50 protein-coding genes and 4 pseudogenes are annotated in these 56970 nt (G+C 63.5%); 22 read left to right on the forward strand and 32 right to left on the reverse strand.

Translation table 11 applies throughout. The annotated features are described in order from the left end of the window. From AC5RUO_RS16130 to pntB, 6 genes are all read left to right on the forward strand, one after another. On the forward strand, positions 1-2051 hold a 2051-nt coding region (locus AC5RUO_RS16130; RefSeq protein ID WP_494104038.1), incomplete at its 5' end, for a GcvT family protein. Positions 2052-2196: 145 nt separating this feature from the next. Continuing rightward, entirely contained in the window at positions 2197-4515 is a 2319-nt protein-coding gene (locus AC5RUO_RS16135; RefSeq protein WP_494104039.1) for an FdhF/YdeP family oxidoreductase, read from the forward strand. Positions 4516-4565: 50 nt separating this feature from the next. Beyond that, a complete protein-coding gene (gene fdhA / locus AC5RUO_RS16140; RefSeq protein ID WP_494011200.1) occupies positions 4566-5783 on the forward strand; it encodes a formaldehyde dehydrogenase, glutathione-independent in 1218 nt (405 codons plus the stop codon). 207 nt (positions 5784-5990) lie between these two features. After that, positions 5991-7025: an AAA family ATPase gene (locus AC5RUO_RS16145; RefSeq protein ID WP_494104040.1), complete on the forward strand. Its 1035-nt coding sequence runs from the start codon at positions 5991-5993 to the stop codon at positions 7023-7025. Positions 7026-7819: 794 nt separating this feature from the next. Beyond that, positions 7820-9385, forward strand: coding sequence for a Re/Si-specific NAD(P)(+) transhydrogenase subunit alpha (locus AC5RUO_RS16150; protein WP_494104041.1), 1566 nt, complete (start codon positions 7820-7822; stop codon positions 9383-9385). Next, positions 9382-10854 (forward strand): Re/Si-specific NAD(P)(+) transhydrogenase subunit beta, encoded by a 1473-nt coding sequence (gene pntB, locus AC5RUO_RS16155; RefSeq protein WP_494011197.1) that lies wholly within the window; start codon positions 9382-9384, stop codon positions 10852-10854. Before AC5RUO_RS16150 ends, pntB begins: the two co-directional genes overlap by 4 nt. A 544-nt stretch (positions 10855-11398) precedes the next feature. Here the strand turns inward: pntB and AC5RUO_RS16160 are convergent. Both AC5RUO_RS16160 and AC5RUO_RS16165 read right to left on the reverse strand, forming a co-directional pair. Then, complete coding sequence (locus AC5RUO_RS16160) at positions 11399-11950, reverse strand: hypothetical protein (RefSeq protein WP_494104042.1); 552 nt, start codon at positions 11948-11950, stop codon at positions 11399-11401. Between the two features lie 109 nt (positions 11951-12059). Further along, the gene (locus AC5RUO_RS16165; protein WP_494104043.1) at positions 12060-12569 is read right to left on the reverse strand and encodes a TetR/AcrR family transcriptional regulator; all 510 of its coding nucleotides are present in this window, start codon (positions 12567-12569) and stop codon (positions 12060-12062) included. 249 nt (positions 12570-12818) lie between these two features. On the opposite strand from AC5RUO_RS16165, the gene AC5RUO_RS16170 reads away from it, so the two are divergent. The 3 genes from AC5RUO_RS16170 to AC5RUO_RS16180 all read left to right on the forward strand — a co-directional run bounded on the left by AC5RUO_RS16170 (position 12819) and on the right by AC5RUO_RS16180 (position 14031). Further along, positions 12819-13001 carry a hypothetical protein gene (locus AC5RUO_RS16170; RefSeq protein WP_494104044.1) on the forward strand — a complete coding sequence of 61 codons (183 nt, stop codon included), beginning with the start codon at positions 12819-12821 and terminating at the stop codon, positions 12999-13001. Positions 13002-13099: 98 nt separating this feature from the next. Continuing rightward, on the forward strand, positions 13100-13618 hold the full coding sequence (locus AC5RUO_RS16175) for a hypothetical protein (protein ID WP_494104045.1): 519 nt from the start codon (positions 13100-13102) through the stop codon (positions 13616-13618). Positions 13619-13800: 182 nt separating this feature from the next. After that, on the forward strand, positions 13801-14031 hold the full coding sequence (locus AC5RUO_RS16180; RefSeq protein ID WP_494104046.1) for a glycerophosphodiester phosphodiesterase: 231 nt from the start codon (positions 13801-13803) through the stop codon (positions 14029-14031). Positions 14032-14103: 72 nt separating this feature from the next. On the opposite strand, the gene AC5RUO_RS16185 is transcribed toward AC5RUO_RS16180, so the two are convergent. Beyond that, positions 14104-14295: a three-helix bundle dimerization domain-containing protein gene (locus tag AC5RUO_RS16185; RefSeq protein WP_494104047.1), complete on the reverse strand. Its 192-nt coding sequence runs from the start codon at positions 14293-14295 to the stop codon at positions 14104-14106. A 128-nt stretch (positions 14296-14423) separates the two neighbouring features. On the opposite strand from AC5RUO_RS16185, the gene AC5RUO_RS16190 reads away from it, so the two are divergent. The 3 genes from AC5RUO_RS16190 to AC5RUO_RS16200 all read left to right on the forward strand — a co-directional run bounded on the left by AC5RUO_RS16190 (position 14424) and on the right by AC5RUO_RS16200 (position 16321). Further along, positions 14424-14666, forward strand: coding sequence for a hypothetical protein (locus AC5RUO_RS16190; RefSeq protein WP_494104048.1), 243 nt, complete (start codon positions 14424-14426; stop codon positions 14664-14666). A gap of 274 nt (positions 14667-14940) precedes the next feature. Beyond that, entirely contained in the window at positions 14941-15105 is a 165-nt protein-coding gene (locus tag AC5RUO_RS16195) for a hypothetical protein (RefSeq protein WP_494104049.1), read from the forward strand. A 667-nt stretch (positions 15106-15772) separates the two neighbouring features. Continuing rightward, positions 15773-16321 (forward strand): AMIN-like domain-containing (lipo)protein, encoded by a 549-nt coding sequence (locus AC5RUO_RS16200; protein ID WP_494104050.1) that lies wholly within the window; start codon positions 15773-15775, stop codon positions 16319-16321. A gap of 998 nt (positions 16322-17319) precedes the next feature. On the opposite strand, the gene AC5RUO_RS16205 is transcribed toward AC5RUO_RS16200, so the two are convergent. Then, complete coding sequence (locus AC5RUO_RS16205; protein WP_494011194.1) at positions 17320-17769, reverse strand: SRPBCC family protein; 450 nt, start codon at positions 17767-17769, stop codon at positions 17320-17322. Between the two features lie 427 nt (positions 17770-18196). On the opposite strand from AC5RUO_RS16205, the gene AC5RUO_RS16210 reads away from it, so the two are divergent. Further along, complete coding sequence (locus tag AC5RUO_RS16210; RefSeq protein WP_494104113.1) at positions 18197-18985, forward strand: YsnF/AvaK domain-containing protein; 789 nt, start codon at positions 18197-18199, stop codon at positions 18983-18985. A gap of 51 nt (positions 18986-19036) precedes the next feature. Here AC5RUO_RS16210 and AC5RUO_RS16215 read toward each other — a convergent pair whose 3' ends face one another. Continuing rightward, positions 19037-19498 (reverse strand): hypothetical protein, encoded by a 462-nt coding sequence (locus AC5RUO_RS16215; RefSeq protein ID WP_494104051.1) that lies wholly within the window; start codon positions 19496-19498, stop codon positions 19037-19039. Positions 19499-19938: 440 nt separating this feature from the next. Here AC5RUO_RS16215 and AC5RUO_RS16220 point away from each other — a divergent pair, with 440 nt between their 5' ends. The 5 genes and pseudogenes from AC5RUO_RS16220 to AC5RUO_RS16240 form a co-directional block, all read left to right on the forward strand. Then, positions 19939-20739: a hypothetical protein gene (locus AC5RUO_RS16220; protein WP_494104052.1), complete on the forward strand. Its 801-nt coding sequence runs from the start codon at positions 19939-19941 to the stop codon at positions 20737-20739. Positions 20740-20756: 17 nt separating this feature from the next. Next, positions 20757-21167: a phage holin family protein gene (locus tag AC5RUO_RS16225; protein WP_494104053.1), complete on the forward strand. Its 411-nt coding sequence runs from the start codon at positions 20757-20759 to the stop codon at positions 21165-21167. After that, positions 21164-21859 carry a DUF3618 domain-containing protein gene (locus tag AC5RUO_RS16230; protein WP_494104054.1) on the forward strand — a complete coding sequence of 232 codons (696 nt, stop codon included), beginning with the start codon at positions 21164-21166 and terminating at the stop codon, positions 21857-21859. The genes AC5RUO_RS16225 and AC5RUO_RS16230 overlap by 4 nt, the downstream gene beginning before the upstream one ends. Next, positions 21856-22488: a MarR family winged helix-turn-helix transcriptional regulator gene (locus AC5RUO_RS16235; protein WP_494104055.1), complete on the forward strand. Its 633-nt coding sequence runs from the start codon at positions 21856-21858 to the stop codon at positions 22486-22488. Before AC5RUO_RS16230 ends, AC5RUO_RS16235 begins: the two co-directional genes overlap by 4 nt. Position 22489: 1 nt before the next feature. Continuing rightward, positions 22490-22903 (forward strand): annotated as a pseudogene (locus AC5RUO_RS16240) (DUF4383 domain-containing protein); the annotation flags it as partial. Positions 22904-23179: 276 nt separating this feature from the next. Here AC5RUO_RS16240 and AC5RUO_RS16245 read toward each other — a convergent pair. From AC5RUO_RS16245 to AC5RUO_RS16260, 4 genes are all read right to left on the reverse strand, one after another. Beyond that, positions 23180-24109 carry a ferredoxin family protein gene (locus tag AC5RUO_RS16245; RefSeq protein ID WP_494011188.1) on the reverse strand — a complete coding sequence of 310 codons (930 nt, stop codon included), beginning with the start codon at positions 24107-24109 and terminating at the stop codon, positions 23180-23182. Then, complete coding sequence (locus tag AC5RUO_RS16250; protein WP_494011187.1) at positions 24099-25304, reverse strand: cupin domain-containing protein; 1206 nt, start codon at positions 25302-25304, stop codon at positions 24099-24101. The genes AC5RUO_RS16245 and AC5RUO_RS16250 overlap by 11 nt, the downstream gene beginning before the upstream one ends. A gap of 3 nt (positions 25305-25307) precedes the next feature. Next, positions 25308-25631 (reverse strand): BatC protein, encoded by a 324-nt coding sequence (locus AC5RUO_RS16255; RefSeq protein WP_494104056.1) that lies wholly within the window; start codon positions 25629-25631, stop codon positions 25308-25310. A 383-nt stretch (positions 25632-26014) separates the two neighbouring features. Next, positions 26015-26947, reverse strand: a complete 933-nt coding sequence (locus tag AC5RUO_RS16260) for a LysR family transcriptional regulator (RefSeq protein ID WP_494104057.1) — start codon at positions 26945-26947, stop codon at positions 26015-26017. A gap of 129 nt (positions 26948-27076) precedes the next feature. Here AC5RUO_RS16260 and AC5RUO_RS16265 point away from each other — a divergent pair, with 129 nt between their 5' ends. Beyond that, entirely contained in the window at positions 27077-27409 is a 333-nt protein-coding gene (locus tag AC5RUO_RS16265; RefSeq protein ID WP_494104058.1) for a CBU_0592 family membrane protein, read from the forward strand. A 480-nt stretch (positions 27410-27889) separates the two neighbouring features. On the opposite strand, the gene AC5RUO_RS16270 is transcribed toward AC5RUO_RS16265, so the two are convergent. Genes AC5RUO_RS16270 through AC5RUO_RS16290 form a run of 5 tightly spaced genes read right to left on the reverse strand, consistent with a single transcriptional unit; the run spans position 27890 to position 33282 of the window. Beyond that, complete coding sequence (locus AC5RUO_RS16270) at positions 27890-28879, reverse strand: carbohydrate kinase family protein (protein ID WP_494104059.1); 990 nt, start codon at positions 28877-28879, stop codon at positions 27890-27892. Between the two features lie 45 nt (positions 28880-28924). Beyond that, positions 28925-29983: an NAD(P)-dependent alcohol dehydrogenase gene (locus AC5RUO_RS16275; protein WP_494053187.1), complete on the reverse strand. Its 1059-nt coding sequence runs from the start codon at positions 29981-29983 to the stop codon at positions 28925-28927. Between the two features lie 40 nt (positions 29984-30023). Beyond that, entirely contained in the window at positions 30024-30944 is a 921-nt protein-coding gene (locus AC5RUO_RS16280; RefSeq protein ID WP_494104060.1) for a carbohydrate ABC transporter permease, read from the reverse strand. Then, the gene (locus AC5RUO_RS16285; RefSeq protein ID WP_494104061.1) at positions 30941-31909 is read right to left on the reverse strand and encodes a carbohydrate ABC transporter permease; all 969 of its coding nucleotides are present in this window, start codon (positions 31907-31909) and stop codon (positions 30941-30943) included. The genes AC5RUO_RS16280 and AC5RUO_RS16285 overlap by 4 nt, the downstream gene beginning before the upstream one ends. A gap of 20 nt (positions 31910-31929) precedes the next feature. Continuing rightward, positions 31930-33282: an ABC transporter substrate-binding protein gene (locus AC5RUO_RS16290; protein WP_494104062.1), complete on the reverse strand. Its 1353-nt coding sequence runs from the start codon at positions 33280-33282 to the stop codon at positions 31930-31932. 277 nt (positions 33283-33559) lie between these two features. Between AC5RUO_RS16290 and AC5RUO_RS16295 the strand changes: the two genes are divergently transcribed. Further along, positions 33560-34495 (forward strand): AraC family transcriptional regulator, encoded by a 936-nt coding sequence (locus AC5RUO_RS16295; protein WP_494104063.1) that lies wholly within the window; start codon positions 33560-33562, stop codon positions 34493-34495. 145 nt (positions 34496-34640) lie between these two features. On the opposite strand, the gene AC5RUO_RS16300 is transcribed toward AC5RUO_RS16295, so the two are convergent. Beyond that, positions 34641-35525, reverse strand: a complete 885-nt coding sequence (locus AC5RUO_RS16300; RefSeq protein ID WP_494104064.1) for an NAD-dependent epimerase/dehydratase family protein — start codon at positions 35523-35525, stop codon at positions 34641-34643. Positions 35526-36115: 590 nt separating this feature from the next. Here AC5RUO_RS16300 and AC5RUO_RS16305 point away from each other — a divergent pair. After that, entirely contained in the window at positions 36116-37096 is a 981-nt protein-coding gene (locus AC5RUO_RS16305) for a Gfo/Idh/MocA family protein (protein ID WP_494104065.1), read from the forward strand. 407 nt (positions 37097-37503) lie between these two features. Continuing rightward, positions 37504-38535 (forward strand): aldo/keto reductase, encoded by a 1032-nt coding sequence (locus AC5RUO_RS16310; protein ID WP_494011172.1) that lies wholly within the window; start codon positions 37504-37506, stop codon positions 38533-38535. A gap of 656 nt (positions 38536-39191) precedes the next feature. Here the strand turns inward: AC5RUO_RS16310 and AC5RUO_RS16315 are convergent. From AC5RUO_RS16315 to AC5RUO_RS16395, 17 genes and pseudogenes are all read right to left on the reverse strand, one after another. Beyond that, the gene (locus AC5RUO_RS16315; protein WP_494104066.1) at positions 39192-40397 is read right to left on the reverse strand and encodes a fatty acid desaturase family protein; all 1206 of its coding nucleotides are present in this window, start codon (positions 40395-40397) and stop codon (positions 39192-39194) included. 121 nt (positions 40398-40518) lie between these two features. After that, positions 40519-41106, reverse strand: coding sequence for a TetR/AcrR family transcriptional regulator (locus tag AC5RUO_RS16320; RefSeq protein ID WP_494104067.1), 588 nt, complete (start codon positions 41104-41106; stop codon positions 40519-40521). 377 nt (positions 41107-41483) lie between these two features. Beyond that, a pseudogene (locus AC5RUO_RS16325) lies at positions 41484-42703 on the reverse strand (4-hydroxybenzoate 3-monooxygenase). Between the two features lie 139 nt (positions 42704-42842). Continuing rightward, positions 42843-44348 (reverse strand): aldehyde dehydrogenase family protein, encoded by a 1506-nt coding sequence (locus tag AC5RUO_RS16330; RefSeq protein WP_494053197.1) that lies wholly within the window; start codon positions 44346-44348, stop codon positions 42843-42845. Beyond that, the gene (locus tag AC5RUO_RS16335) at positions 44345-45082 is read right to left on the reverse strand and encodes an HD domain-containing protein (protein WP_494011168.1); all 738 of its coding nucleotides are present in this window, start codon (positions 45080-45082) and stop codon (positions 44345-44347) included. The genes AC5RUO_RS16330 and AC5RUO_RS16335 overlap by 4 nt, the downstream gene beginning before the upstream one ends. Positions 45083-45112: 30 nt before the next feature. Further along, positions 45113-46417 (reverse strand): NAD(P)/FAD-dependent oxidoreductase, encoded by a 1305-nt coding sequence (locus AC5RUO_RS16340; RefSeq protein WP_494011167.1) that lies wholly within the window; start codon positions 46415-46417, stop codon positions 45113-45115. Positions 46418-46419: 2 nt separating this feature from the next. Beyond that, complete coding sequence (locus tag AC5RUO_RS16345; protein WP_494011166.1) at positions 46420-46740, reverse strand: 2Fe-2S iron-sulfur cluster-binding protein; 321 nt, start codon at positions 46738-46740, stop codon at positions 46420-46422. Between the two features lie 45 nt (positions 46741-46785). Then, positions 46786-47562 (reverse strand): SDR family NAD(P)-dependent oxidoreductase, encoded by a 777-nt coding sequence (locus AC5RUO_RS16350; RefSeq protein WP_494104068.1) that lies wholly within the window; start codon positions 47560-47562, stop codon positions 46786-46788. After that, on the reverse strand, positions 47555-49426 hold the full coding sequence (locus AC5RUO_RS16355) for a PEP-utilizing enzyme (protein ID WP_494011163.1): 1872 nt from the start codon (positions 49424-49426) through the stop codon (positions 47555-47557). The genes AC5RUO_RS16350 and AC5RUO_RS16355 overlap by 8 nt, the downstream gene beginning before the upstream one ends. A 92-nt stretch (positions 49427-49518) precedes the next feature. Beyond that, complete coding sequence (locus AC5RUO_RS16360) at positions 49519-50634, reverse strand: PEP/pyruvate-binding domain-containing protein (protein ID WP_494011162.1); 1116 nt, start codon at positions 50632-50634, stop codon at positions 49519-49521. A 4-nt stretch (positions 50635-50638) separates the two neighbouring features. Next, positions 50639-51916 (reverse strand): cytochrome P450, encoded by a 1278-nt coding sequence (locus AC5RUO_RS16365; protein WP_494011161.1) that lies wholly within the window; start codon positions 51914-51916, stop codon positions 50639-50641. A 156-nt stretch (positions 51917-52072) separates the two neighbouring features. Next, positions 52073-52867: an IclR family transcriptional regulator gene (locus tag AC5RUO_RS16370; RefSeq protein ID WP_494011160.1), complete on the reverse strand. Its 795-nt coding sequence runs from the start codon at positions 52865-52867 to the stop codon at positions 52073-52075. A gap of 60 nt (positions 52868-52927) precedes the next feature. Then, a complete protein-coding gene (locus tag AC5RUO_RS16375) occupies positions 52928-53614 on the reverse strand; it encodes an HD domain-containing protein (protein WP_494104069.1) in 687 nt (228 codons plus the stop codon). Between the two features lie 233 nt (positions 53615-53847). Continuing rightward, a pseudogene (locus tag AC5RUO_RS16380) lies at positions 53848-54105 on the reverse strand (thiolase family protein); the annotation flags it as partial. Next, positions 54065-54301: pseudogene (locus AC5RUO_RS16385) on the reverse strand (carboxymuconolactone decarboxylase family protein); the annotation flags it as partial. The pseudogenes AC5RUO_RS16385 and AC5RUO_RS16380, both read right to left, overlap by 41 nt. Positions 54302-54339: 38 nt before the next feature. Beyond that, complete coding sequence (locus tag AC5RUO_RS16390) at positions 54340-55956, reverse strand: FAD-dependent monooxygenase (RefSeq protein ID WP_494053205.1); 1617 nt, start codon at positions 55954-55956, stop codon at positions 54340-54342. A gap of 54 nt (positions 55957-56010) precedes the next feature. Beyond that, positions 56011-56862 carry a fumarylacetoacetate hydrolase family protein gene (locus AC5RUO_RS16395; protein WP_494011157.1) on the reverse strand — a complete coding sequence of 284 codons (852 nt, stop codon included), beginning with the start codon at positions 56860-56862 and terminating at the stop codon, positions 56011-56013. Positions 56863-56970: the final 108 nt, after the last annotated feature.

Genomic DNA, 56970 nt, shown 5'->3' on the forward strand with positions numbered 1-56970 from the left:
CGTCCGCGGCCCGCGCGGTGCAGCTGCTGATCAAACGCACCGAAGCCGCCGGCGTAAAGTACATCGGCAACACCACCGTGACCGGCATCGAACAGACGAACCGGCGCGTCACCGGCGTGCAGACCCCCGACGGGGTGATCCCGGCCGACATCGTGGTCTCCTGCGCCGGGTTCTGGGGCGCCAAAATCGGTGAAATGATCGGCATGGCCGTGCCGCTGCTCCCGCTGGCACACCAGTACGTCAAAACCACCCCCGTCCCGGCCCAGCACGGCAAAAACGAACTCCCCAACGGCGCCCGCCTGCCGATCCTGCGCCACCAGGACCAGGACCTCTACTACCGCGAACACGGCGACCGGTACGGCATCGGCTCCTACGCCCACAAACCCATGCCCGTGAACCTCGACGACCTCGGCACCTACAACCCCGAGGAAATCAGCGAACACCACATGCCCTCCCGCCTGGACTTCACCCTCGAGGACTTCCTGCCCGCCTGGGAAGCGACCAAACAGATCCTGCCCGCCCTGCGCGAGAGTGAGATCGAGGACGGCTTCAACGGCATCTTCTCCTTCACCCCCGACGGCGGCTCCCTCGTGGGCGAATCCAAGGAACTGGACGGCTTCTACGTCGCCGAAGCCGTCTGGGTCACCCACTCCGCAGGCATCGCCCGCGCCGTCGCCGAACTCCTCGTCGACGGCAAATCCTCCATCGACCTGGGCGACTGCGACATCAACCGCTTCGAAGACGTCCAGCTCACCCCCGAGTACGTCTCCGAGACCTCGCAGCAGAACTTCGTGGAAATCTACGACGTCCTGCACCCGCTCCAGCCCAAACTCTCCCCCCGGAACCTGCGGGTGTCCCCGTTCCACGCCCGGCACAAACAGCTCGGCGGGGTTTTCCTCGAAGGCGGCGGCTGGGAGCGCCCCTACTGGTTCGAAGCGAACGCAGACCTCCTCAAAGACATGCCCGCCGACTGGCAGCCGCCGGCACGCGATTCCTGGTCCGGGATGTTCAGCTCACCCATCGCCGCGGCCGAAGCGTGGAAAACCCGTACCGCCGTCGCCATGTACGACATGACCCCGCTCAAGCGGCTCGAGGTTTCCGGGCCCGGCGCCCAGAAACTGCTGCAGGAACTGACCACCGCGGACATGTCCAAAAAGCCCGGCGCGGTCACCTACACGCTCCTGCTGGACCACGCCGGCGGGATCCGCAGTGACATCACCGTGGCCCGCCTCAGTGAGGACACCTTCCAGCTCGGCGCCAACGGAAACATCGACACCGCCTACTTCGACCGCGCCGCCCGCCACCAAACCCAAACCGGCGGACCGCAGGACTGGGTCCAGGTCCGCGACACCACCGGCGGGACCTGCTGCATCGGCCTCTGGGGCCCCCTCGCCCGCGAAGTCGTGGGCGCGGTCAGCAGCGACGACTTCAGCAACGACGGGTTGAAATACTTCCGCTCCAAAAACGTGGTCATCGGCGGTGTACCGGTCACGGCCATGCGCCTGTCCTACGTCGGCGAACTCGGCTGGGAACTCTACACCAGCGCCGACAACGGCCAGCGCCTCTGGGACGCGCTCTTCAAAGCAGGACAGCCCCACGGCATCATCGCCGCCGGCCGCGCCGCGTTCAGCTCCCTCCGCCTCGAAAAGGGCTACCGCTCCTGGGGCACCGACATGACCACCGAACACGACCCCTACGAAGCCGGCCTCGGGTTCGCCGTCAAAATGACCAAAGACAACTTCGTCGGCAAAGCCGCCCTCGAAGGCCGCACCGAAGAGAACTCCGCCCGCCGCCTGCGCTGCCTCACCATCAACGACGGCCGCTCCATCGTCCTCGGCAAGGAACCCGTCTTCTACAAAGACCAGCCCCTCGGCTACGTCACCAGCGCCGCGTACGGCTACACCGTCCAAAAACCCATCGCCTACGCCTACCTCCCCAACGAAGTCTCCATCGGCGACTCCGTCGAAATCGAATACTTCGGCCGCCGCATCCCCGCCACCATCACCCAAGACCCCCTCTACGACCCCACCATGACCAGGCTCAGGGGCTAAGCCGCGCCCTGCGGCCAACAAGGCAAGCGGCCCGGACCCTTTCCCTCGCAACGACCGGGTCCGGGCCGCTGAATCCGCCTCTTCCGCAAGCCGCGTAAGCATTTGCCGGCTGTTTCACTTCCAGGATCTGAAAGGGATAACCCCCGTGGCATCCAAAGCCCCCCGCGAAAACATCGACGAGTCAAAGCTGACCGTCACCAAGCCCAAGACCAAGGCCGTGGGCATCCCGGCCGTTGCCAACGCGTTGAAAATTTCGCTGGAACAGATGGGTCCACTGCGCAGTGTCCACACGCTCCTGGCTGTGAACCAGCTGGACGGGTTCGACTGCATGGGCTGCGCCTGGCCTGAACACGAAAAGCGCAACGCCGCCGAGTTCTGCGAGAACGGCGCCAAGGCAGTGGCCGAGGAAGCCACCCGTCGCCGCGTCACCCCGGAATTCTTTGCCCAACATTCAGTTGCTGACCTCAAGACACGCGACGACTACTGGCTGGGCCAGCAAGGCCGGCTTACCCACCCGATGTTCCTGGATGAAGGCGCAACCCACTACAGGCCCATTGAGTGGGACGAGGCTTACGACCTCATGGCGGAGGAGCTGCGGGGCATGGAGCACCCCGACCAGGCGGTCTTCTACACCTCCGGCCGGACCTCCAATGAAGCAGCATTCGTATACCAGCTGTTGGTGCGGGGAATCGGCACCAACAACCTTCCTGACTGCTCCAACATGTGCCACGAGTCATCGGGATCGGCGCTGGTGGAGACCATTGGAATCGGCAAGGGTTCTGTCAGCCTGACGGACCTGGAAACGGCGTCGCTGATCTTCGTGGCGGGCCAGAATCCCGGTACGAACCACCCACGCATGCTGAGTGCACTGGAGAAGGCGAAAAAGAACGGCGCGATCATTGTGTCCGTCAACCCCCTACCCGAAGCCGGACTCCTGCACTTTGAAAATCCGCAGCATGTATCAGGCATGGTGTCGGGGATCCGGTTGACGGACGACTTCCTGCAGATCCGTGCCGGCGGCGACCAGGCCCTGTTCCAGGGCCTGGGGAAATACCTGCTTGAAGCCGAAGCTGCCGGCCGGAACACCCCGGGCCTGGAAACGGTCCTGGACCACGACTTCATCGCCAACCACACAGTGGGCATTGATGACTACCTGCGTTACCTCGAGAAGGTGGAGTGGGATGACATTGTGGAGGCCACGGGTCTCACGTTGGAGCAGATCCAGGAAACGGGAGAACGGCTGCTTGCATCGAATGCCACCATCGTGTGCTGGGCCATGGGACTGACCCAGCACAAGCATTCCGTGCCTACCCTCCGTGACGTGGTCAACGTCCTGCTCCTCCAGGGCAACATCGGCAAGCCCGGCGCAGGCGTTTGCCCGGTGCGCGGCCACTCGAACGTCCAGGGCGACCGCACCATGGGCATCTTCGAAAAAATGCCGGAGATGTTCCATGACCGGCTCGACCAGGAATTCAGGTTCCGGTCTCCCCGGGAGCACGGCTTTGACACGGTGGCAGCCATCCGCGCCATGCGGGACGGCAAGGTCCGTTTCTTCATGGGGATGGGTGGCAACTTCGTCCGCGCCGCCCCGGACTCCGAGGTCACCGAGCGAGCCCTGGCCAATACCCGTTTGACCGTTCAGATCTCCACGAAACTGAACCATTCGCACCTGTCCACAGGCCGCAGGGCGTTGATCCTGCCAACGCTCGGACGCACAGAGAAGGACACCCAGCAGACCGGCGACCAGCGGGTCACGGTGGAAGATTCCATGAGCGCCGTCCATGCGTCACGGGGACGGCTCAAGCCCGCCAGCGACCACCTCCACTCCGAGGTAGCCATCGTGTGCAACCTCGCGCATAGGCTGTTTGCCGACGGGCACGGCCGTCTGCCCAACACGCCCCAGGCGAGCTGGCTCGCCATGCGGGATGACTACTCGCTGATCCGGAAGCACATCGAAGCGGTCGTTGACGGCTTTGAAGACTTTGAAGAGCGGATCCAGCATCCGGGCGGCTTTGTGCTGCCACACCCGCCGCGTGATGCCAGGAAGTTCGACACCGCGTCCGGGAAAGCCCATTTCACGGGCAACGAGCTGGAGTTCATCAAAATCCCTTCCGGCCGGCTGGTCCTGCAAACCCTGCGCTCCCATGACCAGTACAACACCACCATCTACGGCAAGGACGACCGTTACCGCGGCATCCATGGTGGCCGGCGCGTGGTGCTCATCAACGCCCAGGATGTCAGTGATCTGGGTTTTGCCGACGGGGACATGGTCCACCTGATCTCCGAGTTCCAAGGGACGGAGCGGCGGGCCGAAAACTTCCGGATCGTGTCCTATTCGACGCCCAAGGGTTGCGCCGCCGCGTACTACCCCGAGACCAACGTCCTGGTACCTCTGGACTCCGTGGCCGATACCAGCGGAACGCCTACCTCCAAGTCCGTGATCATCCGGCTGGAAAAGGCCTAGATCCCTCTCAAGTTCTCCATTTCAGTAACACCAACGATTAGGAAGTGACCATGTCAGGAAACAGAGCAGTCGCCTACAAGGAACCCGGTGTCGTCGAAATCATCGACACTGAGTACCCGACGTTTGAGCTCAAGGACGGCCCCGGCGTCAATCCGGCCAACGTCGGCCGCAAGGTGCCGCATGGGGCGATCCTCCGTACCGTGACCACCAACATCTGCGGTTCGGACCAGCACATGGTCCGGGGCCGCACCACAGCTCCGCAGAACCTTGTTCTCGGCCACGAAATCACCGGTGAAGTGGTGGAGGTTGGGCCCGACGTCGAGTTCATCAAGGTCGGCGATATCGTCTCCGTACCCTTCAACATCTCCTGCGGCCGCTGCCGCAACTGCAAGGAGCAAAAGACCGGCATCTGCCTCAACGTCAACCCTGACCGGCCGGGCAGCGCCTACGGCTATGTGGACATGGGCGGCTGGGTCGGCGGCCAGGCAGAGTATGTCCTGGTCCCCTACGCCGACTGGAACCTGCTGCGCTTCCCGGACCGCGACCAGGCGCTGGAGAAGATCATGGACCTGACCATGCTCTCCGACATCTTCCCCACCGGATTCCACGGCGCAGTCACGGCCGGTGTCGGCGTCGGCTCCACCGTCTATGTCGCCGGTGCAGGTCCAGTTGGCATCGCGGCCGCCGTCGGCGCCCAACTGCTGGGTGCCGCCGTCGTCATTGTGGGCGACATGAACGAAGACCGCCTGGCGCAGGCACGCTCGTTTGGCTGTGAAACCGTCAATGTTTCCAAGGGGGACCCGAAGGACCAGATTGAACAGATCCTCGGCGTCCCGGAAGTGGACTGCGGCGTGGACGCCGTCGGCTTCGAAGCCCGCGGCCACGGCAAGGACGCCACCCACGAGGCGCCCGCCACCGTTCTGAACTCCCTCATGGACATCACCGCGGCCGGCGGTTCCCTGGGTATTCCGGGCCTCTACGTCACCGGGGATCCGGGTGCAGTTGATGAGGCTGCAAAGCACGGCTCGCTCTCGCTCTCCCTGGGCACCGGCTGGGCAAAGTCTTTGTCCTTCACCACAGGCCAGTGCCCTGTCATGAAGTACAACCGTCAGCTCATGATGGCCATCCTCCACGACAAGGTCCAGATCGCAAAGGCAGTCAATGCCCAGGCCATTCCGCTTGAAGACGCCCCGCGCGGCTACGCCGAATTCGACGCCGGAGCGGCAACAAAGTTCGTGCTGAACCCCAACGGCTACGTGAAGGCTTAGTACAGATCAAGGAATACCGGGCCGCAGGGCAAACGCCACAGGGCGAATGTCCTGCGGCCCTCGGTGCCCGCGCAAACTGCCAGCCACCGCATCGCCGTCGTCCTCGGACTTTCCGGCGGCGATCCGTTAGGCGGCGCGCGCCGGTAAGCCGCGGTGATCATGAAGCCAACCCCACCCCGGTCCCGAAACGAGTACTACAGTAGATGCATGGCTCCCAGCCGCCATCCGCTCGACGACCTGCGCGAAACCATCGGCCACCTGGCCGATCAGCTTAAGCTGCCCGGTGCGGAGCGCGTCGACGACCTCGTCGGCGATCTCATCGGTGCAAGGCCCGGTCCGGCCCGGCCGCTGTCCGAGGTGCAGGCCGAACTCGACGCGCTGGTCGGCCTGGAGACCGTGAAGGAACAGGTACGGGCCCTCGTCGCACTGCTCCAGGTCCAGGCCCGCCGTAAGGCGCACGGCCTGCCGGAGGTGGCCACATCACAACACCTGGTGTTCCTCGGAAACCCGGGAACGGGCAAGACCACCGTGGCGCGGCTCCTGGCTGAGATGTACCGCGCGGTTGGACTGCTGCAGAAGGGCCACCTGGTCGAGGTGGACCGTTCAGGCCTGGTGGGGCAGTACGTAGGCGCGACCGCCATCAAGACAGACCGGGTGATCCGGCGTGCGCTGGACGGCGTCCTGTTCATCGACGAGGCCTACGCGCTGGCCCCGGAGGACGGCCGGATGGACTTTGGCCCAGAGGCGATCGAAGTCCTGCTCAAGCGGATGGAGGACTACCGCCACCGCCTGGTGGTGATCGTGGCCGGATACCCGCGGCTGATGGAGTCCTTCCTGCTCTCGAACCCCGGACTGCGCTCCCGGTTCGCCCGGGAGATCACGTTCCCCGACTACTCCGTCGACTCACTCCAGACGATCTTCCACCGTATGCTGGCCCAGCACGAGTACGCGTTGGAGCGGGGTGCGGACGAGATGCTGCGCCGCATCTTCACCGGGCTCCACGCGAGCGAGGACTCCGGCAACGCACGGTTCGCCCGCACGCTTTTCGAGCAGTCGCTCAACCGCCAGGCGCTGCGGCTCTCGCTCGACAAGGAACGAAGTCTCGACGCGCTCGATCGTGAGGCCGTCATGACGCTCACCGCAAACGACATCATCGAAGCCGCGCTGGCCCTGGGCGAGGCGCCGGAGCCGGAGCCGACTCCGGAACTGGAGCAGCCACGCTGGTGGCGCTGGCTGGTCTGACCGTATCCGGCCGGCTCCCAAGCGAAGGCACGTTCCGCCCACGAGCGGGAAGAAGCTCAACCAATCCCGTTGTCTTGCAAGCGGACCGCAGCTTTCCTGTCCACCCCAAGCTACCTCGCTGCCAGCCCGGGACATTGTCTGGGGTCCGCGATCAGCGGTGTCATGGATCAGCGTCGTGGTGCCAGCAAAAACTTCAGATATATCTTATTTCAATCTTTGATATATAAGTTCTATACTAGATCGGGGTCCGCTGAAGGATCGATTCTTAACTCGATGAGGAGTAGAACAGATGCAGCAACTCGCGCACCGTCTCCGGCGGCTGGGCACCGAAACTGCCTTCAGCGTCGCGGACGCCGCGGCCACCCGGAAGAGCCGGGGATACTGCGTGTTTCCCTTCCATGGTGGCGACCTCAGCATTCCGACGGCCCCGCAGATTGTCGAGGCTACGAACAGGGCGACCGCCAATGGTCACCCGGGCTACTGCCCCAGCCTTGGAATTCCGCAACTGCATGAGGCCCTCGGTGAGGAGCTGGGGACGGGTTCCGCCAAATCTGCAGGTCCTGCAAATATGCGCTGGGCGAAGGAGCATGTCCGCCCCGTCCGACTGCCTGAAGGACAACGTTCAGCAACCTTCTCCAGCAGGACTCCTTGACCGGCGCCTAAGCGAACCAATGCAGTAGGTCCTGTTCGCCCAAACCGCAGAAGCACCGAATTTGTCGCGCATTCAGCGGGACAGCAGATGCTGTCCCCGGCAGCGGAATTCCCCAGGCACCACATCCTAGAGAGAGAGAATAGTGACGCGTATAGGCATCGTGGCCGAGTTAGGTCGCGAGACGAGGGTGGCGGCAACGCCTGTCACCGTGAAGCAGTTGTTGGAATTGGGCTACGACGTTGTGGTCGAAAAGGGCGCCGGTGAGTCCGCGTCCTTCCCGGACGAGGCATACGCTGCGGCGGGCGCTCTAATCGTCGGCGCGGACGATGCGTGGGGCAGCGACGTGGTGCTGCGGGTCAATCCGCCAACCGACGAAGAGATAGGGCGGCTGCGTGACGGCGCCACGCTGATCGGGATGCTGAGCCCTGCTTTGCGGCCGGAGCTTGTTGAGGCTTTGGCAGCCCGGCCCATCACCGCCCTTGCCTTGGATGCCGTGCCGCGGATTTCGCGGGCGCAGTCGATGGATGTCCTGAGTTCGATGGCGAACATCGCCGGGTATCGTGCCGTTGTCGAGGCCGCCCATGAATTCGGCAGGTTCTTTACTGGGCAGGTCACCGCGGCGGGCAAGGTCCCGCCGGCGAAAGTTCTCGTTGCCGGCGCGGGTGTCGCCGGCCTGGCGGCGATCGGTGCGGCGAGCAGCCTGGGCGCGATCGTTCGCGCAACGGATCCGCGGCCCGAGGTGGCGGATCAGGTGAAGTCAATTGGTGGTACTTACCTCAAGGTTGAGGTAGAGGAAGAGATGAAGTCCTCTGACGGGTACGCCAAAGCAACGTCGGAGGCGTACAACCGGCGCGCCGCCGAAATCTACACCGAGCAGGCCCGTGACGTTGACATCATCATCACCACGGCCCTGATCCCGGGCCGGCCCGCCCCGAAACTCCTCACAGCCGATGACGTAGCCGGGATGAAACCGGGCAGCGTGATCGTGGATATGGCTGCCGGGCAGGGCGGCAACGTTGAAGGCTCCGTGGCAGGCGAACGAGTGGTGACGGAAAACGGTGTCATCATCCTTGGCTACACCGATCTGCCGGCACGGCTTCCGGCCCAGGCTTCACAGCTGTACGGCACCAACCTGCTGAACCTCCTGAAGCTCCTCACCAAGAACAAGGACGGCCAGCTCACCATTGACTTCGATGACGTGGTTCAGCGCTCCGTAACGGTCGTACGCGAGGGAGAAAAAACCTGGCCACCGCCCCCTGTCCAGGTCTCAGCGGCACCCCCTGCCCAAACGGCAGCCACCCCCGCCGTTGAGCGCTCAGCCGGTAAGTCGGAAAAGAAAGCGGGCTTGAGCCCTGCCGGTAAAGCCGGTCTGATTGCTGCGGGTATCGCCGTGCTTTTCGGGATCAATGCAGTGGCCCCGGATCCGCTGTCACAGCACTTCACAGTGCTGATGCTCTCAATCGTCGTGGGCTTCTATGTCATCGGCAAAGTGCACCACGCGCTGCACACCCCCCTGATGTCCGTTACAAACGCGATCTCCGGAATCATCGTCGTCGGAGCACTTTTGCAGATCACCTCAAACAACATCATCGTCCAGACGCTCTCGGCGGTTGCTGTTCTGCTTGCCAGCATCAACATTTTCGGCGGATTCGCCGTCACCCGGCGCATGCTCGCGATGTTCTCCAAGGGAAATAAGGCACAGGGATGAGCGCCGTACGCGAAGCAACAGGAATTCTTACGAGGAGCAGCACAGTGACTGATACCGTTTCCGGTCCCTTGACCGCAGAGTCCGTAGCCGGGGCGGCATACATTGTCGCAGCCCTGCTGTTCATCCTGAGTCTCGCGGGACTGAGCAGGCACGAGAAGGCCCGCGCAGGGGTTATCTACGGGATCTCCGGAATGGTGGTGGCCCTGGCAGCGACCATCTGGTTGACCCTCCAAAACGCCTGGGGCTCAAGTCACGTACTCACCGGTCTCATCCTGCTCGTGGCCGCGGTGCTGGTCGGGGCCGCGATCGGCTTGTGGCGCGCCCGCGTGGTCCAGATGACCGGAATGCCTGAACTCATCGCGCTGCTGCACAGCTTCGTCGGCCTTGCCGCGGTGCTGGTCGGCTGGAACGGGCACCTCGAAAGCCCCGAACTGCCCGACGCACTCAAAGCGATCCACCACGCAGAAGTGTTCATCGGGGTCTTCATCGGAGCCGTCACCTTCACCGGCTCCATCGTCGCCTACCTGAAACTCTCCGCCCGAATGAAGTCCTCACCGCTCATGCTGCCGGGCAAGAATGCGATCAACCTCGGTGCCCTCGCCGCCTTCGTCGTCCTGACCGTCTGGTACGTCAACGACACCCAGTTGTGGCTCCTTATCGTCGTCACCATCCTCGCCCTGGGCCTGGGCTGGCACCTCGTAGCCTCCATCGGCGGCGGCGACATGCCCGTCGTCGTCTCCATGCTCAACAGCTACTCCGGCTGGGCAGCAGCCGCCGCCGGATTCCTGCTCAACAACGACCTGCTGATCATCACCGGCGCCCTCGTCGGCTCCTCCGGCGCCTACCTCTCCTACATCATGTGCAAAGCCATGAACCGGTCCTTCATCTCCGTCATCGCTGGGGGCTTCGGCATCGAAGCGCCCAAGACCGGAGACACGGACTACGGAGAGCACCGGGAAATTTCCGCACAAGCAACTGCCGAACTGCTCACCAGCGCCTCCAGTGTCGTCATCACCCCCGGCTACGGCATGGCAGTGGCGCAGGCCCAATACCCCGTCGCCGAACTCGCCCAGCAACTCCGTGACCGCGGCGTAGACGTAAAATTCGGGATCCACCCCGTCGCTGGGCGCCTGCCTGGACATATGAATGTCCTCCTCGCCGAAGCCAAAGTTCCTTACGACATCGTCATGGAAATGGATGAAATCAACGACGACCTTGACGGGACGTCAGTCGTCCTCGTCATCGGAGCCAACGACACTGTCAACCCCGCGGCGGCGGAAGACCCGGGCAGCCCCATCGCCGGCATGCCCGTCCTCCGCGTCTGGGAAGCCGAAAACGTCGTCGTCTTCAAACGATCCATGGCCGCCGGATACGCCGGAGTCCAAAACCCCCTGTTCTTCCGCGACAACTCCCAAATGCTCTTCGGCGACGCCAAACAACGCGTCGAAGACATCCTCCGGGCCTTCTGATCCAACGAACCTTCCAAGACGAGGAGAGACCATGCCGAGACATCGAACAGCACTTCCTAGCGTGGTTCTGACAACACTTCCTCCACGTAGGCCCAATCAGTTGATGGGCGCTGAGGAAGCACCCTTTGCGCAAGCCTTTGGCATCGACGACTACGCTGCATCGCCTTGGTTGGGCCTTCACTACAGGCACGAGTTGTTACTGCACTGCAATCACGAATTGCTGGAGCATCAGCATCTGAAGGACTAGGGCCGGATCTGCGCCCGTCGCCTCACCAGCAGTTCCAGGGGCTAGGAGCCGGTCAGCGAGGCACGCCAACCTGGCACGAGGCCTGGGTGAAGGATGTCCGGTTGGGCTCGGTCAGTCCATTCTCTGACACCGGGCGCCAGGAACTCATGGACCCGAACCTGACAACGGGCACCGCCGTACGGCCAGTCCGGTATAGCAGAGGAGGTGTGGACACTGTCCACACCTCCTCTGGCGACCCGAGAGAACGGGAGCGAGGAACCACGCCCAGCCAGAAGCCGCAGTGGAACTTCCCCAGTGTTATGGCCAGAGGGCAATAATGAGGACTGCGGCGGCGAGGACGAACAGGGCGGTTGCTGCCGGAATGGATCGCTTGACGGTTCCGGTGGAGAACCGCCCCAGTACCTTCCGCAGGCGTGTCCTGACTTTGTCGCCGTGTGCCATGCCGAGGACGAGCAGAATCAGGCATGGGATGCAGTACACGAGGGCGTAGCCGGTGAGCACTAACAGGCCGACGGGGATGTCGACGTCCGCTGCGACCATCCGTTCGATCGCGATGAAGTAGGGGAACGCGTTGGGCAGGTCAGCGCCAGTGGTGAGGACGCCGAGCGGGAAAGCCGTCCACAGCCCGAACCAGGACGGCAGATCGATGCCTTTCCTTTCCCGGTCCTTGAGGCGACGGAAACCTGCGACGGCAAGAGTGATGGCAGCGACGAGGAACACTCCACGGCGTAGCCAGAGAAGGCCTTCTCCGACGGCGTCCGCGGCAGCATTGGCGCCCAGGAAGATGACCGTGCCTAGCGCGAAGACGGTGCTCATCGCGCCCAAGACGAACGCCAATGCCGAACCCACAGGCCGGTGGCGGACGGGAGCAGAATCAGGGTGATGACAATGATGGTCGCCGGGTTGACTGAATCAGCCAGGGCGAGGCCTGCGATGCCGGCGAGGAGGGCGGGGCCGATCACGTGGCAGACCTGCTGTGCAGCCAGCTCAGGATTGCATCAACTCGGGGCGAAGAGCCGTCGTCTGTGATGCTGTTCAACAGCATGCCGTCACCCAGGAGGCGGATAACTGACGCTGCCAACGGGTCTCCTGTTTCAGCGGTGAAGAGCTGCTCCCACCGCCGCGTGGCCTCAGCTGCCTGCTGAAGAACCGCGTCGGTCATCGAGGTGTGGTCGGTGAGCAGGATTGACATGGCCCGATAAAGAGCAGCTTCTTCACGGGAGGATGACAGGCGCAGCCAGGTCTCGACCACGTTGCCGCTCCCGGCGGCCGCGGTCAGCGCCTGGTCCATATCCTGTATCGCTTGCATCGCAATGGCCTCCAGCAGGGCAGCGCGGGAATTGAAGTGGTGCATTAGCCCGCCCTTCGATACCCTGGCCCGCTCAGCGACGACATTCATCGACGGCACCGAGCCCGTCTCGATGGCGAGCCGCCGAACCGTCCGCAGGATGTGTTCCCTGTTGCTCATCAAGCGGAACTATCACATAGACAGACCGACCGGTCGGTTTACTAGGCAAGAAGCCATAATCACCGCCGGACCGAAAAGTGCAGCCAAATCCAGTGAAGAACCGAGAAGGGCGCGTCCGGCAAACGAGGCGCGCTTTTCGTGCCCGCGGGCCTTGTGGCCTGCTCATGGTTCCCACCTGTGCATATTTCCGGCTCCGATCGTGCGGAGTTGCGTCCGGGTTTGTCAGCCGCGCCAGCCTAAACTCTTGCCATGCACCCCTTAGTGGCGGTCGGTCTGGTATTCCTTACCGGATTTGCCTGGATGGGCACCGTTCTGACCCTGCTGATCGCCTTGGCGAAATCCCGCCAAAGGTCGTCGGCTGAAGCCAGAAATGTGAACCAAAGCGAAGAGGCCGACAGCGGTTATCAGATGGCTTCACGACTGCAGCCCTGACGAGGCGCCTGCCTTAGACGAGGTACGGCAAAATCGCGAAGTTGTAATCCGTCCCCGTACTGCCGGTCCGACTCCGCCACGCCCCACTGTGACCAACCTTGCCCGGGCTTTACCCGGACCACGATCACCGGGGCCCCAACCAGGATTTTTTCTGGAGCGCCGAACTGGCGTTCCCCGCACCGTCCCCCGACGCGGTTACGTCCGCGCTGTCCACCCAGGCGCAGTCGGTGGCTGACAAGCTCATGCCGCTAGTGTTCCCGCAAGGGTTGAGCACGTCCAGTCACACCAGCTGGCCGACGCCGGCGGGGACCTCGGTTACGGGGTGCGCGTGGGCCAGTTCGGATCCAAGGACGAAGGCTCTGCAGCCGTCGACAAGATCAAAGCCCCCGGCTACAGGCATCGGTGATCTGCACCGGCTGGGACGGCGATGCGGCACCGTCAGCGCGGTCAATCCCGGCACCCCCGAGCAGACCGCACCACGGGAACAGTTCGTTGACATCGACCTTCGTGAAATCAAGGAAGCGGGCATGCTGCAGCGTGTCTCCATCCAGAGCTCCGACTGGGGTGCGGTGCGCCTCGTGCAGGAGCGTGAACCGGTGTCCGCACAGTCGCGCTGACCAACAAGGGCTTCCTACAGGCCGGCCAGCCCGGCGCCTCACCCTGGCTTGGCGGCATCGACTCCGACGACTTCGGCGGGAGACCTCGTCGAGGCCGCCCCTTCCTCGGCTTCGAGGCCATCTTCCCCGTTCACGGCACACCACCGGACGGGACCGCGACCGATCCCGGCTACATCCCCTACGTGACCGCCGCTGACATGCTGGACCGTGCCCACGCCAAGGGCATGCAGGTCATTCCATGGACCATCAACGACAAGCCCACCATACGCGGCCTCATGGACACTGGCGTCGATGGACTGGTCCCTGACTACCCGGACGGGCTGCGCGACGTCATGGCTGAACGGTCACTGAAGCTGCCCAAGGAGTACACCCTCAGCCCCGGTGCATCTGCGCCAGAGCAGGCTGATCACTAGCCAGGCCGCCGGAAGCCCCTGCCTTTTCACCGGACAGAGGCTTCTGTGCACAGGCGGACGCGGTGCCTGCGGCTACTGTCTTAGGCGGTCCCTGACAGCGTGTTCGACAAGGATCGGAACATAGTCCCGGACCCTGCCGGTGTCCAGGGAACGGTGTTCCTGTTCGACGATGTCCTCAATCCGTTTCCGCGGCACTGACGGGTACTTTTCGGCGAGCCGGTCCACGACATGACCAAGTGCCCGCATTTCTTCGATGACGCCCATTGGGAGAGTTTCGGTGCGGGCGCATCCGGATGCAAGTCTGGGTTTTTCGCCGGGCCCGGGTAGCGCCGGCCACCAGCCCATCATCCTGCGGATACCAGCGGGCAACTTTGGCCGGCCATCCTTGATGGATGAGCACCAAGTCGCAGGCCCACAACACTTGGAATCCTGAAAGGGCCACTGTCCTCTCGACGGCTGCCCTTACTTGCGGGGATCAGATCGAGGCATCCTACAAGGGCACCCTGGCCCACCGCGGCCACGTCACGGAGATCACCCCCAACCACGAACTGTTCTGGATCACTGACTACCTCAGCGGCAACCGCCGCCTTCTGGACGTCGCAGAATTCGAAATCGTCCGGCTTCCAAAAGCCTAAACGGCGCTAAGAGGGTTAGACCGCCGAGTCTCTGCTGATCCTCCTCGACGCCGCGTAACGAGGCCTGGTCACCTTCTATTGACTGGGCCCGGACCTCTGGCCATACCTCAACTACGTCCAGCAGCAGGCCCAGCATCAGCTCAGTCGGAGACCGCTATGAAGAAGTGTCGCAATGGACAGGCTTCCAGCAGTGCTCGCCCTCAGACGGTGAAGCTCCGACGAGGACGAGGCAACGGCAGCTCACGCCACTCCGGATCACCTTTAGGAGCGATCGTTGGATGCCGAAACGGACTTCGGATTCGACAAGGGATATCTTGCTGTCCGGGTCACCGTATTCCTCCTCTACCTGCCGTATCTCATCCTCTTGGTGCTGCTGCTGTTAGCGGCCGCGATTCTGACCGCATCCTGCTGCCCGGGCGGCCCTACGGCGCCTCAGTGAGGAACTCTCCGGCGGGAGCTGCAAGAGCGTTTCACAGGAGTGACGACCGTGGGCCGGTCCCCCCATCACTGGAACCGGCCCACGGCTGGCGGCCTCCTGCTCGGGGCCGCCATCACCTACTGCCACATCTTTGGGGCAGCAGGCGATCCTAGCCCGCTTCCGGGCACGGTCCTCACTCGGTGCAGGCGCGAAAGGAATGAGCCCCAGGGGGCGGAGCGGCGGGTAGGCTGCGTGTCCGTGAGGCAACGGAAGTCCTGCGCTGCGGCCGGCCAACACCGGAATGACCTCAAGATCCTGCCGGCGGGCGTGAGACCGCGTGTTGTGTCTTGATGGAAGTGGTCAGCGTCTGATGCCATGGTCGGTGACTCTCTCTACGAGTGCCGTACCGGCTGACTGCTCAACCACGAGTATGAACAAGATACCCACTTGGCGCCCACTATCACGTTGCCTGGCCATGGCCTTGTTACCAAGCATCACGGCCGAGTCCAGAAACGGCACCGAAACGATCAAAAAGGCCGGCAAAGAGCCTCGGAATTTACTGCCACGTGACCCGGATGCAGCGTTCTTCACGGTTCCGCCCCGAAGCGGCAACAACCCTCGTCTTGGGGGCCTGGCACTGCCTAATCTTGAGCTGTCCAACCGCACCACTCCCCCTTGGATGGCACCAATGAAAAAACTCCTCCTCTGGCTCACGGCGCTCCTCGCGGCCGTTGCGCTGGGTATCGTCGCGCCGGGGCCCGCTTCCGCAGCCACCTCCTATTGCGGGCTCGCATGGGGATCTCAGGACAAGTCAGCGCCCGAGATGAGCTCAGCATCCGTCACCAACGTCCGGACGGGGCAGCAACCCTGCTTCGACCGGATGGTGGTGGACCTCAACGGCCCCGCAACGGGCTACACAGTGCGCTACGTTCCGGATATCATCCAGGACGGCACCGGCTATACGATCCCGGTGTATGGCAGTGCGCGCCTGCAGGTCGTCGTGAACGCACCCTCGTATGACAGCAATGGCAACGTCACCTACAACCCTGCCGCGAAGGCTGAGCTGTCCAACGTTGCCGGCTACCAGACGTTCCGGCAAGTCGTTTACGCCGGAAGCTTCGAGGGTTCCACCAGCATCGGCCTGGGCGTCCGTGCCCGGCTGCCCTTCCGGGTGTTCACCCTGGACGGACCGGGATCCGGTTCCCGGCTAGTTGTGGACGTCGCCCACTTCTGGTGACGGGCACGAGAGGTGCCGCACGCCGTTGACCCGGCGTGCGGCACCTCTCCATGTGCTTCAACCAAGGGCCCCTGCCGGCTTCGTTCATCAGCCTTTACAACCTTCCGAGGGAACTGGATGTTTCCTTAGGAAAAGAGTCATTCACCCGCGACGATTGACCCGCCGTTGAGCTCAGCGTACGCCGCGACAAGCGAGGGGTGTGCCCCCTTTTGCGACTGGGCTGCTGTTGCCTCTCATTCACCCTTAGGGCATTCATTCCGCGAGGAAACCCTAAATCGATTGCCGTCAGGTTGGGCGTATGTGCATCCTTAATAGTGGCTAGAAGGTATCGGTGGCGTGTAGTCGTTTCAAATGGCTTCGACCGCACCGCGGTGTGGACCGGGCTGGCCGCTAACAAGGCGGAAGCCGAAGCGTTAGCCCTTTCCGAGCACCCCGGATGGTTCATCCAGGAAGCCGGTCGTGCCGTAGAACCCTACTGAGCATGTTCATGTTCCACCCAGCGGCGAACACGTAAGAAACGGGGTACAGACTAACCCCCAAATCCCCGTCCAACTGCTTGCGAATAAGAAAGCCGGGCCTGTCCCACGTCCGCTTCTGCCAGTGGAGTGCTTTCTGAGGCAGCTTCGCCCGTAGCTCATGACTTCGGTCGGCGACGATGATTGCGGCGTCTTCCTTCCGGTGTGCATTCAGACTGCCGTTAGAGAGTGGCAACTTCATCGCAGTGGTCCCGCCGCTGGATCGCGGCCGCCACGGCGGGCCCGAAGGCGACGCCCTTGATCCCGCCGCACTCTGCTAAACGGCTGCATTAGTACCGCTGTTCCTTCCCTATGAATCCAAACTGGGCCCAAGCCGGTCACGGCACGAATTCGTCCCGTCGATGTCCATAGCTGACTCGCGTAATCACACCCATGGAACCCGCCCATCCCCCATCGACGGGGCTTTTCCATACCTGGAGGGGCGCAGGCAAACGGAATGCATCCACGCCATACCGGAAACGCCTAATGCACCTCTCCCTGCAAGGAGCCGGTTCCAGTACCTCTGGCCTCAATAAACTCCTTGAAGCGGCGCAGGTCCGCCCTGACCTGCATGTTGTCGAACCCGAGAACGGCCCCGGTCTTTTCAATGAAGGACTCCGGGGCCCATTCAAGACGGACCCAGATGCGCGTCACGCCGGTCTCAAGCGGCGTGAACGTGACGGCGCCGGCATGCGTCTGGCCGTCGATGCTGCGCCAGGCGATCCGCTCATCAAGGCGTTGTTCGATGATTTCAGTGTCGAACTCACGCCTGGCTCCGCCGATGTTCACGACCCAGTGGTTCGTCCGATCGTCGAGTTGGGCTACGGAGTCCACGCCGGACATGAAATTGGGGAAGAGCTCGAACTGGGTCCACTGGTCATATGCCGCGCGCACGGGGACCGTGACGTCAATAGTCTCTTCGACTGTTTGCATGCTTACTCTCTTTCTAGTGAAGGGCGGGCCTCAGCTGCCGCCTTTGACAACCCCTTACCCACACCCGCGCCGCCACTCCCACGACCGTAGACCACGGATCACCAGTCGATGCCGTTGGAAGCGCGACAAGTGGCAGAGCAAGAAACCGCCGCTGACCCTCGCAATTCACGACCGGACTTGACCTTCTCACGACGGCCAAATCGATCGTTTCCGACCTGGTGCTAAGTTCCGCCCGCCATCCTCCGAGCGAAACCTAGGCGTTTGCAGACTCCCTCAGACTTTCAACCCCTGTAGGAGAATCGTCGGGTATTGACCCCCGCGGGCAGGCCTCAAACGGATCATCATTGCCAACCAAATAGTAAGTGCGCTTACTATGAGCTCCGGGACAAGTTAAAGGTCTCTACCCAACAGAATCCAAGGAGGCAGTATATTCGCCAAGGAAAACATTGACACCCTGCTCAAGGCCGGCGGAAACGTCCTCAGCGCTGGTGGGGACAAGATTGGTTCCATCGGCCAGCTCTACGCTGACGACGAGACGGGCCAGCCGACGTTCGTGACCGCGAAGACCGGCCTGTTCGGCATGTCCGAATCCTTCGTCCCGCTCGCAGGCGCGCGAACCGAAGGCAACGACATCGTCGTTCCCTTCGGCAAAGATCAGGTCAAGGACGCCCCGCGCGTCGCCGAAGATGGGCACCTTGAACCTGCCGAAGAGGAGCGGCTGTACGCTCACTACAACCTGGTCGGCGGCACTACCTACACCGACGCTACGTCCAGGACCGGGACCGCGGATGCGGGTGAGGTGTCAGGCGCGGTCGGGCACGACACTTCCGGACCGAACACCGATGATGCGATGACCCGCTCCGAAGAGCAGCTTCATGTTGGCACCGAAAGGCAGGCTACCGGCCGGGCCCGGCTGCGCAAGTACGTCACCACCGAGCATGTCACCACCACCGTGCCGGTGCAGCGCGAAGAAGTCCGTATTGAACGTGAACCCATCACGGATGCGAACGTCGGCGCCGCGATGGACGGTCCCGCGATCAGCGAGGAAGAACACGAAGTCATCCTCCACGAGGAACGCCCCGTGGTCCAGAAGGAAGCCGTCCCGGTCGAGCGGGTCCGCCTGGACAAGGACACCTTGACCGAAGACGTCACCGTCACCGAGGAAGTCCGCAAGGAAAACATCGAAGCTGACGGAATCGGTGACACCCGCCGCTAAACAGCAGCGGGAGGGCCCGCGCTATGAACGCGGGCCCTCCTGTACGTCCTATTAGATGGCGCCGGCGGCGAGGTCCGGGGCAGTGTCAGGTTCTGTCCGGTCGCTTTTCTCCAGCGCCGGTGTCGGCTCGGGTTCCCGGGCGGTTGCCTGCATGGAACGCCAGGCGACTGTTCCTGCTGCCATGACCAGCAATCCACCGATCCACCACCACTTCCGTGCCCCTGGTCGCCGCGCCTCGACCGGCTCAGCAACTTCAGTGGCGGCCTTCCGCCCGGCCTTCCTTAATTGCTCCTGGACCCGCGGAGTCAGTGTCTCCACCCCGCCTGCGAGCTCGTCAGCGAGCCGGCGCAATACCAGTTGAAGGCGCGGGGAGGCCGCTTCAATGCCGGTATCGAGACCGTCAACCGCCCTTTGCAAAGCGGCCTGCACCCCCGGCGTGGCCCACTCCCTCCCCCTGGCCAGTTGGATCCTGAGGTTCTCAGAAAGACGGTGGACCTGCTCGGTTTCAGTCAAAGGTTGTGCCGTGCGCATGAGTGCCTCCCGGGGTAGATGGATGCCCATAGCCTACGGCGGACAGCACCACCGGAAACAGGCCCTGGCACAACCGCTGATCCCTGACATCCAACTCTGCGCCCTGAGGTTGACCAGCCCCACCCGGATGACCTCAAAGATCAATGCGCCCTTACGGGCGCTATCTGATCGTCAACCTCCGCGACCCCTGAGCAAACAGCAGACGGACACGCTATCGGGTACCCAAGAGCCCCAGGCACAGGAACCACCAGTTACCGGCAAAAGCCTCTGCAACGCATCCGCGCTGGCGCGGGCATTAGCGCACCTGTGCTTGCGGATCCAATAGCAAGTGTGCTTACTATCTAACTAGTAACCATGCTTACTAATTGCAGGTGGCATGAAATTCTCTGGCCTGCTGCCCGTGCATCAACTGAAGGAGAGCAATGACTGAGAACCAGTGGTCCGGTGCTTCAACGCCCGGCACCCTTGACCAGTACGGCAACACTGCCCCGGCCCTGACCGCGGAGTCGGCCGGAAGCTCGGATTCGAAGAAGGGCGTCGCCAGGGAGGAGGCTTCGCAGGTGGCGGGGCAGGCAGCCTCAGCGGCGCAGGGAGTGGCCCAGAAGGCCAAGAGTGAGGCAGCGAACGTCGCCGCCGAGGCGACGTCCAGCGCCAAGGACTTGCTTGGCCAGGCCAAGCAGGGCCTGTCCAGCCAGGCCGGGACCCAGCAGCAGAAGGCGGCCGAGGGTATCCGGACTATCTCCAGCCAGCTGCAGAGCATGGCGGACGCCCCGGACCAGCAGGGCTTGGCAAGCGGCCTGATCAGGCAAGCTGCACAGCGCAGCGAATCCGTTGCTTCCTGGCTGGAGAACAAGGAGCCGGGCGACCTGCTGGGCGAGGTTCAGCGGTTCGCACGCAACCGCCCCGGCACGTTCCTGCTGCTGGCCGCCGGTGCGGGTGTTCTGGCAGGGCGGTTGACCCGCGGCCTTACAGCAGGCGCTCCTGCGTCCCAAACTGCCTCCATTCCCCCGCTTCCAGTGCAGGCACCCAAGGCCGAAACGGCGGTCGCAGCAGGCGTCCGAGAACCCTTTCCTGAGGCAGCGGCAGCGCCCGCGGCATATGGCGAAACCATCTACGGGGAACCGGGGCGGCCGGCTTTTTCCGGCACCGAGGCAGGTGGCGTTCCACTCAACGACCTGGATGACCCGTACAACAACACTCCCGGTGGAGGTCGGCAGCTGTGAGTAGTCAGATTCCTGAGATGCCGCCGAGTGAGGCGCATCAGAAGGCCGATAACGCCTCTTTGGGTGAGTTGCTGGGTGATGTGACCCGGGACCTGTCCACCCTGATGCGCCAGGAAGTGGAGCTGGCCAAGGCTGAAGCGAAGCAGTCAGCGACGAGGGCAGGGAAGGGTGGCGGGATGCTCGCTGGCGCCGGCGTGGCCGGGCACTTCGTCCTTCTTTTCCTGTCCCTTGCCCTGATGTTCGCCCTCGGCGCCGTGATGCCGCTGGGCTGGGCCGCCGTGATCGTTGCCGTGGTCTGGGGCATCATCGCCGCGGTCCTGGCCAGCATTGGCCGAAAGGAACTCAAGCAGGTCAAGGGCCTGCCCCAGACGGGCGAAACCCTTTCCGAAATCCCCCCAACTCTGAAACCAGGTGAGGTAAACCGATGAGCGATAACCCGGATGCAATCCGCGAAGAAATTGAAGCTACCCGCGCACGCCTGAGCACCGATGTGGACGCCGTCGCGGACAAGGTCACCCCGTCCAACATCGTCCACCGCCAGACTGACAAGGTCAAAGATGCTGTGGCCGGGGTCAAGGACAAGATTATGGGCGCAGCCGACACCGCTAGTTCAAAGGTTCAGGATACGGTCGGCTCGGCTACGTCCACGGCCCATGACAAGGTCTCCTCCGGCGCCAGCCACACCGGGGGTGCACTGCATTCCAGCGGTGAGTCGCTGCACGGGGCCAAGGATAACGTGGCGGCGAAGCTCTCCGGCGCAGGTACGGCGATCTCACACGCTCCGGCGCAGGTCAAAGCCCAGGCCCAGGGCAACCCTTTGGCGGCCGGACTCATCGCCTTCGGCGCCGGCATGCTCCTCTCGTCCCTGATCCCGGCAAGCACCAAGGAACGTGAAGCTGCGGACCAGCTCAAGACGGCGGCCCAGCCGCTGGCCGGCAAGGTCACCGAGGCGGCCAAGGACGTGGTCCAGGACCTGAAAGAACCAGCTCAGGAAGCGGTGGAGAACGTCAAGGCCGCCGCGGCCGACGGCGCCCAGAACGTTAAGGCAGAGGGTCAGGGAGCCGTCACCGACGTCAAGGACCGGGCCGCCGACGCCAAGGACAACGTCCAGAACACGTGAGCGGCGAGGACAGGGCCCGCGGGTTGCCCCGCGTAGCGGCGGAACCACCCGTGGGCCCGGACCCTGACCTTTCCGCCGGCGGTCCGCGGCATATGAGCGCGTCAGTCCCGGCGGGGCCGGAGCGGTGGGCCACACACCGTCTTCTGGGCATCGTCGCACGGCTTACCGAGCGCCGGCTCAACCGTCAGCTCGCTCGCCTGAGGCTCACCAAAGGCGGCCTGGAGACGCTGGAGGCCGTGGCGGAACTGGAACCGGCCACAGCGTCCGACGTCGCCGATCTGCTCTGCGTGAGCAAGCAGAGCCTCGGCAAAGTCCTGCACCGCCTCCATGGTCTCGGGTATCTGGCCAAGGAGCCGGCAATTGATGGCCGCAGCGCCAACCTCCGCCTTACCGAAGCGGGCAGAACCGCCCTCTCAACAGCAGAGGACCTGATTGCAGCCATTCCCGAGTCTGTTGCTGACGCGGAGTTCCGGCACCAGTTGGAACACCACATAACCCAACTCAGGAACATGGAGCACATCCCACTCCCCCGCCGGCGTGCAGCCCAAGGCCATCACCGAAGGTCTTCAGGCTTCGCGCCGCAAAACATCATCGACCCACACGTGAAGGAAACAGGAGCACCCCAATGACGCAGCGCAGGCAGTAGGCGCTGTCTTCCTCCTGGTGGGAGTCCTGGGATTCATCCCAGGCATTACCAGCAACTACGAAACGCTCTCTTTCGCCGGGCACGAATCCGGAGCACTCCTGCTGGGCATCTTCCAGGTTTCGATCCTGCACAACATTGTTCACCTGCTCTTCGGCGTCGCCGGGATCCTGATGTCCCGCACGCACGGACAGTCCCGCAACTACCTGCTCTACGGTGGCGTCGTCTACCTTGTCCTGTGGCTCTACGGCCTCATCATTGGGCACGATACTCCGGCCAACTTCGTGCCCGTCAACACCGCGGACAACTGGCTCCACTTCGTCCTCGGCATCGCCATGATCGCTCTGGCCATCCTGCTTTCGCGCAACGCCAACCGCACCCGCGGCGCCGCCACCCGCTAGCACGGAATACTTAACGGTTCAGCCGCCGCTGAGCCTCAGCGTAAAGAGGGGTCCGGGCACTGCCCGGCCCCCTCTTGGGTGTCTACAGGCACTTCCCGCTGGTGCCGTGAAGCAAGAGCACTCCTCGTCCTGGACCTCGTGCCCGGCATCGCGGCGACGGCGTCCAGCTAACTCGTGAACGGGCGCCTACCCTTGCTCCATGCCTTGGTTCGCGGGGTCGATTGGCACCACCATCGACTCGCCGATAAAGGAAATGCCTTAGGTAAACCCGGTCCCTTAGACGGCGCGGACCGAAATGAGCTCGTAGACCGTGGCCGAGCTTGTTGCCGGTCCGCGGCAGGTTAGCCGGCATGGCGGGCCGCGGTGGGTACGGAGTTCGATGTCGATCCGCGCGGGGTGAGGAGGAGATCCGGTGATGTGGATCCGCCAATGATCACCGCTGCTGGTGGTCTCGATCACTCTGTAGTCATTCCGGCCGGCCGGGCCGAACCGCCTGAGCGTGGCCGCGACGGCGGTCTGCTGTGCTGGAAAGAGGTCCGTGTATCCGCGCAAATGCTCCGCGCTGATACGGCCAGCGAGGTGTCCTTCGATCGTGGCGACGGACGACTCCTCGTCCAGATTTCCGTAGTAGACCCCGTCGGGTGCAACCACGACGTTTGCTGCGAACCTGTCACCTCCTACATGCGAACATTCCCACACCAGCTCCGGCCACCGCTCGCTCAGCGCACGTCCCACGGGCCGTCCCCACACGGCACAGCATTGGTCATGTTGACTGTGAGTGCAGACCAGGATGAGGGGCGGATAGTCGAGCGTTCCGGGGAGGCTGAGGGCTTTGGCAACCTCCGCCAGATCCTCGTCCTTGCCCCACGTTCCCCATTGCTGACGATAGGCGCCCGAATCCTCATGGTGCAGTACTGCCCAATGGCTCTTACCTTGACGGCGGCGGGGGCCGGGCCGTCTCACCAGCAGCACCCGCGCCCGCGCCGCCTTCGCGGCGGAGAGCACGAGTGCTTTGGTTTCAGGCTCAAGATCGAGCCCTTCAAAGCCATTGAGAGGCCACCCGCCCCGGTACTCGATGAGGACCCAGACGACGCCGTGCGGCGCTGTGCCTGCAATCGGGTCGCCGCGCAACCGGGCGCCTTCAGAGCAGAAGAAGCGCTGTGTGGCCGCCGCTGTGGCGAAGTCGCTGTCTAGATCACTGTTCAACGGGAACGAGGACCCCCGCGCGCAACAGTCTTTCAACGAGTTCGACGCCGAGATCACCCGCGGTGTGAATCTCCCCGTCGAGCAGTAGCGTGACGGAAGGCAGATCGGTCGCTGGGAAGTCGAGCCAACCCACGCGCGTGGTGAGGCGCAGTCCCTCCAGACGCGCTTCCAGTGAACCGCGAAGCCGGACCACAGACTCGGGGCTTAGGCCGCCGACAGCCGCGAGCTGGGCCAGCGGCCCCAGCGGTCCCGGGCGGCCCTGACCACGCCGGGTACGTTGGAACAAAGAACTGGTTTCAGCCTCAACGACAGCAGCGGCGAGGCGTTCACGGACGACGTCGAGCTCCGCACCAGGCCCTTCGACGCCCAACGGCAACGTACGGCGCATCTCGGGGTCATCACACAGCGCTGCAAGCGCGGCCTGCGCGAGTTGTTCGGCCAATGCGTAGCGGGTCCAACTGTGGATGCCGAGCGTGAGGTGAATGGAAACCTCGCCCTGCGCTTGGGCGGCATGCAACCAGCCGCGCGGCAGGTAGAGGACATCCCCTGGCTCAAGCACCGTGTCGATATAGGCCTCGCCTTTGGCGGCCTCGGCTACGGCGGAGCGGACATCGGTCCAGGGCTGATCACGCAACGGGTCCGTGTGGACCGGCTCGTGAATGATCCAGCGTTTTGTCCCCTCGATCTGCAGGACGAAGACGTCGTGCACGTCGTAGTGATCGTCGAACCCACGGTTCTGGGGCGGCGTGATGTAGGCATTCGCCTGCACCGGATGTCCCAGCTCGGTGCTCAGACTGCTGCTGAAGTCAGAGACAGGCGCCCATGTGCGGTGCAGTGCTTGCAGCACGAGCGTGGCACCGTCCGCAAACTTGCGCCAAAGCGCTGTGTCGTCGAGCTGGTCAGAGATGGTGGCGCCGACGCCGGCGGGCGAGGTGAACGACGAGTCGGGAAATGTAGAGCCGCCCTTGGCAACGCGGAGAAAAGGCGCGCGCAGACCCCGGCGCGAGACCAATTCGTCGACGGCCCCGGAAGAGAACAGATCGGAGAAGTCACTGGCGCCACGCGTGAGAAGCGCCGTGCGCCCCCAGACGTCGCCGGCGAACCTCGCACGGCCAATCTTAATCAGGCGTGTTTCCAGGACCCCGCCGCTTTTCACGGCGCCGGGGTCCTGAAAGTCCGTGCGGGTGGTGCTCAAAATTCAGATGCCCCGTTCCGCGGCTCCACCATCAGCACCGCCGTCGGCACCCCCGTCAGCCCCACCATCGGCACCGCTGTCAGCCCCACCGTCGGCACCCCCGTCAGCACCGCTGCCAGCTCCACCGTCGGCACCCCCGTCGGCACCGCTGTCAGCTCCCCCGTCGGCACCGCTGTCAGCTCCACCGTCGGCAGCGTCGTCGGCACCCCCGTCGGCACCGCTGTCAGCTCCACCGTCGGCACCGCCGTCGTGCATGCCGGGGACGCCGGCCGCGCCACCGTCCGCGGGGCCTTCCTGCTGGCTTGGATCCTGCTCTGGACTGGTCATGCTTCCTCCCGAGAATCGAATCGCTTGGATCAGCTCCGTTACTGGCACCTGATCACCCAACCGGGCGATCCTTCATCGGCACCGCCCGTGATCACCCTAACCGTCGGGGCCAGCCCTGGGAACAACCCTTTTCTACAACTCAGGTCCCGGCATCTTGGTACAAAGATGGAAACACCGTGCGGAGCCCGTCACGGCCCCGCACGACCCGTCTGTGGTGGTACCGCCGCAGGTTCCGAGGCGGCTCAAACCAGATACCCGGATTACGCAGTGGGCAATACCGCCGACATCGTTCGCGCCGCCGTCGAACCTCTGTGCCTGTAATGAATCGGCCGTCTACGCTCGTGGCATCACAATGATTCCTGCGACAACGTTGCCAGCCTCGGTTAAGTGGCATTATCACCATGCCCACGGGTATCAAATGCGGCGGCTGATTCCCGCAGGAGGCGTGCCACTGTATCTACAGGCAAGTTTGCCGTCCTGCGCCGGTCGAACCGCCGCAGGACGATACGCCTGGTCCCCAACCCAGGAACGTCCAGGACGTCCACACCGTCCTGAACGACGCCGGCCAGAGCCAGCGTGGGTACAACGGCGACACCCTCCCCAGCGGCTACCAGCGCGAGGGCGGTCAGGGTTTCCTGGTACTGATGAACAGTCTCCGCTGCGCCGCCCGTGCGGCGGAGTCGATCGAGTACGGAAGCATTAGCCGCAGAAGGCTCTACTCCCAGCCAGGGAAGGGGCAGCCGGCCGAGATTGACGTTCTCGGTAGTGATAAGTGTCCCGAAAGGAACGACCAGTTTCCATGGCTCGTCCAGCAGCGGTTGCTCAATCATTCCGGCGCCCAATGCTTGTTGCCCTGCCGTTCTCGAGTCCAGTTCGACCACGACGGCGTCGAGCTGGTGTTGACGCAGGAGGCGCATCAGGACCGGGAAATCGTCTTCCACAATCTGGATCTTCAGCTGCGGGTACTGGGAGCGCCATTCGGGAAGACGCGGGATCACCAGCGTTCGCACAAAGCTCGTGAATGCGCCTACCTTAACGACGCCTTCGACGGTCGCCCCACCCTGCATCCTGGCGAGGGCAACGCTGACTGCCCGTTCGATCTCCTCGCCGGCTTCAGCCATCGCGACTCCCGCAGGTGTCAGCGACGATCCCTTGGGTGTGCGTACCACCAGGGCATGGCCCGTTTCCGCCTCCAATTTATTGAGCTGTTGGGATACTGCAGATGGTGTGATGCGGAGTTCGTCTGCAGCTGCAAGGATGCCGCCGGTACGTGCAACAGCAAGGAGAACGCGCAACCGGCGCGGGTCGATGTCCATGTTAAGCAGTTCTAAACCACACCTTCAGCAGAAGGCAATTGAACTGAAGGTGCTCGTCACTCAATATTTGGCGTAGGACGCACACATTGCCGCTTGGCAGACGCGGGGTGCCGCTGTGGAAAGGACATCATGGAACTGCTGTGGGAAGCTGCTGGCTGGGGCGGCGCAGTTGCAATCCTGAGTGCCTATTTGGCTGTCTCCATGGGCTGGTTAAAGGCCGGTAAGGGCTTCCAATCAGCGAATCTTATCGGAGCCTGTGCCTTCATAGTCAATGGCGTCTTTCATGGGGCATGGCCGTCGGTTGTGACGAACGTTGCCTGGTTCCTAATCTCTGGCATAGCGCTCTTTCGCATGCGCGTAATTCATGAGCCGGCCGTTGGCGAAGTGCAACCGACGCAGCTTCCCGGCGTCCCTGACGCCACAGGCCAACTGCCGATTGTTGGACCAAGTCGAGCAGTCTGAGACCTGTCGTGCCCAAAGCGTTGGAGGCTGCGGCCGGAAGGCGTGTGTGGACAGTATTTCCTTTGGTCGAACGTGGGGGTCAGGGTTCGGCGATCCCGAGTCCCCACGTTGAGGGGTCGACGTCGTCGGGGTCGGGTCCGCCGCGCACGCCGCGGTCAAGCAAGCGCATCGATGGCATCCAGTTCTGCAGCGGAGAGCCCAGCTGGCTCCGCCGGTCAGCCCGATCGCAGCCGCGCCGGCCCCTGTCAGCTGGATCAGGTTGCGCCGCGACACGCCAGCCTGTGGCTTGGCCGCGTTGTTTACGTTCGAGTCCGTGCTCATCGTGTTCATGCTCGTGGGTCGTCGGCTGTGTATGTGGACTTCGTCGTTCTTTCGAGCACACCACAGGCATAGTGGCGGGCGGGAGTCCCTGATGAAACGGGTTATGCCAGAGCCCCCCAAGGGCCAGAGCATGGGGATTCGGATGAATGACCGAGGAACCTAAGCGGTCCTTAAGGTCGTAATGGGGTCCACTTCCCCGGACGAGGGTGGACTGGCACCTTGGCGGGAGCAGGTGATCGCTGCTGCCCTGTTGGCGTAGGAGGCCAGTGCGCGAAGATCATCGGAAGCAAGGCTCCGCAACCGTTCCCTGCCGGCAGCACCGAGTAAATCCAGCTGGGCAAGGCCGGAGATGAGGGCGGCCATGAAGGAGTCGCCCGCCCCCACGGTGTCCGCTACGTCAACGGCTTCGCCCGGCAGGTCCACGCGCCCCTGCCTGCTCAGGAGCACGGGGCCCTGTGCCCCGCGGGTCAGGGCCACCAACCCCGGACCGAGCTCCAGCCAGGCAGTTAATGACTCGTCCGGAGTCCTGTCCGGGTAGAGCCATGCCAGGTCCTCATCGCTCGCCTTGACGATGTCGCTGGCAGCGACGAACACTTCAGCCTGCCGCCGGGCGGCGGCAACGTCAGGACTGATGCCTGGCCGGCAGTTGGGGTCGAAACTCACGGTGGCGCCGGCCTGAGCCGCTTCCACCAGGGCCAGCGTGGCGTGGTTGCCCGGTTGCAGCATGGTGGCGATGGAGCCGGTGTGGACGTGCGTGGAGGCTTGCACGGCGGCAAAGGCGGGAAGCGACGCGCCGTTGATGTCCCAGGTGATGTCGAAGGCATAGGTTGCGGCGCCGTCCTTGCCCAGGGTTGCGGTTGCTGTGGACGTGGGCGAAGCACCGCCCCGGACCGGCGAAACGCCGTTGGACTGCAGGTGCTGGTCGACCATTAGCCCGAACGCGTCGTCGTCGTAATGCGTCACCAAGGTTGTCGGAAGGCCCAGCCGTGCGGTTCCCACGGCAACGTTCAGGGGGCTGCCGCCCGGGTGCGCTTGACGGCCGGCGGTCCCCCGGTGCGGGTCATCGATGATGTCCACCAGGGACTCGCCGATCACGGTCACCAAGGGTCCGCCGGGCGTGGGATCAGAGGGGTTGAAGGGTGTTGGCATGGCTGCTTCCTCGGAGTGCTTCTTGGCGGGGATGTGGTGCAGGGGTCAGCGGCCCGGGTAGACCACAGCCTTGAGCTGGCCGGGCTGCTTTCCTGCCTTGAGCGCCTCCTCGGACTCGGAGAGCGTGTACTTTCCGGTGACCAGGACGTCCAGGTCCACCTTGCCGTCGGCGATCAGCTGGATGGCCAGCGGCCAGGTGTTGGTGTAGCGGAAGACGCCGGAGAGCCAGATTTCCCGGTTCTGGATGTAGGAGACGGGCAGTTCGACGTCGTCGGCCCCCAGTCCAACCAGGATCACGCGCCCGGCCGGTGCCACGGCCTTGATTCCCGAACGGACCGCCTGCGGTGCGCCGGACGCGTCAATGAAGGCGTCGACGTCGAGCCCTTCCACGTTGTCGGTCCGGGCGTTGAGCGCATGCGTCGCGCCGTGCTCCAGCGCAAAAGCCAACCGGTCTTGGGCGATGTCGCTGATGTAGATTTCGGTGGCACCATAAGCGCGGGCTGCCTGGGCGGCGATGATGCCGATCGGTCCGGCACCCGCGATCAGAACCCGGCTGCCGGGCTTGATCCCGGCCCGTTCACATGCCCACAAACCCACCGAGAGCGGTTCGATAAGGGCGGCTGCCTCGTCGCTGACGCTGTCCGGAATGTCGTAGGCGAAATCGCTCTGGATGGTGACGTATTCGGCGAAGGCGCCGTCGATCGGCGGGGTGGCGTAGAACTCGATGTCCGGGCAAAGGTTGTAGCGGCCGGCCTTGCACTGCTGGCACTTACGGCAGGGGCGTTGGGGTTCGACGGCGACGCGCTGGCCGATGCGTGCAGGGTCAACGGAACTGCCGACAGCGGCAATCCGGCCCGAGAGCTCGTGGCCAAGGATCAGCGGGTGGTCCACCACGTACGGGCCGATCCGGCCGTGCTCGTAGTAGTGTACGTCGCTGCCGCAAACGCCGACGGCGGCAACCTGCACCAGGACCTGGTCGGTGTCGAGCTTGGGAAGGGGCAGGGTCTCCATGGCCATGTCGCCCTGGCTCTTGAGGATATTGGCGCGCATGGTGGGCGGCAGATCAAAACCGCTGGCAGGTGCCTGTGTGGTTGTTGTTGTCATCGAAGCAATCCTTGGAAGAGTTGTTGCGGATCCGGCGCGTTTACTTCACGGCGCCGAGGGAGAGGCCCTGGACCAGCTTGTCCTGGGCTGCGAACCCGGCGAACAGCACCGGCAGGGAGATCACGACGGCGGCTGCGCAGACCTGGGCGAGGAACAGTCCCTGGCCGGAGACGAAACCGGTCAGGAAGACCGGGGCGGTGCCTGCCACGACGCCGGTCAGGACCCGGGCCAGGAGCAGTTCATTCCAGCTGAAGATGAAGCAGATCAGGGCGGTGGCGGCGATGCCGGGCATGGCCACCGGCGCAATGATTTTGCGGAGGATGAGCAGGAGATTGGCGCCGTCGATCTGTGCCGCCTCGAGCATTTCTTCCGGCACCTCGGCCAGGAACGACCGCATCATCCAGACGGCGATGGGCAGGTTCATGGAGGTGTACATCAGGATCAGGAACCAGATGTTATCCAGCGCCCCCACGGTCCGTGCGAAGAGGTAGAGCGGCAGGATGGCCGCGACCACGGGCATCATCTTGGTGGAGAGGAAGAAGAACATCACGTCGGTCCACTTCTTCACCGGCCGGATGGACAGTGCATATGCGGCAGGGAAGGCCAGGAGCAGCACCAGGACGGTGGACAGGATCGAGGCGGTGGCGGAATTGATCAGGGACGGCCATGGGCTGACGCCGGAGGTTTCGCCGAAGAACTCCCGGTACGCGTCCAAGGTCAGGCTTGCGGCGATGGAGGGCGGGTTCGTTGCTGCGTCGGTCTCGGAGTGGAACGAGGTGAGGATCATCCACAGGACCGGGGATGCGAAGAGCAGGGCGAGCAGCCAGGCCGCGATGCCTGCGGCGGTGTTGTTGCGGGCGGGGTCCATGCGTGCCTTGCCGCGGCGCGGGGTGCGGCCGGTGTTCAGCGCGGTCGGGCCGGGAGGTGTGCTCTGCTGTGCAGCGGGGGTGAGGATGCTCATCGTGCTGCCTCCTTCTTGAAGAGTGAAAAGACGGTGCGGAGGGCGAAGGTTGCCACGATGATGGTGCCTATGACCACCACGACGCCGGCGGCGGACGCCAGGCCGTATTCGTTGGCGAAGTAGAACGTCTGGTAAATGGCGTAGGGCAGGTTCGCTGTGCCCAGCCCGCCGGCGGTAAGGGTGAAGACGGCATCGAAGTTCTGCACGATGTAGATCGCTCCGAGCAGTCCGCCGAGTTCCAGGTACTGGCGCAGGTGCGGCAGCGTCAGGTGCCGGAAGATCCCCCACGGTGTGGCCCCGTCCATCTGCGCCGCTTCCACGGTATCCATGGGACGCGACTGGAGGCCGGCCAGCAGGATCAGCATCATGAAGGGCGTCCACTGCCATACCAGGGAGAGGATCACGGCCATCATGGGTGCCTGCGAGAGCAGGTCCAGCTGGGGTGCCGTGGCGCTGCCGAACAGGGACCAGAGCCAGGTGAGGATGCCGTTGATCAGCCCGTAGGTGGGGTTGAGCAGAGCATGCTTCCAGATGAGCGCGGCGGCCACGGGGACCACCAGGAAGGGTGCGATCAGCAGTGTCCGGGCCAGCCCGCGGCCGATGAACTTCTTGTCCAGCAGCAGGGCCAGGCCCAGCCCGATGAGCAGGCTGATCAGCACGACGGAGACGGTGAGGAGGATGGTGGTAAAGATTGCCTGCCGGAGGTCAGGGTCGGTCAAGACGGTGGCGTAGTTCTCCAGGCCGGCGAAAACGGTCTTGTCCGGGCTAAGGCTGTTCCAGTTCATGAACGAGATGATCAGCGTCGCCACGAACGGGAGCTGGGTGACCAGGATGAGGAAGATCAGCGCCGGAAGCAGTGGCGCCCGCCGTACCCAAGCCAGGGCACGTTCGCGCGACTTCGCTTCTCGTGAGGGGGTGGCTGCATTGCGTCCCGGGCGGGAGATGCGCGCCGTTGCGGTAGTCATGATGTTCTCCTGCGGTTCGGTTAGGGCTGCTTGTACTTGTCGCCCACTTTTTGGGCGGCTTCCTGGCCTTTGGCCAGCGCGTCAGCCACGCTGCCCTGGCCGGCGATGGCGGCGCTGACGCCTTGGGACACGTTGGTGCCCAACGCAGCGAATTCGGGGATGCCCACAAATTGGATGCCGACGGCGGGACGCTCCTGCACGCCGGGGTTCTTCGGGTCCGCGTTCTCGATGGCGAAGCGCTCAGCTTCAAAGAACGGCGCCGCTGCTTGGAACGCGGCGTTCTCGTAGGTGGAGATCCGCTTGCCCGACGGAACCTTCGCCCAGCCAAGCTCGGAGGCGACCAGTTCCTCGTAGTCCTTGGAGCTGGCCCAGGCTATGAACTTCTCTGCAGCATCCTGCTTCTTGGACGCGGCCTGCATGGCCCAGGACCAGGTCCACAGCCAGCCCGAGGACGTTGTTTCCTTCACGGGAGCCTGGGCGTAACCGATCTTGCCCTTCACCGGCGAATCCTCGGTTTCCAGGGTGCCTGCAGCCGACGTTGCGTCGTACCACATGGCTACATTGCTCTGGCTCATGTTGTTCAGGCACTCGGTAAAACCCGCCTGCGCGGCGCCTGCCTCACCGTGCTCGCGGACCAGCTTGGTGTAAAACTCAACCGCTTCGGTGAACTCCGGGGAGTTCACCTGCGCATTCCAGTCCTTGTCGAACCAGGTTCCGCCGAAGGTGTTCACCACGGTGGTCAGCGGCGCGAAGACCTGGCCCCAGCCAGGCTGGCCGCGCAGGCAGATGCCCTTCATGCCCGGTTCCGCCCCGTCTACCTTCGCCGCTATCTCCGCCACCTCATCCCAGGTGGGCTTGTCCGGCATCGTCAGGCCCTTGGATTCCAGGATGTCCTTCCGGTACATCAGGAAGGACGATTCGCCGTAGAACGGTTCGCCGTAGAGTTTGCCGTCCTCGCCGGTGAGTGAAGCGGTATAGGCCGGGAGGATGTCGTCCTGGTCAAACCCGGGATCTGCAGCAACATCATCCAGCGGTGCGAGCCAGCCGTTGGCGGAATAGAACGGGATTTCGTAGTTGGACAGAGATGCCACATCGTACTGGCCGGCCTGGCTGGAGAACTCCTGGCTGATCTTGGCCCTGACGTCGTTCTCCGGCAGGATCGTGTAGTTGACCCTGATCCCGGTTTCCTTGGTGAAGTTATCTGCGGTGAGCCTCTGCAGGTCTTCCATTTGGGGGTTGTTCACCATCAGGACACTGATGCTGTTCGGGTCGCCGGCGGAATTGCCGCCGCCGGCACCTGCACAGGCCGAGGCACCCAGCGCGACACACAAAGCACCGGCGGCCAGGGTCGCAGCACGCGTTTTCGGGCGCATTAAGGACTCCTTTGTTCTTCAAGGGATGCAAGGTCACCACACCTCGACTGCCGTGTCAGGATGCTGGACCGGGGCGGGGGCTACCACCGGAAACTCCGGGGTCCCGCGCTGATGTTTTTCAAGATTAGGCGCGGGGTGCAGGTCACAACTAGCGTCGTGGTTGCCACTTTCTGATACTTATTTTCCGGAGCTGCCGAAGCGGCGAGCGGTACTCTGGGATCGGGAACAAGATCCACTGTCCAGATTTCATAAACCGCCGAGCCTTGGGAGCACCACGATGACTGCCCCGGATACTGCTGAGGGAGCGACGGCCAGGCTGGCCGAACGGCTGCTGGGGATGCGGGCGAACCGTGAGGTTATTCCGCCTGATCCCAACCACTCAGTCCGGTGGCACCAGCACAGCTATCCAAGCCCGGTCGCACGATGGAATTACCACCCCGAGTACGAGATCCACCTCATTCGGAAGGGCACGGGAAAGTTCATCGTCGGCGACCACATCGGCACCTTCGAGGCCGGCCACGTTGCCCTTGTCGGGTCAGGGCTGCCGCACGATTGGGTCAGTGACCTGCAGCCCGGTGAATTCCTGGAGAACAGGGACGCCGTCATCCAGTTCGACGGCAAGTGGGTGGAGCAGACCGCTTCCCTGGTCCCCGAAATGGCGGAGGTGAAGCCGCTGCTGGAACAGTCCCAGCGCGGCATTGAGTTTCTGGGACCCTCAGCCAAAGCCGCGGCATCAGCCATCGAGGCTATGGGGACCACCAGCGGATTGGCGCGGCTTCAGCACCTTTTTGACTTGTTCGCCGTCCTGACCCGCGCACCCCAGGAAGACCGGCGCTACCTGGCGGAGGAATGGTTCCGGCCCCAGCTGGACGGCCAGGCCGCCGCCGTCGTCGATATAGTCCTCGAGTACGTGTTCAGCAACCATGCCGGCACCATCAAAATGTCGGAGGCCGCCGGCATGGTGGGCATGCAGGAGGCGTCATTTTCGAAATACTTCAAACGCGCTACCGGCCAGAACTTCAGCGACCTGGTCCGTAAACTGCGGCTGGCCCACGCCCGGCGTCTCCTGGAGCGCACTGACAAGGCTATATCTGACATCTGCTACGAGGTGGGCTTCTCTAATCTCTCCAACTTCAACCGGCATTTTCTCAACGATGCCGGGGAAACGCCGCGGCAATACCGCCAACGCATCCGATATGAGGGTGAGGCTTGACCCAGAATCGCAATTTCCTGCAGCCAGCTGGCCCAACGGCTCCCGATACCAAGCAGTGGATAACCCCGATAGACCCCAGCCGTGGACCTCAAAGTTATCCTGCTGGGGAAGGGCGGGAGGGACTCCCGCCCTTCCCCTCTGTTGGTTAGTGGTTGACCGTGTGTCCTTGGGCGTCGAGGTAGTCGCGCCAGGATCGCTTTGGGGTCCAGCCGAGCATCCGTTGGGCTTTCGCGCTAGAGATCCCCGAAGCATCGGTACGGTCTAATTCGCGTAGCTCGATTGTGTGGCCGTAGTACTTGTTCAGGATCTCGGCGAAGTCGTGGCCGCCCGCATTGTCAGGGGAAGCGATGTAGAAGACCTCGTGTCCGGATAGGTCAGACTCGGCGGCTAGGACAATGGCGTCGGCGAGGTCGTAGGCGTCGATGTAGCTCCAAAGGTTGGGGCTGAGGACCGCCGCGTCACGGATCTGCGGTCCGAGGTTAACCTCGTAGTTGCCCTCGAACTGGACCCAGCTGGGCCGGATGGAGATGCAACGGATGTCGGACCGGGCGATGGCGGCGTCCATGAGTTGCTCGCCGAAGTGCTTGGAGAGCGCGTAGGGGTCCTGCGGGCGGATCGGGTGCTCCTCGTCCACGGGCGCGTAGTCGGGTAGGAAGTCGCGCTCTGGAAAAAAGAACCCGGGGACCGTCTCGCTGGAGATGTAAACAAACCGTTTCACGCCAAATCGTATGGCGGCCTCAAGGACATTGAAGGTCGCCATGAGATTCGTCTGGAATACGACGTGAGGCGGATTGCCAGTTGGTTCTGGAATCGCGGCGACGTGCACGACGGCATCAACTCCGCGGACGACGGCATACGCTTCCCCTGCGTCGGTGAGGTCGGCCATCATGTAATGCGGGGTGCCTTCAGGCTTGCGTTCGAAGCCGGGACGGGTGAGATCGGTGGTGAGTACTTCGTGTCCGGCGTCGATCATCGCCCGGGTAGTGGCACGACCAACTTTTCCATGGGCGCCAGTGATCAGGACCTTCATTATGTCTCCTAGATGGTAGTCCGGGTTTGGTACAGGGATGAGTAGGTACCTCACCCTCAGCTGGATCGCCGTCGCCGGCCGCTGACCGTGTTCCGGGAGATGGTGCGCTTCCCGGTGACGATCCACAGCAGTGGCGGGCGGATGGCTTCCCCGTGCGGTGCAGGCGCACAATTCCTGCTGCTGGCCACCCACCCACTACTGCACTGGCATTGACGAAGTCTCCTGCCTAATCGATAACCCTTAAGCATGGCCACCATTTGATATGGGTGAAACCTCGGTACCGGGTGGTGGCACGGCCCTGTCGCGCCAGCCCCGGTGTCTGGAGTCATGCCGCATCCTTGCACATGGTGGACCCTTAGAACTAGAATTAGTTTATTGCTTGAACTATATAAGTTGGACGCGCCAGGGTCAACGTCCGCTGCTTGCCACGAGACTGCCGTTTGTTCCTCTCTGCGTCCCGCTGCGTTGAGTTATGCAGGTGGCAGAAGTCACGCTGTGTCTCGGGGGCGTGAGACGGACATACTGACAAGTTGACGCGAGTAGTGTGCGGGTATGTAGCAAAATTTGGTGCCGCGGCAAGGAGAAATGCAGTGTTACGAATCGGAATTCTGGGCGCAGCCGGCATCGCGCCCGCGGCGGTCATCCGGCCCGCCAGGCGACGAACCGACGTCGAGGTCGTCGCGGTAGCCTCCCGCCGTGCAGAATCTGCACGGCGGTTCGCAGAGCGCCATCGGGTTGACCGTTTCTACAGCGACTACGCCGCTTTGCTATGCGACCCCGGAGTTGATCTGGTCTATAACGCGCTGCCACCCTCCGAGCACGCTATGTGGTCGATTGCCGCACTCGAAGCAGGCAAGCACGTGCTCTGCGAAAAACCCTTCGCGATGAATGCCGATCAGGCTGCGCAAATGCTGGAAGCTGCGCAAACGACAGGTTACCGCCTCATCGAAGCTTTCCATGACCGGTACCACCCACTAAGCGCTGAACTCGATGCCGTCAAGGCCTCCGGCGTGCTCGGGGAAATCTTGACACTGCGGGCAGACTTTTCCAGTTCAAATCCGTTCGATCCCGCGTCGCTGCGGCATGACCCACGATTGGGTGGCGGATCGCTTATGGACCTCGGCTGCTACCCGGTTCACTGGGTGCGGGCATTCATGGGCGAAGAACCAACCATAGTCCGAGCCAGCGGGACCCTCAATCCCCTCGGCGCGGACCTAAGCGTAGCGGCCGACCTCCAGTTCCCCTCAGGAGCAAAAGCGCTCATCACTTCAGCAATGCTCGAACAGCCCGGGCACCTGAACTCCTCCCTCGAAGTGCTCGGTACCGAAGGAAGGCTGGTCGTCAACAATCTGGTGTTCCCTTCCAAGGGGCACTCCATCACCCAGAGCAATAACGGGCTGGACCGCACGTGGACCGTACGAGGCCTTGAGACCTACGACCATCAACTGGAGGCGATCGTCCATGGTCTTCAGTCAGGCATCCGGCTACTCACCGAGGGCCCCGACAGCCTTTTCAACATGAAAGTCATCGACGGAATCTACGCCTCAGCAGGGTTCAGCCCTATGAAGTAGAAACAGCTTTCCCGGGAGCGGCAGTACCGCGACGCTAATGCTGAACGAGGGCCCACCGCCAGCATTCGAATTCGAGCCGGAATTACTGCTACGGCACCTCCTCCAACTTCGGCTGCAAATGGGATCACCGCCCTACGCGGTCTGCCTTTGGAGCAGGGATTTAGGCGTTGCGGCGGCGGGTCCTCATGCTAGTCCTCCCTTGGATATCCCAACTGCAGGGACGGTAGGACTCGTCGTCCTAGGAAAAGCAGGGACAGGAAAACCTGCTGACATTGCCGGAGGACGTGCGTAACGTCAACGGAGTAGTCCCTAGGAACTGGCTCCCGCGCTACGCAGCCGCCGCAGTGACCTTAGTGCCGGTGCAAAGAGGGCGGATCAACACCCCCAACCAAGAACTGAGGAACATCATGCAATACCGCACACTGGGCAACAGCGGCACTGTAGTTTCAAACTACGCTCTCGGAACCATGACGTTCGGGGCGGAGACCACGGAGGAAACGTCCCATGCCATCCTTGATGACTACGTTGCCGCCGGCGGCAACTTTATCGATACAGCCGATGTTTACACTGCCGGGGTATCGGAGGAAATCATCGGACGCTGGCTCACGCGGCGGCCCGAAGCCAGGGACCGCATAGCACTGGCCACCAAGGGGCGCTTCCCAATGGGCGAGGCGCCTAACGACGTCGGCACGTCCCGCCGCCACCTGACCCGGGCCTTAGATGATTCCCTCCGCCGTCTGGGGGTGGAACAGATTGACCTCTACCAAATGCACGCATGGGACCCCATAACACCGCTGGAGGAGACGCTGCGTTTCCTGCACGACTCCGTCAGCAACGGCAAGATCGCCTACTACGGGTTCTCCAACTTCCTGGGGTGGCAGCTGACCAAGGCCGTCCACCTGGCCAAAGCCCACGGCTGGAGCGCCCCCGTAACCCTCCAACCGCAGTACAGCCTGCTTGTCCGTGAGATCGAGTCGGAGATCGTCCCGGCCTCCCTGGACGCGAACATCGGCCTGCTTCCGTGGTCGCCACTGGGCGGCGGCTGGCTGTCCGGCAAATACAAGCGCGACCAGCCTCCCACCGGTGCCACCAGGCTCGGTGAGAATCCCAACCGGGGCATGGAGGCGTGGCAGGCCCGCAACGACGACCCCCGCACCTGGGAGATCATCGGAACAGTGGAAAAGATCGCCGCTGACCATGGTGCAAGCGCCTCGCAAGTGGCTCTGGCATGGTTGGCAGATCGGCCCGCGGTGACGTCCGTTATTCTCGGCGCCCGCAACATCGAGCAACTGGCCGATAACCTTGCCGCTGCCGACCTCGAACTGACACCCGAGGAATCAGAGCGGCTAACCCAGGCCAGCCAACCCCGCGTCGGGGTGTATCCCTATGGCCCCATGGCTCAGGAACAGCGCAGCCGGAAGATTGAAGGCGGCAGGTAACCCAAGGCCACCAGCATGAGGTCGCGTCACCGCGACGTGAGGCTGGGGCATACCCCTACGAGGTCATGTAGCACCCATAACTCCGGACGATGAACTGGCGTTGGACACTCCTGCCCAACCCGACAGAACCTGAACGAGAAACGGCATAAAAGCAGTACAAAGCAGGCGGAGGGCCCCACTAGCCAGGTCCCTGAGCCCGCACCCACACACTTCAATAAGCCACCACGGCGGCCAGGCCACACGCCGCGACCAACCCGTCAGCTGACGCGACCACAAGCTTTGTACGCACGTCACAGCGAATTCGCCTCTGACGAGGGAATACGTCGTGCCCGAGGTGGGACTCGAACTGCATTCCAGCCCTTACAAACACTGGGAAGTCCCCTCCCGAGCCCGGGGGCACGGCAGCTCTATATGCTGCGCCAGGAGCTTCCGGAACGGCCGTCCCCCAGCCACAGCATCAGGCGACCTCTGCCACAACGGACAGAAGGCCGGTTATCGGCGCTGAAACAACGGGAGTAGAAGTAGCTGGGCGAACTCCTGCGCACTGCCGTTGCTGCACTCACTGCAAAACTCGTGAAAGCTCGAAAACCGCGCTGGCTCCTTGTGTCTCAAGCAGGCGCAGAAAAGATGATGGCAGGAGAGCCAGGCTGTGAGTGCTACCTATTCGTTTTGGGCGGCAGTGCGAGCTTGCAAATCTTGGCCCAGGTGGAGCCGACCTGTTTCCAGATGGGGCCTGTGGTGTAGATCAGCCCGTAGCGTTGGCAGATCTCGCGGACCTTCGGCGCGATTTCTGCGTACCGGTTGGAGGGTAAGTCCGGGAAAAGGTGATGCTCGATCTGGTGTGAGAGATTGCCGGTCATAAGGTGCATGAACTTGGAGCCAGAGATATTGGCGGAGCCAATCATCTGGCGGACGTACCAGTCGCCGCGCGTTTCCCCTTCGACCATTTCTTCGGTGAAGGTATCTGTGCCTTCGGGGAAGTGGCCGCAGAAGATGACGGCGTGGGCCCAGAGGTTGCGGACGGCGTTGGCCGTCAGGGTGCCGTAGAGCGCCTGTTTGCCGGAACCGGTGAGCATGGCCACGGCGGGGGTGGCGGCGTAGTCCTTAGTGAACTGCTTGAGGGCCTTTCGCCCTAGGGCTTTGAGGTCCTTGACTAGCGCCTCCTTGGACTTCTCGCCTTTCTTGTATTCGGTCAGCTCGAGATCGTAGATTGCGATACCCCATTCAAAGACCGGGGCTAGGAGGGCGTTGTAGAGCGGGTTGCCCAGGTTGAACGGCGTCCATTCCTGCTCAGGGTCCATTCGCAGCAGATTGAATCCCACGTCGTTGTCCTTGCCGACCACGTTGGTCCAGCGGTGGTGGGAGTCGTTGTGGGTGTGCTGCCAGGCGCGTGAGGGGGTGACGAAGTCCCACTCCCAGGTGGTGGAGTGGATGTCGGGGTCCCGCATCCAGTCCCATTGGCCGTGCAGCACGTTGTGCCCGATTTCCATATTCTCGAGGATTTTGGCCAGACTCAGGAGCGTGGTGCCGGTGACCCAGGCCGCCTTGTTCTTACTAACCAGCAGCGCGGCGCGGCCGGAAATTTCCAAGCCCCGCTGTATCTTGATCAGGCGGCGAATGTACGCGGCGTCAGCAGCACCCCGTGTAGCGAGGATGCCGTCGCGGATGGCGTCGAGCTCGCGGCCCAGCTCAGCGACCTGCTCGTCCGAGAGATGCGCCGCGGACGGGGGCCGGCGTGTCGGGCCGCCGGACTCGGCGAGAGCGCCCGGGCGGATTTTCACCCGACCCGGCCCCTTCTTCGTGGAGTTACCGTCTTCCACGGCATCCCCGGAATATCCAGGTTTGTTGGTAACTACGGTCATGCGGTGGTGCTCCTCCTAGGTCAAGGTTCACGGGCCCGACTTCTGCCGAAAGCCCCTGCTGGATTGGTTGACACCGGCCGGCCCGTCGTAGGGACCAGCCCTAGTTAGCGGTCACTAAGGTTTAACCCGGGACTGCTCCATCTGGGCGGTCGCTGCCGTCCGCGATGAAGAGCCACGTCGGCATGAAGCTGACGAGTTCACGTGCAAGATCGTGGGCAGTGGCGGGGTAGCTCGTCCTGAAGGCGTGCATCACTCCACTGATGATCAGCCCGGCGAACGAGCTCGCCATGAGATCGATTCGCGCATCCGGCCACTCCGGTCGGGCGACAACCATGATCGGCCGAATGCCCCGGGCGAACCCTTGGATGGCTCTCGCAACGGTGCCACTGGCGCGCTCGGAGAGCAGCAGGTGCTCGTAGAGCTCCCGGTTCTCGAAGACCGTCTGAAGAATGAGCTCCAATGCGAACTCGGAGACAGCTGGCCCGTCGGCGCCGTGCACGGTCCGGGCCTCAACATCGAGGGCAGCAATCCTGACCACCAGGTCATCAAGGACGAATAACGCGAGCTCCTCGACGCTGGCGAACTGCTCATAGAACCCACTCCGGCTCAGCCCCGCCTCACGCGCGATATGGGTCACGGAGGCGGCGCCGAAGCCTTCCGCCTTGACTACCCTCGTCAGCGCCTCCACCAGAAGGCGTTGCGACGCCATTGCTCGAGGATCATTCGATCCTCTCCGCGTCACCCGGGTCTGACTACGTCCGTACTGTGCCATGAACCCATCCTAGGGGAGTTACAGCACACATGTGCAGTAACTAGGCGTAAAGAAGTCCGATTGCCCTGCCGGCGGTCTGTTTCGGGCAATTAGGTCTGACGGGGAGGAGGTATCGCGGGCCTTTTGTTTGTTGCCTAGTCAGGCCCCTCTGAACTGCCGTAGGAAGTGTTGACGGCATGAAGTTCGCGCAGAAGCTTTGGCCTTCAAAGCGACTCTCCTGCTTTTAATGCTGATACCGGATAGTGCCACAGGAGTTTCATGCAGGTGGAGGGATACTCATGCCGCCCATGCGGCGACTACAGGATGAAGCAGATCTAGGCGGAGGGCCAGCCGGTGTAGGCTTCGGCGAGGTAGGCCTGGCCATGGCGGGAGGACACCACGGAGTTAAGTTCGCCGAGCTGGCGCGCCCGGGAGAAGTCATCGGCGTCGACCGGGGTGTGCAGCATGGACGTCATCCAGTAGGAGAACTGCTGCGCTTTCCACACGCGCTCCAGGGCGCGGTCGCTGTAGGAATCCAGAAGCGCCGTGGAGCCGGTGCTGTAGTAGCCGTCCAGGCCTTCGAAGAGCACCTTGACGTCGTGGATGGCAAGGTTCAGGCCCTTGGCACCGGTCGGCGGCACGGTATGCGCTGCGTCCCCCGCCAGGAACAGCTTGCCGTGCCGCATCGGTGTGTGTACGAAGCTGCGGAACTTCAGGACCATCTTGTCAATGACCGGCCCCTCTTTCAGCTCGAAACCGTTGCCGTTGACCCGGCTCCGGAACGCCTCCCAGATGCGCTCCTCGCTCCAGTCGTTCACGTCCTCGTTCGGGTCACACTGGAAGTACATCCGCTGCACCGTCTCGGTGCGCTGGCTGATCAACGCGAAGCCGTTCTCCGAATTGGCGTAAATCAGCTCATCCGAGCTGCGGGGAGCCTCCGCAAGGATTCCGAACCAGGCAAACGGGTACTCATGGAAGTACCACTTGCGCTGCGCCTCCGGGATCTGGAAGCGGCAGTGGCTGCGGGAGCCATCCGCGCCGGCAACGAAATCGGCCTGCAGTTCATAGTCAACACCGTCGGCATCGGTGAACCAGACCTTGGGCGAACCTTCCAGATCATGAACAGTGGTGTCCGTGACGCTATACCGGACATCACCCCGTCGTCCTCCCGCCGCGCCGCCAGGTCCATGAAAACGTCGGTCTGCGGGTAGAGCCAGACCGACTCCCCCACCAGTTCCTTGAAGTCGATACGGTGGCTTTCGCCATTGAAGCGCAGCTCAATGCCGTCGTGCCGATCACCTTCGCGCAGCACGCGGTCCGAAACGCCGCTGTTGACCAGCATGTTCACGGTTCCATGCTCGAGGATGCCGGCGCGGACCGTCTCGGAGATCTCCCGGCGGCTGCGGATTTCGATGACGGTTGATGCAATGCCGGCCTTGGCCAGCAGGTGGGAAAGCATGAGGCCGGCCGGGCCGGCGCCCATGATAGCGACCTGCGTTTTGATGGTTTTGCGTGCTGCCACGATATTCCTCGCTTCGTTGCGGGCCCTCGGCATCAATACGGCGGGCTGATGTTGATTCTGCCCAACAGTGCGTCGGGTTGCCTGTTTGGCGTTATATGGAATGGGAGTTGGGGGGACACCTTGGGTTTAGCTGGCGTGCAGTCCCCCGGGGGCCGGACGGAGCCGGAACGTGCTATGCGCGGCGGTGGATGGACTTGTAGCTTAGGTAGGCGTTCAGGCCTTCTTTCCCGTACTCGGTACCCAGGCCGGAGTTGTGCCGGCCGCCGAAGGGTGCGGCATGGTTGGAGGCGAAGAAGTTGATGCCTACGGACCCGGTGTCCATCCGATCAGCAACAGCGAGGGCAGCTTCAGAGTCCGCCCCGAAAACCAATCCGCCTAAACCGAACTCGGTGTTGTTTGCCAGCGCCACTGCCTCGTCGACGTCGTTGTATTTAAGGATGCAGATTACCGGGCCGAAGATCTCCTCGCGGGATATCCGCATCTCGGGCGTGACGTCGGCGAACACGGTGGGTTCCACGAAGTACCCCTTTTCCAGGCCGCCGCCCAGAGAGGGTGCACGTCCTCCGGTTGTGGCCCGGGCGCCTTCTGCGAGTCCGGATTCAATGTATTCCAGCACGGTCCGGTATTGGGCTTCGGTGGCGCACGGCCCGAACACGGTGTCCGGGTCCAGAGGGTCCCCTTGCTTTCCGGCGGCGATTGTGGACGTGACCATGTCCACGACTTCCTGGTAGCGGTTTGCCGGAGCCAGGATGCGGGTGGAGATGTAGCAGGTTTGCCCTGTGTTGCGCATGCAGGAGCGGATCAGCACCTTGGACATGGCATCCAGGTCGGCGTCCGGAAGCACGATGGCGCTGGATTTGCCACCGAGCTCCAGGGTGACGGGGCGCAACAGTTCCCCGCAGGCCGCAGCGATTTTCCGGCCCACCGGCGTGGAGCCGGTGAAGGCGACCTTGTTTACACCAGGGTGCTTTACCAGCGTGTCTCCGAGCCGCCCGGATCCTGTGACCAGATTAACGACGCCTGCCGGAACGCCGGCGGCGGCCACTGCGTCGATGATGACACGGAAAGACAGCGGGGTGGGTGAGGCGGGTTTGATCACGACGGTGCAGCCTGCCAGCAGCGCAGGTGCGAGCTTGATGACCACCAGGTTGATGGGGTAGTTCCACGGCGCGATCAGAGCGCACACTCCCACAGGGTCGCGCCGTACGACGGATTCCCCGCCGCCTGTTGGGAAGGGGCGGACGTCCTCGTATTCCAGGTACTGGGCGAGTGTGGCGAAGTAGCGGAGAATGCCCGCGGCGTTGGCCGCCGCGCCGGCGGACTCGGCTACCGGAGATCCGTTTTCCCGCGAGTTGGTCAGCGAGAGTTCCTCGGCCCGCTTTTCGACTTCCTCCGCAATCCGGACCAGGTAGGCGGCACGTTCCGACGGAGTCAACCGGGGCCACTTTCCTTGGAACGCCCGCTGGGCGGAGCCGACGGCGGCATCAACGTCTTCGGGAGTTCCGTCTGGTACTGATCCCCAGACTTGGCCAGTGGCGGGGTCGGTGACCGGATTGCGTCCGGTGCCGCGGGCCGGGGTCCAGGCTCCGTCTACGAAGATGTCGTCCACATGGGTGTACGGCAGGGTCAGGCCCGCCCGGACGGCAAGGGCTGGAACGTCGTGCGTGGCTGCGGTCATCGGATGACTCCTGTCTTGAGCAGGGCGTTGGAACGGTTGAGGTCGGCGGTGGCCATATCCACGGCGGCCTGGGTGATGAGTTCGGGCACGATCTCGATGGCGAGCCTGTCGGTGTAAGTGGCCGGATCCATGCCGAACCACGATGAGGCCAGCGCGATGCCTGCGTGGTCGAACCGCCACAGCCTGTCAGCATCGCGCATCAGTGCATCCTCCAGCGAACGGGCCTCCAGGCGCGTGTCGTGCCCGTCGATAATGTCACACACGCGTTCGACGAAAGCCGGAGAATAGTCCAGCCCAGGGAGCACCCGGCGTGCCACGTTGCAGCCCTGCACCTCGTGTTCAAACCGGATGGCCGCCTTGCGCCAGTCTCCGGCGAAACCCTCGGAAATGATGCGGGATTCATCAACGTGGGCCCAGCCTGTGTCATGCAGCAGGGTGGCAACCCGCACCAGTTCGGCATCGGCGTCGGGGTACGCCCGGCACAGCCGTTCGGCGAAAGCCAGCGAGATCGGCAGGTGGATGTCGTTGCCGCGGGTCCGGGTCTCGTGGACAACGGCCTTCCAGAGCGCGTCGAGTTCTTCAAGGGCGGCCGGTGTGGTGCTGATGGGCGTGGTGTCCACCGGGCCGGGCGCCGGGACTGGCCGGACGCTGTATTCGGCGGCGAAGGCCTGGGCCAGCTCGTCGGTTTCAGCGGTGGGGCCGGCCGAGGCGACCGGAGTCTTGGGGGTGCTCATTGTGCTCCTTGGGGTGGGCCGGCCTGGCGGCTAGCTGTCCGTGGTGATGGTCTTGAGAGGTGTGGCGGTGTCGGCAGCGGCGCCGGCGGGGATGTTCTGTCCTTTGGCCAGTGCATTCTTCACGGCCATGAAGTCCAGTGGCGCATTGACGCAGTCAGCGGCGATGATCTGGCCTTGCCGGTAGTAGAGGACGGTGAACTTTCCGCGTTCCCCGTCACGCCGGATCACGGTCTGGTCGTAACCGTTGCAGAGGCCCGCGATCTGCAGCTTCAGATCGGCCTGGTTAGACCAGAACCAGGGGATCCCGGCGTACTCCTCGCGCCTGCCCATCAGCGAGTAGGCGGCCACCTTGGCATGCTCGATGGCGTTGTTGACGCTTTCCAGCCTGATCCGCTCACCCGGTTCCGAACCGGGGACCGGGTTGGGCATGTTGGCCACGTCCCCCACCGCAACGGTGGTGCCGTCAGAGGCCAGGGCGAACCGGTCCACCACCACCCCGTTGTCCACTTCCAGGCCCAGCTGTTCGGCCAGGTCGGTGTTGGGGATGACGCCGATGCCGATCAGCACAATCTGCGCTGGCAGCACCGTGCCGTCCTGGAGCTCGACGGCGGCAACTTTCGTGCCGGTGTCGTTCGCGGTGAAGCGTGCAGCACTGGTGTTGAGCCGGATGTCCAGGCCGCGGGAGCGGTGGGCCTGCAGGAAGTACTCGGCAGTCTCCTCCCCCACTGCCCGGCCCACAAGCCGCGGACCGAACTCGAGCACGGTGACATTCTTGCCCATTTTCTGCAGGCTGGACGCCGCCTCCAGCCCGATGAACCCGCCGCCGATCACCACCACATCGGTGGCGTCACCCACCCGGGCCTTCAGCGCCAGGGCGTCGTCGGCGTTGCGCAGGTACAGCACGCCGTCGAGGACCCCGCCGTCTATCTCCAGCTTGCGGGCGCGTGCACCGACGGTCAGAGCCAGCCGTTTGAAGGGGAACTGCCGGCCGGAGGACGCATGCGCCACCCCGGAACCGTCCGCTTCCTTGTCGATTCGGACGATGTATTCGCCTTTGACCAGGTCCACGTTGTGTTCCGCCCAGTACTCGTTGGAGCGGAATATCAGGGACTCGCTCTCGACCGTTCCTTGGAGGAATTCCTTGGACAGTGCGGGTCGCTGGTATGGGCGGTGGTCCTCGTCTCCCAGCAGTGTGATGTGTTCGTCGAAGCCGAGGGCGCGCAGGGACACCGCAAGCTGAACGCCGGACTGGCTCGCGCCGATGATTAGCAGGCCGGTCCGGGTGCGGGTTTCGCTGCCGGATGCGTTCCGTTCCGCCGCCATGGTGGTGCCCATCTTTACACCTGCGTTTCCGGGGTGGTGATGAAAAGTTCGGAGCTTTCGGTGAGACGGAGCTGGCAGGACAGCCGGGAGTTCTCCTCGCGGTCCACGGCGGTGCCATAGAGCATCTCGTCCTCCATGTCCTCCATCGGCGGAAGCTGCTCGAGGCAGTCCTCCCGGACGAAGACGTGGCAGGTGGCGCAGGACAGCGAGCCGCCGCACTCGGCGACGATTCCGGGAACGCCGTTGCGCACCGCGGTTTCCATGACCGAGTCGCCGGGATTGCCTTGGACGTTGCGGACAACGCCTTCGGCGTCAGTGAAATGAACCGTTGGCATGTGGCTCTCCTTGGGGTTGAAGTCGGTTTTCTTGGAGGTGGGGGGCTAGATGAACTGCCGGCCGCCGTCGACCACCATGGTTTGGCCGGTGTAATACGAGCTGTCGGGTCCGGCGAGAAACAGCGCGGCTCCCACGATGTCCTCGGGCTGGCTGGCGCGCTTAATCGCACCGCGGTCCACGCCGTAGTTCTCAGCGTTCTCCATCAGCCCGTAGCTGGCCTCCGTGAGCGTGAAACCGGGGGCGATCGCGTTGACCGTGATCCCCCGCCGGCCCAGTTCCTTGGCCATGACCCGGGTCAGGGCCACCACGCCACCCTTGGAGGCGACGTAGTGCAGCCACTGCTCGGAGCCGCTGAAAATGGTGGCGCTGGAGAGGTTAATGACGCGCCCGCCCAGCGGCAGATATGGACTCGCGGCGCGTGTCACCAGCCAGGGGCCCTTGAGGTTTACGTTCATCACCAGGTCCCATTCCGCCGGGTCGATGTCCTCAAACGGGCTGCGTGTCACGCCTGCATACACCGCGGCGTTGTTAAGCACGACGTCGATGCTCCCGTTCCCGAACTCCGCGCAGCTTTTCGCCAGGTTCTCGGTGGAGTCGACACCGGTGACGTCCGCGGAGAAGGCAGCCGCGTCGGCGCCGCTTTCGCGGACGAGTTTCGCCGTCTGTTCAGCGCCCTCGAGGTTAATGTCAGCTACTGCCACACGGTATCCGCGGCCGGCAAAGCCGATCGCAAACGCCCTGCCCAGCCCGCCGGCGGCACCGGTGATGAGGACGGTTTTTCCCGCTTCTTGCCCGGTTGCGGGCACTGTCTCTTCAGACATGGCTGTGGCTGTGGGCCGCGCCGGGGCCGGTGGCCAGCAGCTCGTCCTCGGCACCAAGGATTTCGACCGTGCCCTTGGTTCCGTCCACGCGCAGCCGCTGGCCGGTTTTGATGGTGGTCGAGGCGGATCCGGTGCCGGTGACGGCCGGAAGTCCGTACTCGCGGCACACGATCGCGGCGTGGCTCATCATTCCGCCGATGTCGGTGACTGTGGCCTTGATCTTGCCGAAGATCGGGCCCCAGGACGGTGCGGTGACCGTTGCAACCAGGATCTCGCCCTGCCGGACCTCGGAGAGCTGGTCTGCGTCGGTGACGACGCGGGCCAGGCCTTCCACCACGCCGGGTGACGCGGCCATGCCGCGCAGGCCGCCGCCTTCAACCGCTTCGCCGGCACCCAGCCATTGCTGGACCTGCTCGGTGGTGATGCCCCACAGCATCCGGGTGAACGGTTCGGTGAGGGATTCCGGCGGGGTGTTCAGGGCAGGGGCGGGGCGGGCTGTCTTGAGGGCGTCCACGATGCCACGGCGGCGCTCGACCTCTTCGGGCCAATAGTCCGGGCCGATAGGCTTGGCGCCAACTCCCCAGCCGGTGACCAGGTCAAAGAGCGCGTCGCGGACCTCGTTGCGGCCCAGGTACAGCAGGTCGTCCGGCTCGGTCCAGAAGCCTTCCGCCTGCATCATGCGGGACAGCTCGCGGATCTTGCGCCAGAAGACACCCATGGTCCAGTGCTCGATGTAAAAGTTATGGTTCTCCACGTACGGGTAGGCGGTGGCGGCAAGCCCACGCTTGGCGTCGAAAATCGCCTGGTTTTCGCCTTCCAGCAGGTCGCGGTATTCCTCGATGATGCGGTCGCGTTCGGCGATGAGGGCTTCCACGGGGCGCATGATTTCCTGGCCTTCGTCCACGCGGCGGATGTAGTCCGCGATGTAGCCCAGCGGAATTTCCTGGTGCTCATTCCAGTACTTGTCGTGGCCGTAGAAGCCGTTGCCGACGGTGAAGTTGAACCACGGGTCCTTGGCCCCCTCGTACTGGGCCATCCACTTTTCCCCACCGGAAGCGGAGGCAATGGCACCCAAGGTAGCGTTCACGTCGTCGGTGTTTCCGAAGTGGGCCTGCAGCCCGAGTTCCACGGCGAGCTTGGCCAGCTGCTTGAGCTCGTCGTCCGGGCGGAACAGTTCCATGTCGACGCCCTGCACCATGGTGGCGATCGACTGGTCCGGAACGTTGGGGAAAACCTGCTTGCAGAAGTTGAAGAAGTCCAGGTAGGCGATGTAGCCGAGGTTCAGGAACTCGAAGTGGTACTGCCAGTTCTGGTAGGCGAGCTGGATGAGGCGGTCGTAGCTTTCCAGCAGCTTCTCCGAACCGTCCTTGCCCTTGCCCGCAACGATGTCCTCCATGGGGACGAGTGCCGGGAGCTTGGGGAAGGAGATGGTCTCCATCTCCGCGATGGTGCCCTTGACCTTGACGTGCCACTCCTTGAGCAGCTGTTCCCAGTTCTGGAAGTAGTGGCCCACGCGCTGCTCAAACAGGGGCACGCGGGCTGCGATCTGGTCCTCAGGCACGGGGATGGGCGACATGTAGAGGTAGCCAAGGTGGATGCGGAACTCGATGCCGTTGGCGTTGGGGATCAGCAGGTGCCGGGCGTTGTACTGGCCCAGGCATTTGACCGCGAATTCGCCGCCGATGGTCTCAAAAGGCTTGAAAACCGTGGGCCAGTGCTGGCTGTCGCAGAACCAGAACTTGGCGTCTTCCTGCTCCTTGAGCTTGTCCTGGAAGACCAGATAGTAGGGGTAGATCTTTTCCCAGCCCTCGGCCCCGGCGGGGACCGGAAGCTCGGAGGGTTTGGGGAAGGACTTGAGGGACATGGCGGTCCTTTCAATGGGGCTCGGCGTTGAGCCTTGGTGTGTGGAGCTTGGCCTGAGGAGCTCGAGGAGCTTCGGTGGGGCTTTGGGTGTGCTTAGACGGGGGGCTTGAACAGGGAGGCGGTGATGCTGCCGAGGCTGAAGCCGCCGGTGGCTGGGGTGGGGCTGGAGAGTCCGCCGTAGTAGCCGCCGGTGGTGGCCGTGGGCTGTGCGGCCGGTTTAGAGGAGTGCACGGTCTCGGGACGGCTCTGCAGCAGCAGGAGGTTTTCGCCGTCTGGCAGGTCCGAATCCAGAGCCCATTCGATGTCCTGCGGGCACTTGTAGTGCTTCTCGGCCCGCTTGGCCATCTGGGCGACCGCGGTGAGTTCCGCGTCGGTGAGGCTGCGGCGGCCGCGGCGGTCGGCGTCGACCTCGCGTTCAATGAGGCGCTTGGCGCCGAGGTCGGGAACCAGTTCGGCGTGCTTGTCGCCGAGGTGTTCGTTCACGACGGCGAGCGTGACCTTGTCCAAGACGATGTTATCCGGCGTGACCTGGCCTGAGACGACCATTTCGCCCACACCGTAGGAGGAATCGATGGTGATTTTTGAACGGTCACCGTTGGTGGGATCCATGGTGATGGCGACGCCGGAAACGCGGGAGTTGACCATCTTCTGCACCACGACGGCCATGGAGAGGCCCTCGTTGAGGATGCTGTTCTTCAACCGGTAAATAATGGCGCGCGAAGTGTAGAGGGACGCCCAGCACTGGCGGATGTGTTCAGTGACAGCCTTGACGCCGTCGAGCCAGAGGTAGGTGTCCTGCTGCCCGGCGAAGGAGGCGTCCGGGAGGTCTTCCGCCGTGGCGCTGGAGCGGACGGCCACTGGGACGGGGGCGTCGAAGCGGGACATTAATGACTCGTAGGCGGTGATGGTCGGGTCGCGCAGGGCCTGGGGCACCGGGCGGGAGCAGATGTCCTCGCGGATGATGGCGGAGACCTTGTCCACCTGGGCGGTGTTCTCTGGGTCCAGGTCGGCGAGCAGCTGGTTGATTTTTGCTGTGATGCCAGCCTCGTCCATAAAGGCATCGAACTGGGCGGTGGTGACCACAAAGCCCGGCGGGACGGGCATGCCCGCGGAGGTCATGGTGACCAGGGAAGCGCCCTTGCCGCCGAGGTATTCCAGTTTCGGCTCGATCCCGCCGTCGAAAAACTGGATGTAGTCCTTGCTTTCCATGGTTTTAGGCCTTCCAGGTGACGGGGACGGTTTCGGGGACGCGGAAGGAGAGGTTTTCGCGAAAGTCGATGGATTCAGGGTTCGCCAGCTGCAGCGCCGGGGCGAGCCGGGCCACCTCCTCGAGTGCGATTTTGGCTTGGAGTTTGGCGAGCATGTTGCCCAGGCAGTAGTGGATGCCGAAACCGAAGGAGAGGTGCTCGCGGGCGTTGGGGCGGGTGATATCGAAGTCCTCGCCGGCTTCGAACTTGTTCTCGTCACGGTTTGCGGAGCCCATCAGCAGGAGCAACTGGGCACCTTCCTCGATGGGAACGCCGCCCACCTCGGTGTCTTTGAGGGCCTTGCGGCGCCAGCCGACGATCGATCCTGCGTAACGGAGGACCTCGTCGATCGCTGCCGGGATCTTTTTGGGATCTTCCACCAGCTGCTGCCACTGTTCAGGCCGTGCAAGGAGTTCGCGCAGGGCGTTGGAGATGAGCGTGGTGGTGGTTTCGTGGCCGGCGAACAGGAGGCTGTAGAGGACGGAGGCAATCTCGTGGTCGGAGATTTCCGCCCCGTCCTGCTGTGCCTTGACCAGGTCTGCGGTGAGGTTGTCGCCGCCGTCCTGGTGGGCCACCCGGACCAGACGGAGGCATTCCTGCCAGTACTCCACCAGGTTTTGAGCGTGCGGGATCTGCTCCTCATCGCTGAGGTCCCCCCAGGTCATGGCTGCACGCGAGTCACTCCAGCGCTTGAACGTGTCCACCTGGGAAACGTCCGCGCCGATCAGGGTCAGGATGGTGATGGTGGGAACGTCATAGGCAAGGTCGCGGACCAGGTCGCCCTGGCCCTCGGGGCGGGTCAGCATCTTTTCGATCAACGCCACCACGTTCTGCCGGATGGAGGGTTCCAGCGCCTTGTAGCGGCGGGGGGTGAAGGCCTTCTGCACTACGGCGCGGATCCGGGTGTGCTCCGGGGGTCGACGGGCCGAAAGACCTGAATAGGCGGTAAACCCACCGTCTTCCATGATCTTTTTAGCAGCGGGGCCCCGTTCCCGGACCGGCGCCTGGGCATTTTCGCTCGAGAAGGTCTCCCAGTCCCCGAAGACAGCCTTGACGTCGTCATAGCGGGAGACAACGTAGAGGCCGACGCGCTCATCGAACATGACGGGCTGTTCCGCCCGGAGTTTGGCGTAGGCCGGGAAGGGATCCTTCATCTGGAACGGCTCGTAGCCGTGGTGCCCGGCGGGGGCTTCGGCGCCGTACCCGAAGGGACAGCGCCCGGCCGTTTCTGTCGACGATGACATCTGGACTCCTGGTGGTTTGGTTCCGCCGGCAGCGTCAGGCACGGCGGCGGTTTCTACTCACCAGTGTGTCCCTCATCACCGCGACGTGACAGGGAATGCTTCCACTGAGTAGAAGCCAATGCGTTCTTGCCCTGGTCTTCCCGGCAGAAGTTCCGGTCAGTCCTTTGTCACGTTCTGATTCCCGAGCAGGGTCTCGAGCGGGATCCGGGCGGTGGCGCGCTCGATCTGGGCGGAAATTCCCTTCAGCACCGGCAGGTGCCGGGTCATTGTGGCAGCCTGGCTGGTGGGCAGCACCAGGCCGATTGACGCCCCGATCCTTCCGGTGTGGAACACCGGGACGGCGATGGAGCAGGAACCTAGCCGCACCTCCTCCAGGGTGGTGGCATATCCCTGCTCACGAATTTGGACAAGTTCCTCGGCCAGCCGCTTGGGGTCAATGTGAGTGTGCGCGGTGTGTCGCTCCAGCTGCCGGTTCAGGTAAGCGTCGCGGACCCAGTCCTCGTCAAAGGCGAGGATGACCTTTCCGACAGCGGTCGCGTGCATCGGGAGCCTGCCACCGACGCGGGAGGCGCGCGGGACTCTCCTGGAGCTGTAGACGCGGTCGATGTAGAGCACCTCGTGGCCGGCCCTGACGGCAAGGTGTGCGGTTTCACCCGTCAGGGAGAACAGATCCTGGACGTAGGGGCGGGCTGCGTCGCGCAGCTGCCGCCCAGTGTTCTGGGCTAGCTCCCACAGCCGGATGCCCGGCTGGTAGCGCCCGTTTGGCTCGCGCGAAAAGAAGCCCCATTCCGTCAGTTCATTGACGAGTCTGTGAGTCGTGCTCAAGGGCAGGCCGGACTTCGCTGCGATGTCGGTCAGGCTCAAGGCCCCGCGCGATTTCTCGAATGCCTCCAAAATGGCCAGAACCTTGGATGTCACAGTCCGGCCTGGTTCGCGGCTGCCGCCGGCCATCGCGACTCCTTATCCGCTGTGTGTCCACTGCAAACCGCCTCCCGGCAGTTCCATCAGAGTCTAGTCTGCGCTCAGCAGTGCCTGTCGTTGAGGCCACAACGTGACGGACTCCAGCGCTGACAGCGCGCTGGCCATCGCTTTCGCTTCCTCAGTGAAGAGGTAACCATGGACTCGCTGGCTGCACAGCCGCAGGGCCTGATTCCGGTCCAGCCCGAACCAGTCCATGACGGTGTCAACGCCGTGCGGGCTGAGCCGCCAGGCCTTGTCCGCGTCCTTCACGATCGCGTCCTCTATAGAGAGCGCAGTCCGCCGGGAGTCGTGACCGTCGATGATGACAAGAATCTCAGGGACCTTCGAGGCGTCATAACCTGTCCGCACCAAGATGTCGGCAGCCAGTCTGGCGCCTTCCTTTTCGTGGAGAAGGACCAGATCCGGCCTTCCGCCCCCTGGAGCAATGGCCTGCAGAACCTCCTCCGGCGGCACCTCGGACCACCCCACGTCGTGGAGCATTATGGCCGGGAGGACGATGGCAGGGTCGGCCTCGGGGTGCGATTCCAGCAAGGCACAGGCGAGACCAAGTGCGCACAGTGTGTGCGCGTCGTTGTCTCGCACACGAAGCAAAGGCGCTGCAAGCTCCCACATTGCAACGAGAGCAGGATCCAGGGTGATTACACCTTCTGGTTCCGCCTCAATGTAAGTCAAGACATCCCGCCCGTAATGGTTCGCCGTCGCCTGCAACTTAGTCATGCTGCAACAATGCGTCGTCGCCTACGCTCACGGCAACCGAAAACAACCACTGAGTGGAAGCCACCAGGGGCCAGAGACCCCGGGTGCGAAAAAATGACTTCATCCCGTCCCGGATCATTGGCTCGGCCGCGACCAGAGGGACCGCTCGGGGCGAACGGGGTCCTGCTGGTCTTTGGCCTGAATCGGCTGGGAAGGTTCCACCGACCGCCCTCTACGTCGCAGTGATCCGCACCGGTAGGGACATACTTCTCACGCAAACGCTCGGTGGCCTCACCCAGCGAGATGGTCCACTCCTTCGGCATCGCCTTGTTCACCAGGCGCCAGCCCAGCGTCGTAGACGCCAGCGTCATATCCCCCGCGGGGTACGGTTTCTCCGTCTTGGGCAGCACCCAGGGCGCGCGGGACATCGATTCTGCCCCGCCCACCAGCACCAACTCCGGATCACCGGCGTTAATTTGGCGCGAAGCGATAATCGCCGCATCCAGCGAGGACTTGCCAAGCGGTCTTGAACGCGTTGGCCGACGGGACCCCGCAGTAAATGGCGGTCTGCAGCAGGATCTCCTTGATCTCGTCCCTACTCAGGCCGTTGGTGAGGGCCGCGCGGACGTGGATGGCCAGCTCGTCCCAGTGCCCCTGCGCCACCATCGCGGTGAGGGTCACGGCGGAACGCATCTGCCGGGACAGGCCCAAGCTCCTTAGCGTGTTGCGTGATTTGCTGATGTCTGTCAGCGGGTGGCATGTTCCCCTGATTCGGCTTTCAGCCAGAGCGGCAGCGCCGGCACGTAGGCAGCCAATGCCTCGAAGGCCCCCTGCTCTGTGTACGGGGTGGTAACTGCTGCAACGTAGCGGTCGGGCCGCACCACAATGGTCATGCCGCTGCCTGCAGCAGCCGCGAAAGCGCCGCTGGTGTCGGTTACGCCGATCAGCGCGGGGTGGTGGCCGCTGTCGTCGTTCTTCGCGGGTCCGTTGCTATCAGTACCCAGCCGCTTGACCTCAATGGGCGCACTACGATCATGGGGGAAGTGCAGCAGTGCCCAGCCCGAACCGAGGAGGGTATCCAGTGGGACGGCGCTTCCGGTGGACAGCCTGACCTGCGGCTGGGACAGGGAACGGCCCACCAGCATGGCTGCCCACTTTGGAGCTTCAGTGCTCAGGTGAGCCACGCATCCTTCGGTGAAGTACGGCTGTTTGAGGAACTTCATACCGGCTAGCCATGCCTTGGCAGCGGGAACGATGCCGGAGGCGGTAATGGCGGCATCACGGATGGCAGTGAGCGCCGGGTTGACGTTCATCACCACTTTGCCGATCCTGTGGGACAGGCGCACCATGTCCACCGCGTGCGGACGCCGCTCCGTCTGGTAGGTGTCCACCAGGGCGTCAGTGCCGGTTCCGCGCACGTGCGCGGCGATCTTCCATGTGAGGTTGGCGGCGTCGCGGATGCCGGCGTTGAGGGCCTGGCCGGCAAACGGGGGCATCATGTGGGCCGAGTCGCCTGCGAGGAGCACGTGCCCCACGCGGTAACTTAGGGCAACGCGCTGGTGCGCAACGTAGACCGCCGCCCGGCGGATATCGGCCGCAGCAATCTCTTGGAACGGCGCGATGAGCCTGATGATGGTTTCCGGAGACGTCATCTCCGCCGCATCCTCACCGGGCAGGAGCATGAACTCGTAGCGGCGGCGTCCGTGGACTCCGGGGACCACCACGACGGGGCGTGTCCCGTTGCAGTGGAATTCGGAAAACCGCTCCGGTTCGCCCGGGGTATTGATGATGTCCACCACGATCCATTTCTGGGTCTGGGTGGAACCTTCCATAGGGATGCCGAGCTGGGAGCGGACCGGACTGCGGCCGCCGTCGCACGCCACCACCCATTTGGAGCGGACGGTGTACCTGCCCTCGCCGTCGATCAGTACCGTCTCTACATGCTCGGGGCCGTCCGTGATGCGGAACGCTTCGGTGGTGAAGCGGATGTCGATCGACGGACGGCTCCGGGCGGCTTCTAGCAGCAGTGATTCCATGACGGGCTGGTCGAACTGGGACTTGCCGGGGTGGCCTAGCCGCGGGGCGGCCGGGTGGACCTCCGCCAGCAGCTGTTTCCTCCGGCCGTAGTAGCGGGCGCCGGTGTCCATAAGCATTTCAGGTGCCAACCGGTCCAGGATCCCGATCTGCTGCATAACGCGCAGGGTCTCGTCGGTGACGCTGATGGCCCGCGGTTCGTCGCTGGTACCGGCATGACGTTCAACGAGCATCACGTTAACGCCCTGGTCCGCCAGCAGGTTCGCCGTGGCCAGGCCGATGGGGCCTGCGCCGATGACAAGTACGTCGGTTTCGATGATTGTGTCCATGCCGATGTGGGTTCCGTTCCTATAAGGGTGCAGGCTGGGCGGGAGCAGGGCAGGTCAGGGGACGAGTTCCACCGTGTTTTTCAGGGTCCCCAGACCGGTGATTTCCACTTCCACCACGTCACCTGCCGAGAGGAGCCCGGACGGTTCCATGAACAGGCCCACACCGCCGGGTGTGCCGGTGACGATCACATCTCCGGGCGAGAGCCTGGTGAAGCCGGTGACATAGGCGATCAGCTGCGGAATGGTGAAGTACAGGTCGGCAACGGAGGCCTTCTGGCGGATGTCACCGTTGACCCGGGTTTCCAGGGTGAGCTTGTTGACGTCGCCCAGCTCGGCGGCCGGGACAAGGTAGGGGCCAAACCCACCGGTGCCGGGGAAGTTCTTGCCGGGAATCCACTGGGAGGCCGCGAGCTGCCAGTCGCGAACGCTGAGGTCGTTGTAGGCAGCGTAGCCGGCAACGTAGTCGAAGGCGTCCTCCTCGGCGACGTGGAATGCTTCCTTGCCAATGACCAGGGCCATTTCGCCTTCGTAGTCGAACTTGGCGGTGGTGGCAGGCATTTGGGCAGGCTGAAGGTGGCCCATCTGGGAGTCAGCGAAGCGGGTGAAGACAGTGGGTGCCTTCTGTTCCGTCTTGCCGGATTCCTCCTGGTGGCTGCGGTAGTTCACGCCGATGCAAAGAATCTTGCCGGGATCCGTGATGGGCGGGAGGAACTCGATGTCCGCTTCCGGTCGGGACGGGGCGTTGCGGAACTCCTCGCCAACGGTGCCGAAGATGCCCTGCTCGACGGCGACGCGGAGCGTGCGGGCAAGGTTGGCTCCGCTGGGGCCAAGATCGTACGCCTGTCCGTCGGCAATGATGCCCCAAGTGGGGGAGCCGTCTGCGGATACGAAGGTTGCGTAGTTCATGTGTGGTTCCTTTCACGGCGCCGAGCGCCCCGGGAGGTGATGTTGATTCTCTTTGGGCGGCGGCGCCGCCGGCTAAAGGGGTACATCGATACGGACAATACATTATCC

The sequence above is a fragment of the Arthrobacter sp. Y3221087 genome, from assembly GCF_059089905.1.

What these genes read in the sequence shown, in the direction of transcription:
- fdhA (WP_494011200.1), top strand. Translation starts at nt 4,566, where the DNA reads ATGTCAGGAAACAGAGCAGTCGCCTACAAGGAACCCGGTGTCGTCGAA.
- AC5RUO_RS16145 (WP_494104040.1), top strand. Translation starts at nt 5,991, where the DNA reads ATGGCTCCCAGCCGCCATCCGCTCGACGACCTGCGCGAAACCATCGGC.
- pntB (WP_494011197.1), top strand. Translation starts at nt 9,382, where the DNA reads ATGAGCGCCGTACGCGAAGCAACAGGAATTCTTACGAGGAGCAGCACA.
- AC5RUO_RS16165 (WP_494104043.1), bottom strand. Translation starts at nt 12,569, where the DNA reads ATGAGCAACAGGGAACACATCCTGCGGACGGTTCGGCGGCTCGCCATC.
- AC5RUO_RS16170 (WP_494104044.1), top strand. Translation starts at nt 12,819, where the DNA reads ATGCACCCCTTAGTGGCGGTCGGTCTGGTATTCCTTACCGGATTTGCC.
- AC5RUO_RS16185 (WP_494104047.1), bottom strand. Translation starts at nt 14,295, where the DNA reads ATGGGCGTCATCGAAGAAATGCGGGCACTTGGTCATGTCGTGGACCGG.
- AC5RUO_RS16190 (WP_494104048.1), top strand. Translation starts at nt 14,424, where the DNA reads ATGAGCACCAAGTCGCAGGCCCACAACACTTGGAATCCTGAAAGGGCC.
- AC5RUO_RS16200 (WP_494104050.1), top strand. Translation starts at nt 15,773, where the DNA reads ATGAAAAAACTCCTCCTCTGGCTCACGGCGCTCCTCGCGGCCGTTGCG.
- AC5RUO_RS16205 (WP_494011194.1), bottom strand. Translation starts at nt 17,769, where the DNA reads ATGCAAACAGTCGAAGAGACTATTGACGTCACGGTCCCCGTGCGCGCG.
- AC5RUO_RS16220 (WP_494104052.1), top strand. Translation starts at nt 19,939, where the DNA reads ATGACTGAGAACCAGTGGTCCGGTGCTTCAACGCCCGGCACCCTTGAC.
- AC5RUO_RS16225 (WP_494104053.1), top strand. Translation starts at nt 20,757, where the DNA reads ATGCCGCCGAGTGAGGCGCATCAGAAGGCCGATAACGCCTCTTTGGGT.
- AC5RUO_RS16230 (WP_494104054.1), top strand. Translation starts at nt 21,164, where the DNA reads ATGAGCGATAACCCGGATGCAATCCGCGAAGAAATTGAAGCTACCCGC.
- AC5RUO_RS16255 (WP_494104056.1), bottom strand. Translation starts at nt 25,631, where the DNA reads ATGACCAGTCCAGAGCAGGATCCAAGCCAGCAGGAAGGCCCCGCGGAC.
- AC5RUO_RS16260 (WP_494104057.1), bottom strand. Translation starts at nt 26,947, where the DNA reads ATGGACATCGACCCGCGCCGGTTGCGCGTTCTCCTTGCTGTTGCACGT.
- AC5RUO_RS16265 (WP_494104058.1), top strand. Translation starts at nt 27,077, where the DNA reads ATGGAACTGCTGTGGGAAGCTGCTGGCTGGGGCGGCGCAGTTGCAATC.
- AC5RUO_RS16270 (WP_494104059.1), bottom strand. Translation starts at nt 28,879, where the DNA reads ATGCCAACACCCTTCAACCCCTCTGATCCCACGCCCGGCGGACCCTTG.
- AC5RUO_RS16275 (WP_494053187.1), bottom strand. Translation starts at nt 29,983, where the DNA reads ATGACAACAACAACCACACAGGCACCTGCCAGCGGTTTTGATCTGCCG.
- AC5RUO_RS16280 (WP_494104060.1), bottom strand. Translation starts at nt 30,944, where the DNA reads ATGAGCATCCTCACCCCCGCTGCACAGCAGAGCACACCTCCCGGCCCG.
- AC5RUO_RS16285 (WP_494104061.1), bottom strand. Translation starts at nt 31,909, where the DNA reads ATGACTACCGCAACGGCGCGCATCTCCCGCCCGGGACGCAATGCAGCC.
- AC5RUO_RS16290 (WP_494104062.1), bottom strand. Translation starts at nt 33,282, where the DNA reads ATGCGCCCGAAAACGCGTGCTGCGACCCTGGCCGCCGGTGCTTTGTGT.
- AC5RUO_RS16295 (WP_494104063.1), top strand. Translation starts at nt 33,560, where the DNA reads ATGACTGCCCCGGATACTGCTGAGGGAGCGACGGCCAGGCTGGCCGAA.
- AC5RUO_RS16300 (WP_494104064.1), bottom strand. Translation starts at nt 35,525, where the DNA reads ATGAAGGTCCTGATCACTGGCGCCCATGGAAAAGTTGGTCGTGCCACT.
- AC5RUO_RS16310 (WP_494011172.1), top strand. Translation starts at nt 37,504, where the DNA reads ATGCAATACCGCACACTGGGCAACAGCGGCACTGTAGTTTCAAACTAC.
- AC5RUO_RS16315 (WP_494104066.1), bottom strand. Translation starts at nt 40,397, where the DNA reads ATGACCGTAGTTACCAACAAACCTGGATATTCCGGGGATGCCGTGGAA.
- AC5RUO_RS16320 (WP_494104067.1), bottom strand. Translation starts at nt 41,106, where the DNA reads ATGGCGTCGCAACGCCTTCTGGTGGAGGCGCTGACGAGGGTAGTCAAG.
- AC5RUO_RS16330 (WP_494053197.1), bottom strand. Translation starts at nt 44,348, where the DNA reads ATGACCGCAGCCACGCACGACGTTCCAGCCCTTGCCGTCCGGGCGGGC.
- AC5RUO_RS16335 (WP_494011168.1), bottom strand. Translation starts at nt 45,082, where the DNA reads ATGAGCACCCCCAAGACTCCGGTCGCCTCGGCCGGCCCCACCGCTGAA.
- AC5RUO_RS16340 (WP_494011167.1), bottom strand. Translation starts at nt 46,417, where the DNA reads ATGGGCACCACCATGGCGGCGGAACGGAACGCATCCGGCAGCGAAACC.
- AC5RUO_RS16345 (WP_494011166.1), bottom strand. Translation starts at nt 46,740, where the DNA reads ATGCCAACGGTTCATTTCACTGACGCCGAAGGCGTTGTCCGCAACGTC.
- AC5RUO_RS16350 (WP_494104068.1), bottom strand. Translation starts at nt 47,562, where the DNA reads ATGTCTGAAGAGACAGTGCCCGCAACCGGGCAAGAAGCGGGAAAAACC.
- AC5RUO_RS16355 (WP_494011163.1), bottom strand. Translation starts at nt 49,426, where the DNA reads ATGTCCCTCAAGTCCTTCCCCAAACCCTCCGAGCTTCCGGTCCCCGCC.
- AC5RUO_RS16360 (WP_494011162.1), bottom strand. Translation starts at nt 50,634, where the DNA reads ATGGAAAGCAAGGACTACATCCAGTTTTTCGACGGCGGGATCGAGCCG.
- AC5RUO_RS16365 (WP_494011161.1), bottom strand. Translation starts at nt 51,916, where the DNA reads ATGTCATCGTCGACAGAAACGGCCGGGCGCTGTCCCTTCGGGTACGGC.
- AC5RUO_RS16370 (WP_494011160.1), bottom strand. Translation starts at nt 52,867, where the DNA reads ATGGCCGGCGGCAGCCGCGAACCAGGCCGGACTGTGACATCCAAGGTT.
- AC5RUO_RS16375 (WP_494104069.1), bottom strand. Translation starts at nt 53,614, where the DNA reads ATGACTAAGTTGCAGGCGACGGCGAACCATTACGGGCGGGATGTCTTG.
- AC5RUO_RS16390 (WP_494053205.1), bottom strand. Translation starts at nt 55,956, where the DNA reads ATGGACACAATCATCGAAACCGACGTACTTGTCATCGGCGCAGGCCCC.
- AC5RUO_RS16395 (WP_494011157.1), bottom strand. Translation starts at nt 56,862, where the DNA reads ATGAACTACGCAACCTTCGTATCCGCAGACGGCTCCCCCACTTGGGGC.